Genomic DNA, 56,739 nt, shown 5'->3' with positions numbered 1-56,739 from the left:
AAAGCCGTCCGTGAATGTGTGTCCCTACTAGCCCTACCGGTCTTCACCACCTCCTGGCAAGTGTGGTTTGTCCAATTCTGTCAGTATTTGGCGGAAGTTCGGCTTCCGGACGTCCGTATGGAAGGCGTAGGGTTTCCGCAGCGGAACGTGAGCACGCCACGAGCGCATGAAGGGGAGCGGGAGCGCATGGATCGCGGGATGGTCGGCAATCCGAGCAGGGGCCGACTGCAAGTGGAGGTCCGGCGCGCGGGCGGGAGCTCGATCGTCTCGCCCGCGGGTGAGCTCGATCACTACACGGCGGAATTGCTGCGCGAGACCCTGGAGGGCTGCGTGCGCGAGGGCGACGCCCGCGTCGTCGTCGACTGCTCGCGGCTCGACTTCTGCGACTCCACCGGTCTGAACGTGCTTCTCGGCGTCCGGCTCAAGGCCGAGGCCGCCGGCGGCGCCGTCCACCTCGCCGCGATGACGCCCGTCGTCGCCCGGGTGTTCGAGATCACGGGGGCCGGGGCCGTCTTCACCGTGCACGACACGCTCGATTCGGCGCTCGCGGACTGAGCCGGATCCTCCGTTGCCCGCGTCACAGGCGCCGTGTGGAATCCGTGGGTGTTCTCACGATTCCGCCGGGCAGGAGACAGCTGAATCCATTGAAGATGTTCATGTTCGTATCGGTGAATCGGTGAGGTGAAGCGCTGATGAGCACCACCCGGGCGTGCCCACCGCCGGACGGTCCCGGCCCGGAGGCGGGGGACGCCGCCTCGGCCGGCTCACCGGCCCCGGCGGAAGCGGCCCGTAGCCTGCGCCTCGTCGGGGTGGGGGGCGCCGTGCCGCTCTCCCGCGACTTCACCCGCCAGGCGCTCTACGACTGGGGCTGGCTCCCCGCCCGTTCCGCCGACCACCGGGCGGCCGCCGAGGACGTCCTGCTGGTCGTCTCCGAGCTGGTCACCAACGCCTGCCTCCACGCCGACGGTCCCGAGGAGCTGTGCGTCAGCCGCTCCGGCAAGACCCTCCGGCTGGAGGTCAGCGACCTCGGCACCGGCACCCCCGCCCCCCGGACCCCGCACCGCGCGGGCCGTCCCGGCGGCCACGGCATGTTCATCGTCCAGCGGCTCTGCCTCGACTGGGGGGTCGTCCGGCGCTCCGGGGGCGTCGGCAAGACGGTCTGGGCGGAACTGGCCGGACCGTCGTAGGAGAGCCCTTACGGGCTGTTCCTTGTCTTCCCTCTCCACGGTCCCGGGCGTACCTTCGGCGTCCGATCTGATGTGCCGTCAGCAATTCTCGGCTGCGGCACCGGACGAGAGGGGAACCCCAGGTGTACCGCACACCACGCCACCCCCTGCGCCGCGCCGGCGCGCTCGCCGTCTCGGCGGCCCTGGCCGGCGGCGCGTTCCTGCTGGTCGCGCCGGACGCGCGGGCCGAGGTCGTCGACGTCGACTACCAGTGCAAGACCCCGATCGGGGACCGGAGCGCGGTCTCGCCCATCGACATCAAGGCCACGCCGAGCGGCGACGCCTACAAGCTCACCATGACCTTCCAGAAGGGCGTCTCCTCCAGCCCCATCGAGCTCGGCAAGGGCGCGATGAAGCCAAGTGCCGTGATCAAGGTGGGCGGCGCGGACAGCGGACAGGTCGAGGTCTCCGGGCCCGCCAACGACCAGCCGATACCCCCCAACACCCCCATCAAGATCAGCGACTTGTCGGGGACGTACACGCCGAAGAAGGGTGGCCAGGTCACCTTCACGGCCTCCACCCTCACCATCTCCGCCCTGGGCACCACGACCACCTGCACCCCCACCAACAACCCCAAGCCCTCGCTCACCCTTGAGGTCAAGGCCCCGGGCGGGACGGGAGGGACCACGACCGGCGGGTCGACGAGCGGGTCGACGGCCGGGTCGACCGGCGGGTCGAGCAGCGGCTCCACGGCCGGTGACACCGGCGGGTCCACCGGCTCGACGACCGGTGGCTCGACGACGGGCGGTTCGACGACGGGCGGTTCGACCACCAGCGGCACTACCGGCGGCGGACGGCTCCCGCAGACCGGGCCCTCCGATTCCGCCCTCGCCCTCGCCACCCTCGGCGGCACCGTGCTCCTCACCGGCGTCGCGGGCACCCTCTGGCTCACCCGGAGGCGCCGCAGCGCCGGCTGAACGCCCTCACCCCCACGCCCAGGGAGCCGCCGATGCCGCCGATGCCGCTGATGCCGTCGATGCCCCGGAGACCGTCGCCACCGACCGTCCCGAAGACCTCCCGCGCCCGGGCCGCCGCGCTGCTCTGCGCCGCCTCGGTGCTCGCCGTGCCCACGCCCACCGCCCCGGCTCCGGACCCGGCCCCGCAGGGCCCGGCCGGCAGCCCGCCGTCCTGGACGGCGGCGCCCGCCCCCGGCGGCGGGAGGGCGCCGACGGCGGAGGACCGGTCGTCCTTCTACCTCGAAGGCGCCCCCGGCTCGGTCCTGGAGGACAAGCTGACGGTCGTCAACCGCGGCGACCGGCGCCTGACGGTCGAGCTGAGCGGCAGCACCCCCTGGATCTCCCTCGCCGCCCGGCGCGTGACCGTGCCGCCCCGCACCCGCGCGGACGTCCCCCTCACCGTGACCGTCCCGGCCGGCACGGCACCGGGCGACCGCTCCGCCGTCGTGACCGCCTCGGGGGACGGCCGACGGGTCCCCGTGCCCATGGCCGTGCGGGTCGCGGGGACGGCCCTCGCCGCGCTCTCGGTGGAGCACGTCCGGGTCAGCGGCACGGGCCGGGACGCGGTGATCCACTACGCCCTCGTCAACAGGGGCAACACCACCCTCACCCCCCGGCTGACCATCCGCGCGGAGGGCCTCTTCGGGCAGGTCCTGCGCCGCGAGGCAGCGGGAGCCCCCACCGCCCTGGCTCCCGGCGAGAGCGTACGGCTGGCGGAACGGTGGCCCGAGGCCCCGCGCCTGGACCGGGTGAGGGTACGGGTCACCGCCACCACGCCGGACGGCGCCGGGGCCGCCGCGTACGGCTCGTACACGCCCCTGCCCTGGCTCCGCCCGGCCTTCGCCGGAGCGGCGGGGCTCGTGGCGGCGACGGGGGTCGTACGGGGCGTACGACGGCGCCGGGCGGCCCGCTCACGCGCCGCCGACCCGGAAGGCTCACGCGCCGCCGACCCGGAGGGCTCATGAGCCGCCCGCAGAGAGGACCCCGGAGCGCCTGGGGGAGCGTCTGGGGGAGCGCCCGGAAGCGCGCCGCAGCGCTCCTCGCCCTGCTCGCGCTCCTCGCGGCCTTTCCCGCGCCCCCGGCCCTCGCCGCCCTCGCCGACGGCACCCCCCAGGCCGCCGTGGACCGCTCCGAGGCCCCTCCGGGCGGCCAGGTCACCGTGACCGGCCGGGGCTGGCCGGCCGGCGCGCTGCTCACCCTGCTCGTCTGCGGGCAGAACATGGCCGGCGGCACCAACGACTGCGCCAACGCCGAGGGCCGCGCCGTCACCACCGGCGCCGACGGCGCCTTCCGCAAGGACGTGCCCGTCCCCACGCCGCCCAAGCCCTGCCCCTGTGTCGTCCATGTGGCGACCGTCACCGGCGACTCCGCCACGGCGGACGTCCCGCTGGTCGTCACCGGGCACCCCGTCGCGCCCCTGCCGGAGCGGAGCGGCGGGGAGCGGCTCGGGGTGCTCGACGCCCGGCTGGAGGGCGCCGGCGGGCTGCTGACGTGGTTCGGGGCCCCGCCCGCCCGCCGGCTCGTCGTCACCGTCGCCAACCTCGGCTCGACCCCCGCCCGGAACCCCACCTTCCGGCTGGGCACCTCGCACGGGGTGCTCGCCCCGGTCTGGGAGGACCGCCCCTGGCACGGCACGGTGGCCCCCGGGCGGAAGGAGCGGGTGACGCTGGACGTGGAGCTGGCGGCGGGCGCGTACGGGGACTACCTCGTCTCGCTCGAGTACGGCGGCAAGGTGCTCGTCGAGCAGCCGTGGGACGTGAGCCGGCCCTGGGGGGTGACGCTCTTCTGGATCCTGCTGGGCGTGGTCGTCCCGCTGGCGGTCTTCCGCGCGGGCATGGCGGTCGTGGACCGCGTCCGGCCCCGTACGCCCGCCACGACGCCTCCCACCGCCGGTGCGGCCCCGCTCCCGTGGTTCACCCCGGACACCGACCCCAGGGACCACAAGGGACCGCCCCCCACTTGATCGACGGGGGTACGCGAAAGCCCCCGGCACGTTCCCGTGCCGGGGGCTTTCAGCGTTCGTCAGCGAACCGACATCAGTGGACGTCACCCATCAGGGCGATGATCCGCTTGCGGTACATCCACACCGCGACACCCGCCAGGGTGCAGAGCGCGGCCTGGAACACGATCGTGCCGGTGCCGTTCATGTCCACACCGGCGATGGAGAGCAGACCCGTGGTGCAGTCACCGGCGGTGACGGCGAGGAACCACACGCCCAGCATCTGGCTCGCGTACTTCTTCGGCGCCATCTTCGTGGTGAGCGACAGACCGACCGGGGAGAGGCACAGCTCGCCCATGGTCTGGATCATGTAGATCATCAGCAGCCAGGCCGGGCTGACCTTGGTGCCGTCGCCCGCCATGCCCATCGGGACGGCGAAGACGAAGAACGAGGCGCCGATGAGCACCATCGCCATGGAGAACTTCACCGTGGTGCTGGGCTCGCTGTTGCGGCGGGCCAGGAACACCCACAGCCAGGCGAAGACCGGGGCCAGCGCCATGACCCACAGCGGGTTGACCGACTGGAACCAGGTCGACGGGAAGCCGATGCCGAAGACGTTGTCGGCGGTCTTCTTCTCGGCGAAGGTCGACATCGTCGAACCGGCCTGGTCGAAGATCATCCAGAAGGCGGCGGCGGCGACGAAGAACCAGATGTAGCCGCTGACCTTGGTCTGCTCGGTGTCCGACAGGTCCTTGTCGCGCTTGATGCGCAGCAGGACGGTGATCGGGATGATCAGGCCCAGCAGGGTGATCGGGATCAGGGCCCAGTTGAGGGTGAAGAGACCGGCGCCACCCACGATGCCGTAGAAGACGGCCGCGACACCCAGCCAGATCAGGGCCTTGGTGAGGGTCGCCTTGCGCTCCTCGGCCGACAGCGGCGTCGGGACGACGCTGCTCTTCGGGTCGAGGTGGCGGGTGCCCCACAGGAAGATCATGAGGCCGAGCGCCATACCGGCGGCGGCGATGCCGAAGCCCAGGTGCCAGTTGACTTCCTGGCCGATGGTGCCGATCACCAGCGGCGCGAAGAAGGCGCCGAGGTTGATGCCGATGTAGAACAGCGTGAAGCCGCCGTCCCGGCGCGGGTCCGTGGGGCCGTCGTAGAGGTGGCCCACCATCGTGGAGATGTTGGACTTCAGCAGGCCGGAGCCGATCGCCACCAGCGCGAGGCCGGCGAAGAAGGTCGGCTTGCCGGGCACGGCCAGGAGCAGGTGGCCCGCCATGATGGTGCTGGCCGCGATGGTGACCGTCTTACGGGGACCCCAGACGCGGTCGCCGAACCAGCCGCCGGGCATGGCGAGCAGGTACACCATGGCCACGTAGATGGAGTAGATCGCCACCGAGCTGGCCTCGGGCATCGCCAGACCGCCGCCCTGGCTGCCGGGCTTGGCATCGGGGCCGCCGGAGATCAGGTAGACGACGAGCAGGGCCCGCATGCCGTAGTAGGAGAATCGCTCCCACATCTCGGTCAAGAAGAGCGGGGCCAGGCCGAAGGGGTGGCCGAAGAAGGTCATGCCGCCGGAGGTCGGAGAAGTCTTCTCCTGCTCGGCCGCGTCCTTCGTCAGGCTGGACGCCATGGTCATTCCTAGGGTGCTCGGGACGCGCGGTGGTCCGGAGGGCGCGCGCCCGGGTGGGGGTTGGCCGGCACCGGCTACTGACGCCGTCCGCCCCACTCCCCTGGGGTGCGGCTCCTCGATGGGAGAAGCCGCAGGACGGCCGTATGCCGGGATCCACGCCCTCCGCGCACCTTCGCGCGGTGGACCCGGCCGACAGGTCAAACACTGTGGAACAGGGCTGGAACACCAGCCCTGCGCACAACAGGGACCTTCGGCTCGTCGGATGTCCCGAAAGTCCCACGTGGTGCTACAGATGTCGGGTCACCTTACGTCACACCCCGCCCGGGTACGGAAGGTGTTGAGACATGGATCACAGCCGATTCCGGAACCGATCGCTTCCATTCGAAGGTGGTAGCACTTTCGGTGAAGTGTTGCCGTAGGTAGCACTCGGACCGCCTCTGACGTGCGCCCGTGCGGACTACCATCACCCTCATGACCCGAGTACTGCTCGCCGAGGATGACGCCTCCATCTCGGAGCCGCTCGCGCGCGCCCTGCGCCGCGAAGGGTACGAGGTGGAGGTGCGCGAAGACGGTCCCACCGCCCTGGACGCCGGCCTGCAAGGAGGGGTGGACCTCCTCGTCCTCGACCTCGGGCTGCCCGGTATGGACGGCCTCGAGGTCTGCCGCAGACTGCGCAACGAAGGGCACGGATTCCCCGTACTGGTGCTCACCGCCCGCGCCGACGAGGTGGACACCGTGGTCGGCCTGGACGCCGGCGCCGACGACTACGTCACCAAGCCCTTCCGGCTCGCCGAGCTCCTCGCGCGCGTCCGGGCGCTGCTGCGCCGCGGCACCGTCGAGGCCCACCAGCAGCCGCCGGCCACCCACGGCGTGCGGATCGACGTCGAGTCGCACCGCGCCTGGATGGGCGACGAGGAACTCCAGCTCACCGCGAAGGAGTTCGACCTGCTGCGGGTCCTGGTACGGGACGCCGGCCGGGTCGTCACCCGTGACCAGCTGATGCGCGAGGTCTGGGACACCACCTGGTGGTCGTCCACCAAGACCCTGGACATGCACATCTCCTGGCTGCGCAAGAAGCTGGGCGACGATGCCGCCAACCCGCGCTACATCGCCACCGTGCGCGGCGTGGGCTTCCGCTTCGAGAAGAGCTGACCCGGGAACCGTGCGCCGCCGACTGATCAACTCCACGCTCGCCGTCGTGCTCGTCGTGATCGCGGTCTTCGGGATCTCGTTGGTCATCGTCGAGACCCGGACGATCGAGAACAGCGCGCAGGAGAGCGTGCAGTCCGAGGTCGTGCGGCTGGTGAGCATCGTCGACAGCCGGCTCGCCGGGCACGAGCGCGTGGAGTCGGGGGTGCTGAGCGATCAGATCACCCCCGACCGGTACGCGCGGGTCGACATCCCCGGGCGGCCGACGATCGAGATCGGCACCCGGCCCGAGGGCGGCGTCATCACCGCGACGCAGAAGGGCGAGCAGGGCGAGACGGTACGGGTCGAGGAGTCCCGCGCCACCGTCAGCCGGGAGATCGGCCGCACCCTGCTGGTGATCCTCGCGGTGGCCCTCCTCGCCGTGATCGCCGCCGTGTTCCTGGCCGTCCGCCAGGCCAACCGGCTCACCGCCCCGCTCACCGACCTCGCCGAGACCGCCGAGCGGCTGGGCTCCGGCGACCCCCGCCCCCGGCACCGCCGCTACGGCGTCCCCGAGCTCGACCGGGTCGCCGACGTCCTCGACGCGAGCGCCGAGCGGATCGCGCGCATGCTCACGGCGGAACGGCGGCTGGCCGCCGACGCCTCGCACCAGCTCCGCACCCCCCTGACCGCGCTGTCGATGCGGCTGGAGGAGATCACGCTCACCGACGACCCGGAGACGGTCAAGGAGGAGGCGATGATCGCCCTCACCCAGGTGGAGCGGCTCACCGACGTCGTCCAGCGGCTGCTGACGAACTCCCGCGACCCGCAGACCGGGTCCGCGGTCACCTTCGACCTCGACGAGGTCATCAAGCAGCAGATCGAGGAGTGGCGCCCGGCCGCCCGCGCCACGGGCCGGGCCGTGGTCCGCTCGGGCAAGCAGGGGCTGCGCGCGGTGGGCACGCCGGGCGCGGTCTCCCAGGTGCTGGCGACGCTGATCGAGAACTCCCTGATGCACGGGGACGGGACCGTCGCCCTGCGCACCCGGGTCACCGGCAACCAGGCGGTGGTGGAGGTCTCCGACGAGGGGCCGGGCGTCCCGGTCGACCTGGGCTCCCGGGTGTTCGAACGGACGGTGAGCGGCCGCAACTCCACGGGCCTGGGCCTGGCCGTCGCCCGCGATCTCGCGGAGGCGGACGGCGGCCGGCTGGAGCTCCTCCAGCAGCAGCCGCCGGTGTTCGCGCTCTTCCTGAGCCGCGAAGCGGATCAAGCAGACTAGAGGGGTTTGAGCCGCGTGGGGGCACCTCCCGGACGGAGTCTGGGGGAGGATCAAGCGGACTAGAGGCGGGTCACTTCCCGGCCCTGACCCGCTCCTGCGCGGGCACCCCCGCCTCCGTCAGGAACGATTCGGCGGCCTGGACGGCGTCGCGGGCGGGCATCGCGCGGAACACCCACGTGCGGTACGACCAGAAGCGGAAGACCGTGCCGATCCCGAGGCCGACGACGTTCTTGGCGATGTTGTCGGCGAGCGGGCTCGTCCAGCCCATGCCGTAGTGGGAGAGGGCGAGTATCCCGTTCTCGATCACCAGGCCCACGCCGCTGAAGAGCAGGAACAGGGTGAGCTCACGGCTGCGCCGGTTCTTGTCCGTGTCGCGGTAGGTCCAGTAGCGGTTGCCGACGTAGTTCGCGGCGATGGCCACGGCCGTGGCGATGACGCCCGAGCGCACCACGGCCAGACCCAGGCCGTGGACGCAGATGTTGAAGACGATGAAGTTGACCACGAACCCGATGGCGCCCACGGCGCCGAATTTCGCGATTTCGCGGGCCAGCCGCTCCAGCCGGGAACGCACTGTGCGCCGTTGAGTCATGTCCTTCATGCTAACGAGCCCGCCGCGGCGCCCGTCCGGAGAGTCGGTGAACGAACGGCGAACGCCCGGAATTGCCGCTTTGGTGACACCTCGCCGCCGCCGGAAGGAAAGGCTCCTGACTTGGAGGATCGTCCAGGGGAGGTCGGGGTGGTTCGTACGTACGGATACTCTGGGGGAGTGACGTTCCCGGTAGTCGGCATGGTCGGTGGCGGTCAGCTCGCCCGTATGACCCACGAGGCGGGCATCCCCCTCGGCATCAGGTTCAAGCTGCTCAGCGATACTCCCCAGGACTCGGCGGCCCAGGTGGTGAGCGATGTCGTCATCGGCGACTACCGCGACCTGGACACCCTTCGTGCGTTCGCACAAGGCTGCGATGTGATCACCTTCGATCACGAGCATGTACCCACCGAGCACCTCCGGGCCCTGGAAGCGGACGGCATCCCCGTCCGCCCGGGGCCCGACGCGTTGGTGCACGCCCAGGACAAGGGCGTGATGCGCGCGAAGCTCGACGCGATCGGAGTGCCCTGCCCACGGCACCGCATCGTGGCGGACCCCGCCGACGTCGAGCGCTTCGCCGCCGAGGGCGACGGCTTCCCCGTCGTCCTCAAGACCGTGCGCGGCGGCTACGACGGCAAGGGCGTGTGGGTCGTCCGCGACGCCAAGGGGGCGGAGGAGCCCTTCCGGGCCGGCGTGCCCGTGCTCGCCGAGGAGAAGGTCGACTTCGTCCGCGAGCTCGCCGCCAACGTGGTCCGCTCCCCGCACGGCCAGGCCGTCTCGTACCCCGTCGTGGAGTCGATCCAGGTCGACGGCGTCTGCGACACCGTCATCGCCCCCGCGCCCGGCCTCTCCGACGAGCTCTCCGCGCACGCCCAGGAGCTCGCCCTGCGCATCGCCAAGGAACTGGGCGTCGTCGGCCACCTCGCCGTGGAGCTCTTCGAGACCCGCGACGGCCGCGTACTCGTCAACGAGCTCGCCATGCGCCCCCACAACTCCGGCCACTGGACCCAGGACGGCGCGATCACCTCGCAATTCGCCAACCACGTCCGGGCCGTGCTCGACCTGCCGCTCGGCGACCCCCGCCCGCGCGCCAAGTGGACCGTGATGGCCAATGTTCTCGGCGGCGACTATCCGGACATGTATTACGCGTACCTGCACTGCATGGCGCGCGACCCGGCACTGAAGATCCATATGTACGGCAAGGACGTGAAGCCCGGCCGCAAGGTCGGACACGTCAACACCTACGGCGACGACCTGGCGGACGTGCGCGAGCGCGCCGCGCACGCCGCCGGATACCTGCGAGGAACGATCACGGAATGAGTTCTCCCGGCTCCCCCCTCATCGGCATCGTCATGGGCTCGGACTCCGACTGGCCCGTCATGGAAGCCGCCGCCAAGGCCCTGGACGAGTTCGAGATCCCCTACGAGGTCGACGTCGTCTCCGCGCACCGGATGCCGCGCGAGATGGTCGAGTACGGGGAGCTGGCCGCCGGCCGCGGCCTCAAGGCGATCATCGCGGGCGCGGGCGGCGCGGCCCACCTGCCGGGGATGCTCGCCTCGGTCACCCCGCTGCCGGTGATCGGCGTGCCCGTGCCGCTGAAGTACCTCGACGGCATGGACTCGCTCCTGTCCATCGTCCAGATGCCCGCCGGCGTCCCCGTCGCCACCGTCTCCGTCGCGGGCGCCCGCAACGCCGGCCTGCTGGCCGTCCGGATGCTCGCCGCCCACGACGAGAAGCTGCTGGAGCGGATGCGCCGCTTCCAGGACGAGCTCAACGACCAGGCCACCGAGAAGGGCAAGCGCCTGCGCGCCAAGGTGGAAGGCGCCTCCGGCTTCGGATTCGGGAAGTGACCACGTGGACGAACTGATCCGCGCCCGCGAGCTGCTCGCCGCGCACCCCGTCGTCGACGGGCACAACGACCTTCCCTGGGCCCTGCGCCAGCAGGTCCGCTACGACCTCGACCAGCGCGACATCGCCACCGACCAGAGCGCCGCCGGGCTCCACACCGACCTGCCCCGGATGCGCGCGGGCGGCGTCGGCGCGCAGTTCTGGTCGGTGTACGTGCGCACCGACATGGCCGGCGACGAGGCGGTCAGCGCCACGCTGGAGCAGATCGACGTCGTACGGCAGCTCGTCGACCGCTACCCGGGCGAGCTCCGGCTCGCCCTGACCGCGGACGACATGGAGGCGGCCCGCGCCGAGGGGCGCATCGCCTCGCTGATGGGCGCCGAGGGCGGGCACAGCATCAACTGCTCGCTGGCCACGCTGCGCGCCCTCCACCGCCTGGGCGTCCGCTATATGACGCTCACCCACAACGACAACATCCCGTGGGCGGACTCGGCGACCGACGAGCCGGCGGCGGGCGGGCTGACGCGCTTCGGCGAGGAGGTCGTCCGCGAGATGAACCGCCTCGGCATGCTCGTCGACCTCTCGCACGTCGCGCCCGGCACGATGCGGGACGCGCTGCGGGTCAGCGAGGCGCCGGTGATCTTCTCGCACTCGTCGGCGCGCGCGGTGTGCGACCACCCGCGCAACGTGCCGGACGACGTGCTCGGCGAGCTCGCCGCGAACGGGGGCGTGGCCATGGCCACGTTCGTCCCCAAGTTCATCCTGCCGGAGGCCGTCGCCTGGACGCAGGCGGCCGACGAGAACATGCGCGCCCACGGCTTCCACCACCTCGACACCACCGCCGAGGCCATGGCCGTCCACCGCGCCTTCGAGGCGGAGCGCCCGCGCCCGGTGGCCACGGCCGCGACGGTCGCCGACCACCTCGACCACATGCGCGAGGTCGCGGGCGTCGACCACATCGGCATCGGCGGCGACTTCGACGGCACGGCCTTCACCCCGGCCGACCTGGCCGACGTCTCCGGCTACCCGAACCTGATCGCGGAACTCCTGCGCCGCGGCTGGTCGGAGACGGACCTGGCGAAGCTGACGTGGCAGAACGCGACGCGCGCCCTGCGGGACGCGGAGGCGGTCGCGCGCGACCTCTCCGCGAAGCGGGGGCCGTCGATCGCGACGATCGACCAGTTGGACGGTTAGCCGTCCTCAAACGCCGGACGGGCTGACTTTTGTCAGCCCGTCCGGCGTTTTGAGGCCCCCTCGCCAGGGGTCAGGCCTTCGGCCGCCCCAGCGCCCGGAACGTCCAGCCCGCCGAACGCCAGCGCGCGGCGTCGAGCGCGTTGCGGCCGTCGATGACGTGCCGGTCCGCGACCACCGCGCCGACCACCGCCGGGTCGAGCTGCCGGTACTCGCCCCACTCCGTGAGGTGGAGCACCGCGTGGGCTCCCCGGCAGGCCTCCAGGGCGGTGTCCGCGTAGGCGAGCGTCGGGAAGAGGCGGCGGGCGTTCGCCATGCCCTTGGGGTCGTGGACCGTCACCTGGCCGCCCTGGAGGTGGATCTGCCCGGCGACGTTGAGCGCGGGGGAGTCCCGGACGTCGTCCGAGTCCGGCTTGAACGTGGCGCCCAGCACCGCGACGCGGCGGCCGAGGAAGTCGCCGCCCACGGCCTCCCGCGCCAGCTCGACCATGTGGGAGCGGCGGCGCATGTTGATGGAGTCGACCTCGCGGAGGAAGGTCAGCGCCTGGTCGGCGCCGAGCTCGCCCGCGCGGGCCATGAAGGCGCGGATGTCCTTCGGCAGGCAGCCGCCGCCGAAACCGACGCCCGCGCGCAGGAACTTCTTGCCGATGCGGTCGTCGTGCCCGATGGCCTCCGCCAGCTTCACCACGTCGCCGTCGGCGGCCTCGCAGACCTCGGCCATGGCGTTGATGAAGGAGATCTTCGTGGCGAGGAAGGAGTTGGCGGCGGTCTTGACCAGCTCGGCGGTCGGGTAGTCGGCGACGACGAAGGGCGAGCCCTCGCCGACCGGCGTCGCGTAGACCTCGCGGAGCAGCTTCTCGCCGCGCTCGCCCGCGACGCCGACGACGATGCGGTCGGGGTGGAGGGTGTCCTGGACGGCGAAGCCCTCGCGCAGGAACTCCGGGTTCCAGGCGAGCTCCACGTCCTTGCCCGCCGGGGCCAGCTCGGTGAGGAGCTTCGCGAGCCGGGTCGCGCTGCCGACGGGCACGGTCGACTTGCCGACGACCAGCGCGGGGCGGCGCAGCTGCGGCGCGAGGGAGGCGAAGGCGCTGTCGACGTAGGACATGTCGCAGGCGTACTCGCCGTGCTTCTGCGGGGTGTTCACACAGACGAAGTGGACGTCGCCGAACTCGCCGACCTCCTCCCAGGAGGTCGTGAAGCGCAGCCGTCCGGTCGAGCCCTCGATGCCGGCGACGTGCTTGCGCAGCAGCTCCTCCAGCCCCGGCTCGTACATCGGGACCTCGCCGCGCGCGAGCGTCTCGATCTTCTCGGGGACCACGTCGAGCCCCAGCACCTCGAAGCCCAGCTCGGCCATGGCCGCGGCGTGGGTGGCGCCGAGGTAGCCGGTGCCGATCACGGTGATCCTGAGGGCCATGCGGTGCTCCATTGCTGTGCGGTGCTGAACGCCCGGCCCGCGTGCGGGCCCGACGGCCGGATTGCGTTGCCCGAGCATAGTCGGGGGCTGCCCGGGAAGGATCCCGGGGCGATCGCGGGAGATCGCGGGTTGTCGGCAAGCTCACGTGGTCCGGGCCCGAAGTGCGCCCCTAGAATCGGGGTTACTAATCAGTAGCTAACTCTCTGGGGAGTACGCCTTGGCGGGAAACAAGGACTTCGACCTGTACCGGCCGGCCGAGGAGCACGAGGAGCTCCGCAAGGTCGTGCGCTCGCTCGCCGAGGCGAAGATCGCGCCGTTCGCCGCCGAGGTGGACGAGGAGGGCCGCTTCCCGCAGGAGGCGCTCGAGGCCCTCGTCGCCGCCGATCTCCACGCCGTGCACGTGCCGGAGGAGTTCGGCGGCGCGGGCGCGGACGCCCTCGCCACCGTGATCGTGATCGAGGAGGTCGCCCGCGTCTGCGCGTCGTCCTCGCTCATCCCCGCGGTCAACAAGCTGGGCTCGCTCCCGGTGGCCCTCTCCGGCTCGGAGGACCTGAAGAAGCGGTACCTGAGCCCGCTCGCCAAGGGCGACGCGATGTTCTCGTACTGCCTGAGCGAGCCCGACGCCGGCTCGGACGCGGCCGGCATGAAGACCCGCGCCGTGCGCGACGGCGACTACTGGGTGCTCAACGGCGTCAAGCGCTGGATCACCAACGCCGGCGTCTCCGAGTACTACACGGTCATGGCCGTCACCGACCCCGAGAAGCGCTCGAAGGGCATCAGCGCCTTCGTCGTGGAGAAGGGCGACGAGGGCGTCTCCTTCGGCGCCCCGGAGAAGAAGCTCGGCATCAAGGGCTCGCCCACCCGCGAGGTCTACCTGGACAACGTCCGCATCCCCGCCGACCGCATGATCGGCGCCGAGGGCACCGGCTTCGCCACGGCGATGAAGACCCTCGACCACACCCGCGTCACCATCGCCGCCCAGGCGCTGGGCATCGCCCAGGGCGCCCTCGACTACGCCAAGGGCTACGTCCGCGAGCGCAAGCAGTTCGGCAAGCCGATCGCCGACTTCCAGGGCGTCCAGTTCATGCTGGCCGACATGGCCATGAAGCTGGAGGCCGCCCGTCAGCTGACCTACGCGGCCGCCGCCAAGTCCGAGCGCGTCGACGTCGACCTCACCTTCTTCGGCGCCGCCGCCAAGTGCTACGCCTCCGACGCCGCCATGGAGATCACCACGGACGCCGTCCAGCTCCTCGGCGGCTACGGCTACACCCGTGACTACCCGGTCGAGCGCATGATGCGCGACGCCAAGATCACGCAGATTTATGAAGGTACGAACCAGGTGCAGCGGATCGTCATGGCCCGCAACCTGCCGTAGCGGCGTTTTCGCAGGTCAGAGGCTGTCTTGGGCGGCTCGTGAGCCCTGATCGGCTTCCGGCCCGGTCGGGCCCGTTTCGGGCCGGTCGTGGGCGTCATGCTGGGGAAATCCTGGGCGGACGCTGGGGCGAAACCAGCCACTGACCTGCACAAACGACACAGCCCCCGGCGTCGAGCCGGGGGCTGTTCGTCTGGGTGGGTCAGGCCACCTCCGACCGCTCGGTGGGATCGTCCGCGCCGGGCGTGAGCATCGTGGCGATGGCCGCGCGGCCGCGCTGCTCGGCACCTTCGAAGATGTAGTGGTAGTGCTGCCGGAGCACGTCCGTGCTGCTGTGCCCCATCCAGTCCGCCACGTCGTTCTCAGGGACGCCCGCATAGAGCATGCGGGAGCCGTAGTAGTGCCGGAGGGCGTGGGGCTTGCAGTAGGACATCCCGCCCTTGGTGAGCGCGGTCAGCCAGATCTTTGGGTAGAAGTACGAGGCGTACAGGTAGCCCGACCGGGTGACGTTGGGGAACAGCAAGCCTTCCGGCCCCCACGTCCCGTGGTTCTTGATGTGCCGCCGCAGCTCGAACGCTACGTTCGGCGGAAGAGGCACGATCCTGCCGGGCTCCTCCTCATCGCGAGCCTTGATGTGCCGACGCTGGAGTGCGCTGTTCTTTCCCGACTCCGTCTCGCCGTCCTCGGTGATCTGGAAGTCGACGCGCAGCGTCTCGCCCTTGAAATCGATCTGGTCGCGGGCCACACCCATGGCCTCACCGAGCCGCAGACCGCAGCCGGCCATCAGCCAGACCATCGCGCGGTACCGGGGAGGGCAGCCGTCCAGGATGGCCAGGACCTCCCGCGTCGTGAGCCGCCGGGCCTTGGCCTTGTGCTCCCGTATCTCCTTGGCGCGGCTGCCAGCGTGCTTGATCTTCTTGCACGGGTTACGGCCGATGATCTCGTTGACCACGGCCCAGTCCATCATTCCGGAAAAGAACGAGAAGCGCTGACGGCGGGTCCTGGCCGACAGCTTGCGGTCGGTCTCCATCCACAGCAGCCATTGCTCGACGTCAGCGACCTTCAGTGCGCCGATGGAACGGGCCTTGAAGAAGGGCTCGATGGTCGTCGCCAGGATTGATCGGTACTGCTTCTTGGTGCTGTTCTCCAGCTTTCGTTGGCTCGTCCACTGTTGCCAGACGGCTGTCACGGGCTGTTTGGCCAGCTTGTCGTCGAGGTAGGTCCCGGCGTCGAGTTCCTGCTCCTTGCGCTTGCGGTGGTCGTCAGCGCGCTTCTTGGTCTCGAACGTCTTCTGCCGCTGCTTGTCGTCGGGGTCGTACCAGTAGGCGGTCCACTTCTTCGGGTCGTCCGTAGACCGCGCTACCCATGCCCTTGCCACTGCCGTGCTGGCCTCTCTGGTTGGTGAGTGGGCCGCCTCCGCGTCGTCTTCTCGTGGTCGGCCCGCGCCTCAGTCTGGCCTCAATCCACCCTCGCTTGTCAACCTAGGGTGGTCCACCCCGTGTGATGTAATCTGGGGGGCATGCGAGAGGACGAAAGCGGCTTCGAGGTCAGCCAGCAGCAGGGCGGTTGGGTGGTCCGGATGTGGTGGCCGACAGGTCCGGTGACGGGCGGCCCGCAGCGCATCACCGTCGAGGCGGCCGACGACGCGTCTCCTCGCGATGTGGTGCGCGGAATCTCCACGACGGTGCTTCGCAGGCTGGACATCGCGGCGGCCATGAACGCGGCCAAGATGGCTCCCGAGGCCCAGCGCACCTTGGAGGACGTGACTCGGAGGCTCGACGAGTCGGGGGAGGCCGCGGGGGCGCTGCTAGCCGACGAGGGTGTCTCGGAGCGGTACTTGGCCATGCTCGCGGCGACGTACAAGGGCATGGCCGACACCGGGGCTCCTGCGCCGGTTCCCTGGCTGGCTCGGCTGATCGACCGCCGCCCGGAGACCGTCAAGGACCACCTGAAGAAAGCGCGCCGCGACGGCTACCTGAGCACGCTGGCAGGCAAAGCCGGAGGCGATCTGACGGAGAAGGCTGAGGCGGTGCTGGAATCGATGTCCAGCACAACTCGCTGAGCGACCTGCCGCTTACCCAACTTCACACTTCCACAGCCCCTGAGGCATCTCGGGGGCTGTTTTATTTCGAAAATGAGCGCCGCTCGGCGGGTCTCCACCTTCAGTCAGCCTGACGGGCCCCAGTCGCTCGGGGGGGGCTTCGAGGTGCCGAAGGCCGCTAACCTCCTGTTCGCCTGCCCGGACGACTGGTTTGACGACCGGGGGTGGTGTTGAGGTGATGCCTGCTATCCAATGGATCACTGCGACTGTTCACGGTGTTGGTCCAGTTACCTGGGTTCGGAGCCGTAATGAGTGATGCCTGGCGGTTTTTACATTTGCCTTTTCATGGCTTCGCGGAATGCGTTATTCGCTATTACCTTGAAGGTGGGGCACGGTGCGAGTAGAGGAAGTGTCGAATGGGACTATGGGAGAAGCTTGTGTCAGCGGAAGCCGGATCTAAAGTCGGCAGGTGGGTTGAGCGGGCAGCGGAACAGCATGAAGCCACCGCACCGCATGCGGAGGCCCTCGGAAAGGCCGCTGAAGTCGTGACGGAGGTAGGTGTCATTCCTGCGGCCAGGGGGGTTGGCAAAGCGGTTTCGAAATCCGTGGAGTTCGCCCAGGAAAATAAGGTTCCGATCACCTCGTACGAGGACGTGGTCGATCACATCATGATGCACAGGCACGGTTAAGCGCTTCAGGAAAATAAGTTCGTCTCTTACCGCAGTGCCTGCTCCGACTATCGGGCGTCCCTGACCGAACGGCCCCAGCCTTAGGGCTGGGGCCGTTGGCAATCCCGGCTTCGCCCTGTGGTGCCGAGGTTTGCTACGGGGGTGTTCGCGCCCTTGAGCCTCTGCGCGGCCTCGCTGGCACTCACGATCGCGAGAATTGGGACAGCGAGGGTGCACCGGTCCACACCTGGCCAGCGGGCACGGCATGGATCGGCAGTCGGTTTCCTCTTCCAGCTTTCGGGACGTCTTCCAGCACTGCGTTGGGGATAGCGGGAGGCTCGGGAGGACACCGGAGCGGCCATGTCGCCAGAGGGTCCTTACGGCTCCTGCGACCGTCGAGCCGACTCGGCGTAGACCAGGGTGTTCGCGACCTTCTTGGCGGTGGGCAGCGGGACACTCCCCAGGAAGACGGACGGCTCGCCACGGAGCGAGGCGCGTCCCGTCAGCTGAGGCCACGAGTCCGGGTCACCCACCTTGATGCCCATCGTCTTGAGCACCTGCCCGAGCATGAATGCGACGTCGTCGGCCTTCTTCTTCCCTTCCATGAAGGCGTCGGCTTGCTGTGTGGCTGCTCCGATATCCGTGGTCATGGCGAAGAGGCTAGGAACCCGAGGAGTGCAACTGCCAGGAAGTTGCATGCGGTTGCAGAGATTCAGGCAAGGGAGTCGATGGCCCTGGTGATGTGGGCCCGAGCCTGCGCGCCGTGGACGGCGATCTGCGACAGTTCCGCGAAGGCTTTGAGGTACGTACCGACCTCCCCGGGTGCCGTCACGTTGATCTCGGCCGTCAGTGTCTCGACGGCCACCAGCCCGTCGTCGAAGGCGTAGAACGCTTCCAGGGGCCAGATGCTCCGGCGAGCCCCGAAGGGGATCACGCCGAGCGAGACGTTCGCCTGTGCCATGACCGAGAGAAGGTGGCCGAGCTGGCCGGCCATGGCCTCGTCGTCGCACACCCGGTAGTGGAGAACGGCTTCCTCTATGAGCAGGGCGAACCGGTGGTCGCCTTCACGCACGACCCGCGAGCGGTCGAGGCGTGCCTTCACCGCGGCCTCGACGTCATCGGGGGTCTGCTGAAACTCCGTGATGGAGCGGAGGAGACCGGTTGCGTACTCGGCGGTCTGGAGCATCCCCGGTACGAGGTTCGAGGCGTACACGCGGAAGTGCCGGGTGCGCTGGTAGAGGGGCGTCGTCTTCTGGTGAACTCGGCGCATTCCGTCGCGGTGGATCTGCTTCCACTGGACGTACATGGACTCGGCGGTCCGGGGCGCGGCGATCAGGTCGGGCGCTTGCTCCTCGACTCCGCAGGCCGCACACCACGACCTGATGTCGGCATCGGAGGGCAGGGTCCTGCCCCGGGCGATGCGTGACGACTTCGACTTGTGCCAGCCGCACCGGGCGGCCAGCTCGTGTCCTGTGAGCCCTGCGTCTCTCCGGATCTCGTCCAGGCGGGACGCGATGGCAGCCCGTGCCGCTCGGGCGCTGGAGAAGGGGGACGAAGACATGAGCTGACCGGCCCGGCCCGCGTCAGACCGTGTACTTCTCGTGAGGGATGGCGCGCTCCCACACTGCTTCGAAGGCTGACGCGCAGAGCCTGGCCGTGGCGGCGTCCTCGGTCTGGTCCGTCTGCACCCATCGGCCGTCGCCGTCGAAGATGTTGAACTGCACCACTCGACCGTCGAAGAGCCAGAAGTCATTGCCGGGGAGTGCGAGGTCCGACGCCTGCCGTCTCGGCAGCCAACGGATGTCCTCACCGGCTGCGACGTTGGTGAACGTCCCGGAGTGCTCGTATCGGATGTAATCGCTGACGGGCTCCGACACGATGCGGGCACGGCGCATGGTCACGCCCTTGCCCGTGACCTCCTGCACCAGGTCCAGCCAGGGCCGCCACCAGGAATCACGGTCTGCCGGATCGAGGCGGTGCCCCTTCTTCCAGGCCGCGAAGCCCTCGATCTCGTTCTCCACTCCGTACGCGTCGCGCATCTCCAGATGCACCGCCGAGCGCTCCACGGACCGCAACAGGTCGGCGAAGCTACTCAAGCTCTGCGACATCAAGCGCCTCCCTCAGAAGCGGGATCATCCGCTTCGGTACCCGGATCACTGCCTCGTGGTCGGGCTGCGAGACGTCCGCCGCGCAGGCCCTTCGCGTCTGGTCGTCCGCCTTCCAGCCCTGGAACAGGAGATCCTTCGTGCTCTCGTCGACCCAGACGGCCGGGGAGCCGTGATCTCCTGACTCCGGATCTTTCCCGACGAACCGTAGTGTCATGGCGACCTCCGTTGCCGAGCCGGTTGCGATCGGTTGCAAGACCCTCGTACTCACGCGGCCTGCCGTCAAGAGGGCGTGCGACCGGCCCGGAACTCCTAACGCGCCGCGCGTCGGCAGCGCGCGAACGGCCCCCGGCGACGGTCCGCCGGGGGCCGTTCGTCGTTGTTCCGGTGGCGGAGCGTCGTGCGGCGGGTGAAGGTGGTCGCGGGGGTGTCCGTACTGCCAGGGAGGCGCGCGTCATGCCCGAGGTAACCAAGCCGTACGTGCCCGGGACGCCCTGCTGGGCCGATCTCGTGGTCCCCGACCAGCGGGAGGCCCTCGACTTCTACCGCGACCTCTTCGGCTGGCAGGGGGAGCCCGGGCCGCCCGAGACGGGCGGGTACGCGGTGTGCACGCTGCGCGGCAAGCCGGTGGTGGGGATCATGACGTCGATGGCGCAGGAGGGCGGCTCCAAGCCGCCGCCCGCGTGGACGACGTATCTGGCCGTCGCGGACGCCGATGCCACCTTGGGGAAGATCAAGGACGCCGGTGGTACATCGCTGATGGACCCGATGGATGTGATGACGCTCGGGCGGATGGCCGTCGTCGCCGACGCCACGGGCGCGGTCTTCGGGATCTGGCAGGCCAAGGACTTCCACGGCTCCGGGGTCGTCAACGAGCCGGGCGCGGTGGTGTGGAACGAGCTCAACACCGCCGACACCGACGCGGCCGGTGCCTTCTACGCCGATGCCCTGGGCCTCGCGGCCGAGCCCTTCGAGGAGCCGCCCGGCTACTTCTCCCTCAAGGCGAAGGGCCGGGTGGTCGGCGGGATGCAGGGCCTGGAGAACTCCCCGCCCGGATCGCCCTCCCACTGGCTGACGTACTTCTCCGTCGACGACACCGACAGCACGGTCGACGCGCTGGTCAAGGCGGGCGGCAATGTGCTCGCGCCGGCGTTCGACATGGTGGCCGGCCGGATGGCCGTCCTCCAGGACCCGCAGGGCGCGGTCTTCGCCGTGATCAACACGACCGGGCCGTCTCCCGACGACGCCTGACGGCCACCGCCATCGTCGTCACCGCCATCGTCACTTCGGGGCGACGGCCGTGACCTTCTCGTCCTTCTTCAGCTGGTCGAAGAGCTGCTTGGCCTTGACCTTGTCCCACGCCACGGCCTCGCCGTCGCTGCGCGTGGGCAGGTTGGGGTTGCCGATGGGGACGGTCAGCTGCTGCCCGTCGCCGCCCGTGACGCCCTTCATCGCCCAGAACATCGACGCCAGGTCCCACAGCCCCATGTCCTTGTCGACGACGAGGGTGTCCAGGCCGGAGCCGATCACGGGGTAGAGCCGGAAGGGGTTGAGGACCGTCGAGGGCGAGGCGGCCTGCTTGGCGAGCGTGTTGAGGAACTTCTGCTGGTTGCGCATCCGGCCCAGGTCCTGGTCGGCCTCCTGGTGCCGCTGGCGGACGAAGGCCAGCGACTGCGCGCCGTTCAGCGTCTGGCAGCCCGCCTTGAAGTCCGCGCCCGAGTCCCGGTCCTTGACCGGCTTGTCCAGGCACATGTCCACGCCGCCCAGCGCGTCCACGAGATTGCGGAAGCCGCCGAAGCCGATCTCCGCGTAGTGGTCGATGCGCAGCCCGGTGTTGTACTCGATCGTCCGGACCAGCAGCTCGGCGCCGCCGTCGGAGTACGCCCGGTTGAGCTTGTGGGTCGACTGGGCGTACTGCTTGCCGGACGTCGCGCCGGTGAAGGCGGGGATCGTGACGTAGGAGTCGCGCGGCAGGCTCAGCATCGTGGTGCCGTTGTCGCCCGTGTGGAGGATCATCATCGAGTCGGTGCGCTTGCCGTCCGCCGACCCGGTGTGGAGGTCCTTTTTGTCCTGGTCGGATAGGCCCTCGCGGCTGTCGGAGCCGACGATCAGGTAGTTCGTGCCCGAGCCCGCCGCCGGGCGGTCGGCGACCTTGTTGAGATCCACCTCGCGGCGCATCTTGCTGTCGGCCCAGAAGTACGTGCTCACGGAGACGACCAGGGCCGTGGCGACCAGCGCGATCGCCCCGATCTTGATCCGCTTGCGCCAGTCCGGGGCGGCGGCCCGCGCGCCCGGTCCGCCCGCGCCGCCGCCGGGGTTCCCCCGGCCGGTGCCGCCGCGGCCGCCGCCGCTGCCGTGCCCGTAGACCTGTCCGGTGTTGTAGCCGTCGGAGGGGCCGCGGCCGTCGGAGGGGCCCGGGGCGTCGTAGTCCTGCGGCGGGCGGTACTGCTGGGGCGGGACCTGCCGGGGCGGCGCGGGACGCCGTACGTGCGGCATCGCGCGGGCGCCCTCGGGCTCGGTACCAGTGCTGCCGCGCCCGTACCGCTCCTCGGGCGCGTCGTTCCGCCGATCGGGCCAGTCATTCATGCAACCGAGTGTGCCTGCCCGGCGGGCCGGTCCACAGGGCGCGTGGGAAACCGGAGCGTTCCTGTTGCAGAGCTGATGCAGACTTCTGCGGATACCCGGGCGCCCGGCCGGGTGTCCGGCGGTCCCCGCATACTGGGGGACATGACCAATCAGGACCGCGGCACGGATCCGGAGATATCCGGCAAGCCGACATCGGCTTCCCGCACGACGCTCTCCCACATCATGACCGGCAACGACACCAATCTGCTGGGCACCGTCCACGGCGGTGTGATCATGAAGCTGGTGGACGACGTGGCCGGCGCCGTCGCCGGGCGGCACTCCGGCGGGCCCGCGGTCACCGCCTCCATGGACGAGATGGCCTTCCTGGAGCCGGTCCGCGTCGGTGATCTGGTTCATGTGAAAGCGCAGGTGAACTGGACCGGCCGGTCCTCCATGGAGGTCGGCGTGCGGGTGCTGGCCGAGCGGTGGAACGAGTCCACGCCGGCCGTGCAGGTCGGCAGCGCCTATCTCGTCTTCGCAGCCGTCGACGCCGACGGCAAGCCGCGGCAGGTGCCGCCGGTGGTCCCCGAGACCGAGCGGGACCGGCGGCGCTACCAGGAGGCGCAGATCCGGCGGACACACCGGCTCGCCCGGCGCCGCGCGATCATGGAGCTGCGGCAGAACCGGGCCGCCGAGGGCATCGAGGACTGAGCACGGGCCGGGTTCAGGTCTGCTCCGGGCAGACCGCCTGGTCGCCGGTGACCACCGGGATCCGGTCCGGCCGGTCGGGCTCCTTGGCCCGGACGGGCCGGACGTCGGTGAAGTCCTCGCCGAGGACCACCTTCATCAGCGGCCCCTGGCCGGGCGCCGGGCGGAGCTCGGCGCCGGGCAGGGCGGTGGCGAGCGAGCGGGCCGAGCGGTCCCAGCGCGGGTCGTAGGTGATCGTCGTGTGCTTGATCGCGGGCGGTGGCGCGTCGGCCGGCAGGCCGGTGGTGAGGAAGCCGGTGGCCCGCAGCGCCTGGTCGGCGCCCCGGGCCAGGCCCGGGCGGCCGCTGCCGTTGAGGACCTGGACCCGGATCCGCTCGGGGGCGACGTCGACGGACGCGGCGGGGGGCTGATTGCCCTCGGCGGGCGGCTTGGCGTCCTGGGTGTGGTGCGGGGAGCCCGGGGCCGCGCCCACGGGCCGGTCCTCGCGCAGGGACTGGAAGAGCTTGCCGGCGGCCGCGTCGTCCCAGCGCACGGTCGAGCCGACGTTCGGCACGGGGTAGTCCGCCACGGCGATCGGCACGGACATGAACTCGGTGGAGGCGGGGGTCAGGTTCCGCATCGCCTTGCCGAGGTCCACGAGCTCGTCGGTGCCGAAGCCCCGGTCCGCGCGGACCGAGCCGACGACGGACGAGGCGACCTCCTGGAACTTCACCGGGTTCAGCAGCACCCCGCCGTCGGCCGCCTTGTGCATCAGTGAGGCGAGGAACCGCTGCTGCCGCTGCATCCGGCCCAGGTCGGCGGCCCCGTCCAGATGGCGGGAGCGCACGTACTGGAGGGCCTGGCCGCCGTCGAGGTTGCTGGTGCCGGCGGGCAGGTCGAGCCCGGAGTAGGCGTCCTTGAGCGGCCGTACGGTGCACACCCGCACCCCGCCCACCGCGTCGACCGTCCGCATGAAGCTGGTGAAGTCGACCTCCATGTAGTGGTCGACGTGCAGCCCGGTCAGCCGCTCCACGGAGCGCACGGTCAGCCCGGGGCCGCCCTCGGCGTAGGCGGCGTTGAGCTTCTGCGGGTGGGCCGGGCGGACCCGGCCGAACTCGTCCGCCCGCTCGGGGATCTCGGTGTAGGTGTCGCGCGGCAGGCCCACGACGGTGGCGCGCTCGCGGTCGGCGGAGAGGTGCACCAGCAGGATCGTGTCGGTGCAGTGACAGGCGGTGCCGCCCAGGCGGTAGCGCCTGCGCTCGTCCTCGGTGATCCGGTCGCGGCCGTCGGTGCCGACGAGCAGGACGTTCATGCCCCGGCCGCCGTCCGGCCGGTTGGACAGGCCCTCGAAGGCGTCGACGCGGCCGATCCCGCCGGAGAGCCCGGAGACCACCGCGTGCCCGATGCCGCTCGTGCCCAGCACCGCCACCGCGGCGACCGTGGCCAGCCGCATCCCCCAGCGCGGGGGGCGCGGCGGGGTCCGGTGGCGGGCGTTGGCCGGGCGGGGGGCGGGGGAGCGGGCCGGTGCGGTCACTGCGGGACCTCCGCGGGGATCGGGCGGCGAGCCGGGGACGGGCAGGGACGGGTGTGACGCTTCCCTCGCCATGCGGACACAAGGTAGGCCCATACGATGATCTGTCTGCGGCCCCACGCCGTCCGCGCCCGCTCCGCCACCCGGGCGGGGCGGAACCCGGCCCCCCATTGGCGGTAACGTGGCCGACGTTTCCGTCGTCCGCCGGGTGGTGATCCCGACCCCCGTACCCCCGAGGAACCATGCCCGATCAGCAGCTGCCAGCCGTTTCCGTGATCATGCCGGTGCTCAATGAAGAGCGGCATCTGCGCACCTCCGTGCGGCACATCCTGGAGCAGGAGTATGCCGGTGAGCTGGAGGTGGTCATCGCCCTCGGTCCGTCCACGGACCGTACGGACGAGATCGCCGCGGAGCTCGTCGCGGAGGACTCCCGGGTCCACACGGTGCCGAATCCCACGGGACGCACCCCCGCCGCGCTCAACGCCGCGATCAAGGCATCACGTCACCCGATCGTGGTACGCGTCGACGGGCACGGCATGCTCTCGCCGGACTACATCGCCACCGCCGTGCGGCTCCTCGACGAGACCGGCGCGCAGAACGTCGGCGGCATCATGCACGCCGAGGGCGAGAACGACTGGGAGAGGGCCGTGGCCGCCGCCATGACCTCGCGGATCGGCGTGGGCAACGCGGCCTTCCACACCGGTGGCCAGGCCGGGCCCGCCGAGACCGTCTACCTGGGCGTCTTCCGCCGTGAGGTGCTGGAGCAGCTGGGCGGCTACAACGAGGAGTTCATCCGCGCCCAGGACTGGGAGCTGAACTTCCGGATCCGTGAGGCGGGCGGGCTGATCTGGTTCTCCCCGGAGCTCAAGGTCTCCTACCGCCCCCGCCCGAACGTGCGGGCGCTGGCCAAGCAGTACAAGAACTACGGTCGCTGGCGCCATGTCGTGGCCCGCTACCACCAGGGCTCGATCAACCTGCGCTATCTGGCGGCCCCGGCCGCCGTGTGCGCCATCGCGGCGGGCGTCGTCGTGGGCGCGACGGTCAGCCCCTGGGGCCTGGTCGTCCCGGCCGGCTACCTCGCGGCGATCACGGCCGGCTCCGTCCCGGCGGGCAAGGGCCTGCCGGCCGGCGCACGGCTGCGGATCCCGGTGGCGCTGGCGACGATGCACATGTCGTGGGGCTACGGCTTCCTCACCAGCCCGCGCTCCCTGGCGAAGAAGGTCATCGCGAGCCGCCGCACCGCCTGACGGGCCGGGGTCCGGGGGCGCGGCCCCCGGACCCCGCCCCCGCCTAGAACCGGTTCGCCGTGTTCACCTTCATGCACGCCGAGGCGTCCGCGCCGTTGAGCGGGTCCGAGCTCTCGGGTGCCTTGTTCTCGCCCGTCGGCTTTCCCGACGGGGTGGCCGAGGGCGTCCCCGACGGGTCCGGCGTGCCGGGGTCGCCCCCGACCGCCCCCGCCGCCGCGTCCGCCGGGTACGCCGTGCCCGTCCGCCAGTCCCCGCCGACGACCAGGGTGATCTGCCGGACCTCGGGGGAGTGCCGCACCGCCGTGTCCGGCAGCCCGAGCGCCTTGGCCACGGCGAGGGCGTCGGCGCGCTGCCCGGCCCTCGGATAGGTGATCGTGGTGTCCGCCTGCGCCCGGGGCGTGGAGTCGGCGGTCGCCTTGGCGAAGCCCTGCTTGACGAGGAACGCGGCGATGTCCGAGCCCCGCCCGGTGGCCGGCGGCTCCACCGCCGTGCCGGTGCCGTTGAAGACGGTGATCGCGATGTCGTTCTTGCGGGCGGGCGGGGCGGTGGGCGCCGGGCTCTTGTCGTCCTTCTTCTTGTCCTTGCCGTCCAGGGCGATGTCGTTGCGCACGAGCGCGAAGAGCTTGTCGGCGTCGCCCGGCTTGGGTATCACGTGGGCGTCCGGGTTCTGCGGATCGGTGGTCCACGGCATCGTGGTCATGGTGATCCGGCCGGACGGCACCCGCTTGATGTCGTCGGCGAGGTCGTAGAGCTCCTTCACGGAGCCGAGGTCCTTGTCGACGGTGAGGGCCTTGGTGGCGGCCTCGGCCAGGTCGGTGAGCTGGCCCGGGTCGCTGAGCTTGGTGCCGGACTTCAGCTGCCGGACCATCGCGTTCATGTACATGTGCTGCGCGTGGGTGCGGCCGATGTCGCTGCCGTCCTCGAAGCCGTGCCGGGTGCGCAGCCACTGGAGGGCCTGCTTGCCCTTGATGGTGTGGGTGCCCTTGGTCAGCCGCAGGCCGGACTTGTCGTCGCGCACGTTGGCGTCCACGCACACGGGGACGCCGCCGACGGCGTCGGCCATGTTCACCACACCCGAGAAGTCGATCATCATGAAGTGGTCGACGGGGATGCCCGTGAGCTCCTCCCAGGTGGCGACCGTGCAGCCCGGGCCGCCGTTGACCAGGCTGGTGTTGATGATCTGGCGGTCGGTCGACTTGTAGACCTTGCCGCTGTCGGGGTCGGTGCACTTGGGGATCGTCACCCGGGTGTCGCGGGGGACGCTGATCACCGACATGTTGCTGCGGTCCGCCGAGACGTGGACGAGCATCTGGACGTCGGCGAGCGGCGGGCGGTCGGCGTCGTCACGGGCGCCGCCGAGCTCCTGGTTCTCCTTGCTGCCCCGGCTGTCGGAGCCCAGGAGGAGGATGTTCAGCGGGCGCTGGCCGGCCGCGTTGGCGACGCTGCGGTCGAGCTGCTTGTCGCCGAGGTTGAGCTTGTTCTTGCGGATGTTGTCGTTGAGGTGCTGGTAGTAGAAGTACCCCGCCCCGGAGACGCCGAGGACGGTGACCGCGACGCCGAGCGCGGTCCAGCGGGCTATTCGGCCGATGCGGCGCCGGCGGGCGCCGCCTTTCGCGTCGCCCGCCTCCGTACCGGTGTCCGTCCCGGTGTCCTTCGCGGCGCCCCCGGAGCCCTTGGCGCCGGCGGTCTTCGGCGTGCTCTGCTCCGGGACGCCCTTCTGCTCCGGCGCGCTCTCCCGGGCGTCGCGGGACTTCTCTCCCCGCACGCCGCTGCTCTGCCGCATCGGGCCCTCCCCTGGATGGTGTCCGGCCCGATGGGCAGGCGTGTCGTACCTAAATGAGTATTACTGCGCTATGAGATGCGAAAGGCCATTGTCGGGGTTCACTTGGCGCAGATGTTCTCATCGTCGGCTTCGACTTTCTGAATCCCCTCCGGCGCCTTCTTCGGCGCGGACACCGGGACGCCCGCGCCCTTGAAGTCCGCGCCGAGGGTGAGCGTCATCTCGCCGGTGGGGGGCGCGTCGGCCGTCGCCTGCTTCAGGGCGTCGACGGGCAGGCCCATGTCCTCGGCGAGGCGGCGCGCCTGGTCGGCCTGGTTGGGGGCGAACTCCAGCAGGGTCTTGTCCTTTTTGCCCCCTGCGGCGTTGCCGCCGTTGCTGGAGTGCGCCACGCCCTTGCTGTTCTGCATCCAGGCGACGGTCTCCTGGGCGGCGCCGACCCGCCCACTGCCGTTGAGGATCTTCACCCGGACCTTCGCGGGCTCCGCCTTCGGGCCCTGGAGCAGCGCCGCCTGCTTGGCGTCGGCCTGCTCCTGCGCCTTCTTCTCCTTCTCCTTCTCCTCGGTGAGGGAGACGTCCTGGCGGACCATGGCGAACAGCGGCTCGGCCTTGGGCTTGTCCAGGATGACCGTCTTGTGCTGCTTGCCGTCGGCGGGGTTGTCGAGGACGGGGACGGTCGCGAAGGTCACGTTCTTGAGATTGACCTTCCTGAGCTCCTTGGCCAGGCTCGTCAGCTTGCTGATGGAGCCTATGCCGGTGTCGACGGTGAGCGAGTTGGTCGCGGCGTCGCTGAGGTCGTAGAGCTTCTTGGGGTTGGTCAGGGTGTCGCCGGACTTCATCTTCCGGAGCATCGAGCTCAGGAACTGCTGCTGGAGCTCGATCCGGCTGAGGTCGCCGCCGAAGCCCACCGAGTGCCGGGTCCGGACGAAGGCCAGGGCCTGCTCGCCCTCGACGGTGTGCCGGCCCTTGGTCATCTTCAGGTGCGAGTCGCGGTCGTTGATGTCCTTGGCCACGCACACCTCGACGCCGCCGACCGCCGAGGAGAGCTCCTTGACGGCGTTGAAGTCGGCCATCATGAAGTGACTGACCTTCAGGCCCGTCAGCTGCTCGACGGTCCGCCAGGTGCAGCCCGGGTCGCGGTCCTCCTGGCCCAGGCTCTCGTTGAAGCGCACGCCCTTGGAGCCGGGGATGGTCTTCGTGGAGCCGTTCTTCTGCTTGGTGGGGCAGTCCGGGATGTCCGTGATCATGTCGCGCGGGATGGACAGCGCGGTGGCGTTCGTCCGGTCCTCGGAGACGTGGAAGAGCACGGTGGTGTCGGCGTGGCCGACGCTGCCGTCGTCGCCGTAGCCGGTGTTGCCCTTGCCGGAGCGTTTGTCCGTGCCGATGACCAGGATGTTCAGCGGGCCCTTGTCGAACACGCTGTTGTTGATGCCGACGTCGATCTTGTCGATGTTGTCGTTGAGGTGCTGGTAGATCAGATAGCCGCCGACCGTGCAGACCACCAGCACCAGGCCGATCGTGCCGCCGGTCCACATCAGGACCTTCTTCTTCCGGGCGGCCTTCTTCTTCGGCTTGGGGCGCCGCCGCCCGGCGGCCGTCGCCTTGGCCCCGGCGCCCCGGCGGCCGCCGGCCGCCGTGCCGCGCTGGCCCGGCACGGTACGGCCGCCGCCGGGCTTCGGCCGGGCGGGAGCCTGTCTGGGCGAGGTGCGCGGGGCGGGGCCGGAGGCCGCGGCGGAAGCTTCACGGGGAGCCGTCGCGGGCTCCCCGGCTTGATCGAGACGCAGCTCGTAGCTGCCCGTCTCGGGGTCGAACACCCATTGGTCGGCGGGGTCGATACCGCCCGCCCGCCCACGGCCTTGCGCGTCCACGGTCGCTTGAATCCTCCGTCGGTGCCACGCGGCGCCTACCCCCCTGAGGCGCTCGGAGCGTCGTCTGTGCAGTGCGCGGTCAACCCGGCGGTGCGCACCGGGTCGCTCACACTATCCGCCCAGTTCAGCGTCAAGCGACGCCCGTGACAAATTGCACTCCCCTACAACTGGGCAATCTGCCCAATCCCTTCGCGGAGAGGGCTGTGGAGAGGGTTGCCGAGAGAACGCGGAGACGAAAAACCGGTCGGGTCGTTTGACGGTTTTATCGCGTTTGTGGCGTTTAGTGGCGCTCAGCCGCACATCCCGCGTGCCGCCGTGGTGCCCTGATAGGTCGGCGGGACGGTGGAGAGCGGCGAGGGCGCCGTGCTCGCGGGGGGTGTCTGGGACGCCGGGGACGCCAGGGACGCGGCCGGCGCCGAGGACGGGACGGGCGCGGTCCGTGGCGCGACGGGCGCCTGCGAGGGCGGCCCCGGCGGTGCGGCGGGCGGCGCGGCGGTGGCGGGGGGCACGGGCGGCGCCTCGCCGCTCTCCGTCCCGGAGCCGTCGGTCCCCTCCGGCCCCGGATCCCGCCCGGACCTGCCCCGGCCGTGCCGGTCGTCCCGCGGCTTGTCGTCGGCCGGGCGCACCTGCGCGTTCACCGACACCGGCTGGTCCAGCCGCAACTGACGGAACAACTGGTCCGCGTCGGGCTGGACGAGCTCGTCGCGCGCGTTGTTGAACGCGTACGGCCGCCGGGGGACCGTCAGGAACTGCACCCGTTCGGTCGGGATGTCCCGCACGGTGCGCACCAGGTCGTAGAGCTTCTTGAGCGAGTCCAGCCCGGCGTCCGTGGTCAGCGACTTGGTGGCCGCGTCGAGCACGGGGTAGAGCCGGGTGGGGTTGAGCAGCACCCCCTCGCTGCGCATGTCGCGCACCAGGGCGCCGAGGAACTTCTGCTGGCGTCCCATCCGTTCGGTGTCGCTGCCGTCGCCCAGGCTGTAGCGGGCCCGTACGTAGCCGAGGGCCTGCTCGCCGTTGAGCGTCTGGTTCCCGGCGGGCAGGTGGAGCTTGGCCTCGCGGTCGTCCATGGGCTTGTCCAGGCAGAGCTCCACGCCGTCCATGGCGTCCACGAGGTTCTTGAAACCGTTGAAGTCCAGGACGATGTGATGGTCGATCCGGATCTGTGTGATGTTCTCGACGGTGCGGATCGTGCAGGCGGTGCCCGCGAGCTCGTACGCCCAGTTGAACTGCGCGAAGCGCTCGTTGGTGTACGTGCCGTCGCGCTTGCGGCAGCTGGGGATCGTCGCCATCAGGTCGCGGGGGAGGCTGACGGCGGTCGCGCTCTTCCTGTTGGCGGCGAGGTGCAGCAGGATCGTGGTGTCCGAGCGCTGGCTGCCGCTGTCCTCGCCGTACTTGCCGTTGCCGGAGCCGCTGCGGGTGTCGGACCCGATGATGAGGATGTTCTGGGCGCCGCGCACCAGCGCGCTGGGTCGCTGCTTCTCCCAGCGGCGCAGCTCCTCGGCGGTCTCGTCGTCGGTGGTGATGTTGCTGTTGAGCTGCTCGTAGAGCACCCAGCCCAGCCCCGCGACGACGAGCACCAGCGCCGCGGCCACCGCCGCCAGCCGCCGCAGCCAGCACCGCCGGCGGCCCGGCGGGCGGGGCGTCACCGGGCGGCCGTACGGCTCCCCGGTGAAGGGGCCGTCCGGCGGGCCGGACATGCCTGGGCGGTTCACGGCTGCGCTGCGTCCCTCCGCCGCTTGAGTCGGTGGTGTACGCGCCCGGCGGGGCCCGGCGTCCGGGCGCTGCCCGGGGCGCCGGTGCCCGTGGGCACGTACCCCGATCATCGCCCGGACGCGACGCTCCGGCAGCGTCTACAGGGCCGTCACGGTGACGCGCTCGCTCGTGAGCCGCTGGTCCAGCGCGTCGGCGGACAGCCGGTCGGCGTTGCGGCACAGCACGACGGAGCCGCCCGCCGCGAGCGGCGCGAGCAGGCCCGCCGAGAGGCCCTCCCAGGTGTCGTACGCCAGCCCGGACAGCAGGCGCGAGCCCGCGCCGAGGCCGAGCCGGGCGGCGTCGGCGGCCGCCCGCTCGACGACCTGCGCGCCCGTCAGCTCCACCCCCGCCACGGCGAGCGCCGGGGCGCCGGGGTCCACGGGGGCGTACGGGGCGAAGCGGTCGCCCTGGCTCGGCACCTCGACGGCGTAGTCGGCGAAGCCTGCGGGGGCCTCGGGGAAGCGGCCGCCCAGCGGGCGCAGGGCGAGCGCGACGCGCTCGCCGGAGCAGGCGCGCGCCGCCTCCAGCGTGTCCGGGCCGCTGACGACCAGATCGGCGGCGGCCGGATCGCCGCCCACCTCGGCGACCACACCGGCCGAGGAGCAGGCGAGCAGCCAGACGGCCGTCTGCCAGTGGGCGGGCAGCAGGAGCGCGAGCCGGTCGCCGGGCTCGGCGGCGAGCTCGCCCTGGAGCAGATTGGCGGTCTTCGCCACCCAATTGGCGAAGGTGGCCACGGACAGTTCCACGCGCTCGCCGGTGGCGTCGTCGTAGAAGGTCACGAGCGGGCGGGCCGGGTCCGCGGCGAGCGCGGAACGCAGCAGGTCGGCGGGGGTGCGATCGGTGGCGTTCATCGGCGCCAGCGTACGCGCCGCACCGGGTGACGGTCAGTCGGACGGAGGCGTCCCCGGGGCCGTCGGGACGCCCGGGAAGCCGACTCGCCGTCAGCGGATCAATGGACAGATTAGTATGCATATGTCCAGGATTTCTGGCATGCGTGGAAATCTCGTCCCCCCGGCCGCCAGCCTCTGCGCCGCCGCCCTGACCCTGTCCTTCCTCGCCGCCCCCGCCGCCGCCACGCCCTCCGTGGCGATCCCGCCGCACCCCGCCCTCCCCCGGGCGGCCGCGCCGCCCAGGGTGCCGGGCGCCACGCACTCGCTGCGGCTCGTCCCGCTCGGCCCCGGCCACCGGGCCGCCCCGGGACACGGCCGGGTGCGCGGGCCCCAGGGGCTGCCCGCCCGGGAGGTCCCGCCGTTCTCGCTGGTCGGCATCGTCTGGGACGACGCCACCACGGAGCTGCGCGGCCGGGCCCAGGTGCGCACCCGCCCCCTCGGCGGCCGGAGCTGGTCCGAGTGGCGGGACGTCCAGACGCACGACGACGACCGCCCCGACCTCGACTCGCCCGAGTCCCGCGCCGGCACCCTGCGCGGCTCCACCGCCCCGCTGTGGGTGGGCGCCTCCGACGCCGTGCAGGTCCGGGTCAACCCCGAACCGGCCGCCGGGGGCCGGCTCGCCGAGGGCACCGCCCTGCCCTCCGGGATGCGCGTCGAGCTCGTCGACCCCGGCCACGACCCCGCGCCCGGCCGCCCCCGCGCCGCCCGGGGCCGCAGCGCCCCGCCCCCCGCGCCGGGCCCCTCCGACGAGGAGGCCGCCAGCTCGGCCGCCAACTTCCCGCTGGCCCCGCTGGGCGCCACCGAGATCCCCGCCGTCGGCAGGCCCGAGTCGGCCAAGGACGTCGAGGCCACCCACGTCGACGGCACGAACGTGGCCGAGGGCCACCCGATCTCCGACGGCCACGGCGCCGCCGACCCGGAGGCGGAACCCACGGACAGGCCCCAGCAGGGCGCCCCCGACAGCGGTGCCGACAACGGCGACGGGGAAGGGAGCGCCGACGTGTCGGACCCCGACGCCGACTCCGACCTCGACGCCGGCCGCTACGTCGGCCCCCGCCCGCGCATCGTCACCCGGGCCGGCTGGGGCGCCGACGAGTCGATCCGGGAGAAGGGCTTCGTCTACAACAAGACCGTCCACGCCGCCTTCGTCCACCACACCGCCTCCGGCAACGGCTACGGCTGCGGGCAGTCCCCCTCCGTCATCCGGGGCATCTACCGCTACCACGTGGTGAGCAGCGGCTGGCGGGACATCGGCTACAACTTCCTCGTCGACAAATGCGGCACGGTCTACGAGGGCCGGGCAGGCGGTGTGGCGAAACCCGTCAGAGGCGCCCATACTCTCGGTTTCAATACCAACAGCATGGGCATCGCCGTGCTCGGGACCTTCGGGAGGAGCGATCCGTCCAGCGCCGCGCTGACCGCCGTGGCGACCCTCTCCGCCTGGAAGCTCGGCCTCTACGGCGTCAACCCCGCCGGCACCGCGACCCTGGTCTCGGGCGGCGGCAACCTCTTCAAGAAGGGCAGCTCCGTAAGGCTCAGGGCCATCTCCGGACACCGCGACGGCTACGCCACCGAATGCCCCGGCGACCAGCTCTACAACCGGCTCGGCACGGCCCGCTCCACGGCCTCCCGCCTCCAGGGACGCTGACCGGGCGCGGCCGGAACCGCACGTTCTGCGTACACTGGCCGCCGATCACGGCCCGGCCCCGGCAGGAAAGCAGAGACGACAAGGTGACAGAAGCGATCCTCCTGGTCGGTGGCAAGGGCACCCGGCTGCGCCCGCTGACGGTGCACACGCCCAAGCCCATGGTCCCCGCGGCGGGCGTCCCGTTCCTCACCCACCAGCTGGCCCGGGCCCGGGCGGCGGGAGTCGAGCACATCGTGCTCGCCACCTCCTACCTGGCCGAGGTCTTCGAGCCGTACTTCGGCGACGGCTCCGCGCTGGGCCTCCACCTGGAGTACGTCACCGAGGTCGAGCCCCTGGGCACGGGCGGCGCCATCCGCAACGTCGCCCACCGGCTGCGCTCGGCGCCGGACGAGCCGGTCCTGATCTTCAACGGCGACATCCTCACCGGCCTCGACATCGAGGCCCTCGTGGACACCCACCGCACGACCGGCGCGGATGTCTCCCTCCACCTCACGCGCGTCGCGGACCCCCGGGCCTTCGGCCTGGTCCCCACGGACGACACCGGCCGCGTCCAGGCGTTCCTGGAGAAGCCCCAGACGCCCGAGGAGATCGTCACCGACCAGATCAACGCGGGCGCGTACGTCTTCAACCGCTCGGTCATCGACGAGATCCCCACGGGCCGCCCGGTCTCCGTGGAGCGCGAGACCTTCCCCGGGCTGCTGGCCGCCGGCGCCCACCTCCAGGGCATGGTCGACTCCACGTACTGGCTCGACCTCGGCACCCCGCAGGCCTTCGTGCGCGGCTCGGCCGACCTGGTCATGGGCCGCGCCCCGTCCCCGGCGGTCCCCGGCCGCTGCGGCGACCGCCTCGTCCTCGACGGCGCCGAGGTGGCCCCGGACGCCAAGCTCACCGGCGGCACGGTCGTCGGCGCGGGCGCGCGCGTGGCGCCCGGTGCGCGGGTGGACGGCAGCGCCGTCCTGGACGGCGCGGTGATCGAGGCGGGCGCCGTCGTCCGCGACTCCCTCGTCGGCGCCGGGGCGCGCATCGGGGCGCGTACGGTCCTGGACGGCGCCGTCATCGGCGACCGCGCCGAGATCGGCCCTGACAACGAGCTGCGCGCCGGGGCCCGGATCTGGTGCGGGGCGCGGATCCCCCAGGGGGCGATCCGCTTCTCGTCGGACCAGTAGCCGGACCGGTAGGCCGGCTCCGCGACGGACCAGTAGGCCGGCTTCGCGACGTACCCTGGCCGAATGGCCACCCGCACGTGGGCCCCGCCCACCGGCGGCCCGTACGACCTGCAGCGCACCCTGGGCGTCCTGGCGCGCGGCCCGGGCGACCCGGCCTATCGCGTGGACGCGGCCGGGGCGGTCTGGCGGGCGAGCCGCACCCCGCAGGGGCCCGGCACGCTCCGGCTGACCCATGACGGACAGGTCCGCGCCGAGGCGTGGGGCCCGGGAGCCGACTGGCTCCTGGACCGCCTCCCCACCCTCCTCGGCGCGACGGACGACCCGGCCGGCTTCACGCCCCGCCACCGGCTGGTCCACGAAGCCCACCGCCGCCACCCCGGCCTCCGGCTCGCCCGCACCGGGCTGGTCCTGGAGTCGCTGATCCCCTCGATCCTCGAGCAGAAGGTCACCAGCGACGAGGCGTACCGGGCGTGGCGGCTGCTGCTGACCCGCCACGGCGAACCGGCGCCCGGCCCGGCCCCCGCCGGCATGCGCGTGATGCCCGATCCGGCGGGCTGGGCCCGCGTCCCGTCCTGGGAGTGGCACCGGGCGCACGTGGACGCCAAGCGCTCGGCGACGATCGTCCGCGCGGCACGGGTGGCGGCCCGCCTGGAGGAGGCGGCCGCCATGGACGACGCCCGCGCGGCGGCCCGCCTCCAGGCCGTCCCCGGCATCGGCCCCTGGACGGCGGCGGAGACGCTCCAGCGCGCCAACGGCTCGCCGGACGCGGTCACGACGGGCGACCTTCACCTGCCGGGTGTCGTGGGCTACGCCCTCACGGGGTTCCGGGGGGCGGACGACGCGGCGATGCTCGACCTTCTGGCCCCCTACGCGGGCCACCGCCACCGGGCGTGCCGCCTGATCCTCCTGTCGGGTGCGATCCCGCCCCGACGGGGGCCGCGCTTCACGGTGCCGGACTTTTCCCGCATGTAGCGGTGGTTGTGGGCAGGCGTTCCGCAGGGCTGGGGGCACCTCCCAGCGGTAGCTGGGGGAGGGTGGGCACAACCCGAACGACGGCCCGCACCACCCGTGGGCACCCCCGGTTCGGGTGCGGCCCGGTGGGCGGGTTTGCGCCCACCCGTCCCGCCCAGCGGGACGATTGCCCGCAAACCTAGCGGACCGTCACGAACGGGTCCGCGTCGCGTGCGGGCCGCGCGGGCGGCGACGCGGCGGGGCGCCCGATCGCGACCGCGCCCATCGGGTCCCAGCCCTCCGGGAGGGCGAGAACGTCCCGCACCACCTCGCGGCAGAACATCGTCGACGACACCCACGCCGACCCCAGCCGCTCACTCGCCAGCGTGACCAGGAAGTTCTGCACGGCCGCCCCGGCCGCGACCACGAACATCTCCCGCTCGGCGGCCGAGCGCCGGGCGTCCGGGTAGTCGTGGGCGCCGTCCGTCACCAGGCACGGCACCGCCAGGTACGGCGCCTTCCGCAGCAGGTCGCCCCGGCGTACGCGGCGGGCGATCCGGTCCTCGGAGAGCCCGTCGGCGCGCAGGTCCGCGATCCACGCGTCCCGCATGGCGTCCAGCAGCCGCGTCCGCGACTCCTCGGACTCCAGCAGCACGAACCGCCAGGGCGTCGTGTGGTGCGGCGCCGGCGCGGTGACGGCGGCGGCGACGGCCCGCCGGACCGCGCCCGGGTCCACGGGGTCGTCGGTGAACTCCCGGACGGTCCGCCGCAGCGACACCGCCTCCTTCACCGCCTCCGAGGTCCCCAGCCGGAACATGTCGTCGACGGCGGGCCGCACCAGCCAATGAGCATCCTGCTCACCGTCCTCGGTGACCACATGCGGCAGCCCCCGCACCACGGCCACCGGCAGCCCCCCGGCCTTGCCCTTGACCAGGTCACCGGCGGCGGCGAGCTCGTCGACCGTCGCCACGACCGTCGCGACCAGCGGGTTGCCGTACGCGTCCACGCCGCCGCGCAGGTCGTCGGCGACCCGCACCCCCGCCGCGCCGATCGCGAAGTCCGTGACGCCCTTGCGCCAGGGCCGCCCGGCCGTGTCGGTGACGACGACGCCGACGTCCACGCCGAGCGCCTCGCGCAGGCCCTCGCGGATCCGCCGGGCCGAGGCGTCCGGGTCCTCGGGCAGCAGCAGAATCGTCCCGGCGCGGGTGTTGGAGGCGTCCACGCCGGCGGCGGCCATCACGAGGCCCAGCCGGTTCTCCACGACGCGCAGAGTGCCGCGCCGGGCCACGAGCCGTACGGTCTCGGCGTCGATCGCGGCCTCGCGGTCCTCGGCGGCGAGGATCCGGCCCTCGGCCTTGCTGACGATCTTCGAGGTGACGACGAGGACGTCGCCGTCGGCGAGCCCGGGCAGCCCTTCGCCCAGGGCGGCCCCGGCGATGAGCTTCGCCAGGTCGTCCCCGGGGCGGACCTCGGGGATGCCGGGCAGGGCCCAGACGCGGTACTCGGGGGCCGCGCTCACGCCCGTACCTCCTCGGCCAGAGCCAGTGCCGCACGGGCCATGGCGGCGGTGGCCTCGACGTCGGTCATCATCAGCGGCACGGCCCGGCAGCGGATCCCCGCCTCCTCGACCTCGGCCACGGCGGCCGCGTCGACGGAGTCGACCAGCCAGCCGTCGAGCAGCCCGGAGCCGTAGTGGCGGGCCACGGCGGCGGCGGTGGACTCGACGCCGACGGCGGCGAGCACCTTGTCGGCCATGCCGCGCACGGGCGCGCCGCCGACGATGGGGGAGAGGCCGATCACCGGCGCGGCGGCGTCGGCGACGGCCTCCCGGACGCCGGGGACGCCCAGGATCGTGCCGACGCTCACCACGGGGTTGGACGGCGGGAAGAGGACGACGTCCGCCGCCGCGATCGCCTCCAGCACCCCGGGCGCCGGCTTGGCCTGCTCCGCTCCCACCGGGACGATCGCGTGGGCGTCCACCGAGGCCCGCATCCGCACCCAGTACTCCTGGAAGTGGACGGCCTTGCGGGCGCCGTCGCCGCTCTCGGGGTCGTCGATCAGGACGTGGGTCTCGATCCGGTCGTCGCTCATCGGCAGCAGACGGACGCCCGGCTTCCACCGGGCGCACAGCGCCTCGGTGACGGCGCTCAGCGGGTATCCGGCGGCGAGCATCTGGGTGCGGACGATGTGCGTGGCGAAGTCGCGGTCACCCAGGCCGAACCACTCCGGCCCCACTCCGTAGGCGGCGAGCTCCTCCTTCACGGCGAAGGACTCGTCGGCCCGGCCCCAGCCCTGCTCCTCGTGGATGCCACCGCCGAGCGTGTACATCACGGTGTCGAGGTCGGGACAGACCTTGAGCCCGAACAAGTGGATGTCATCGCCGGTGTTGCCGATGACGGTGATGTCCGCGTCGGGGACTGCTGACATGAGGCCACGAAGGAAGCGGGCGCCCCCGATCCCGCCGGCCAGAACCACAATGCGCTGCATGGCCGCAGTCTTTCAGGAGCGCGCCGCCCTATTGAAGGGCGGGCCCGGGTGCCCTCCTAGCTCGTCACGACGGCGGACGGCCGTACGGCGGAGGCGCACAGCGGCGGCCGGTACATCGGCATCTCGGTGAGGCCCGGGTAGTAGACGTGGAGGCTCACGGCGGGTTCGAGGGAGTCGTTGACGACCTCGTGGGCGTACCCGGGCGCGAAGACGCGCTGGGCACCCGCTCGCAGCGCGTGGCGGGTGCCGTGCGCCGAGAGCTCCGCCAGTTCGCCCTGGAGGACGGTGAGCACTCCGGACGACGGGCCGTGGTCGTGGAGCCCGCTGCCCTGGCCGGGGACCCAGCTCAGCAGCCAGACCTCGTAGCCGGGGCCGGTGCGCAGCCGGTGGTACCAGCGGGTGGCGGCGTCATAGCGCACCAGCGGGGCCCAGGAGGCGGTGTCGGCGGCGATGGCGCGGGCCAGGCCGGCGAATTCGGCGACGGTCGTGGGGTGGGCGGCGGGCGGCGGCATCAGGTGGGGGAGGGCGAGCGGGTCGCCGGCGATCTGGACGTCGCTGTTCATGGGGGTGTGGTTCCTCGGCGCGGGTGCCGGTACGGCGGCGCGGAGCGCGCGTACGCACGGCAGGAGCGATCAGAGACAGGAAGCGGGAAAGGCCGATCTCAAGCGGTGCTGAAGACAGCGGTGGAGATCGGATGAAGCGGAGATCAGCTGGAGCTGGAGGAGCCGGGGATCGGCTTCGGTCGCGTCAACAGCTGGAACAGCGACAGCGCGCCTGCACAGCACAGCGGGACCCGTAGGCACGGGTCAGGCTGGGGTTCCCCGGGGCGGAGGCCAGGGGGAGGGAGGTCGCTGGCATGTCACCAAGGAGACCGGCTCCGGAGCTCCCCTGTCAACCGGGTGTCCGTTTTGAGGGGATCTTTCACCCGTGCGGTTACTGATTGGAGTGAAGGGTTTGCGTGCCGGTGTGTATGGACACCGGTCGGGCGACCGGGGTCGTCAATATCGGGTGCAACGGGTTCACCGCAGGTCGCGTCCTTCTTTTAGGGGCGGGAAGGCCCCTGTCCCGGACCGGGTCGGAAGTGGCTTTTGTGGCGAGTGGTGGATGTGTCCACCCTTGAGGCGGTTTGGCAACTTTCCGCGCGCCCTTGGTTCCGCAGAGTGAATAAGGGGCTCAATAGCAGATCCCGGCTTGACTGCCCCGGATCGGCGCACTTGTAATTTCACTCGTGTCGTTCTGCCGCACCTGACCACCTGACACGCGGCAGCACACGGGGACGCATTGACAGACGAGGGGCGCACATGACCGAGCTGTTCCAGCAACTGCTGGTCGAGGAGGCGGACGAGGAGCTCGGCTGGCAGGAGCGCGCGTTGTGCGCTCAGACCGACCCCGAGTCCTTCTTTCCCGAAAAGGGCGGATCCACACGCGAGGCGAAGAAGGTCTGTCTTGCCTGTGAAGTCCGTTCCGAGTGCCTTGAATACGCGCTGGCCAATGACGAACGCTTTGGCATCTGGGGCGGTTTGTCCGAGCGTGAGCGCCGCCGCCTCAAGAAGGCCGCGGTCTGACAGACCGGCGTCATGACCTGACGGGATGTCTCGTTCAAGGCCGGCCGTGCCACGGCCGGGCGAGGGGACCGCGGAGCCGTCCGCTCCACCCACTCCCGCACCATCCTCCATACCGCACGGTCCGCCCCTCGCGCCCCGCACGCGAGAGGCGGACCGTCGCGTTCACAGCCACTAGGGTGGGGGCCCGTCCGAGACGTACCGACGCCCTGGTGGGCCCGCGCCCACGAGAGCCGCGCTCACACGTCCATCGCAGTCTCCACTGAACCGGGGCCCGCACCTGCCATGTTCGACCCCACCACCCCCGCGTTGCTCGACCCGGCCCTCCCGCCCGCGTTCCCGCACCACGTCGTCACCGCCGTCCTCGTCGCCCACGACGGCGCCCGCTGGCTGCCCGACGCCCTCGCCGGGCTGCTCGGCCAGGAACGGCCCGTCCAGCACGTCGTCGCCGCCGACACCGGCAGCGCCGACGACTCCCGGCGGCTCCTCGCGGACGCCCTCGGCGCCGACCACGTCCTCCACCTGGCCCGGCGCGCCGGCTTCGGCACCGCCGTCGAGGAGGCCGTCCGCACGGCCCCCGTCCTGACCGCCGACGACCTCCCCTACCTCAGACGCTCCAGCGGCTGGGACCCCGCCGGCCGCACCTGGACCGAGGACGCCCCCGGCGCCGACCGCGCCGACCGCCGGCCCGTCCAGTGGCTGTGGCTGCTCCACGACGACTGCGCGCCCGAGCCCGCCGCTCTCCACGAACTGCTGCGCGTCGCCGAGGCCGAACCGGACGCGGCCGTCATCGGCCCCAAGCTCCGCAGCTGGTACGACCGCCGCCAGCTCCTGGAGACCGGCGTCTCCATCGCCCGCAGCGGCCGCCGCTGGACCGGCCTCGAACGCCGCGAACAGGACCAGGGACAGCACGACCAGATCCGGTCCGTGCTGTCCGTCTCCACCGCCGGCATGCTCGTCCGCCGCGACGTCTGGCAGGAACTCGGCGGCTTCGACCCCCGCCTCCCGCTCATGCGCGACGACGTCGACCTGTGCTGGCGCGCCCACGCCGCCGGCCACCGCGTCCTCGTCGCCCCCGACGCCGTCCTGCGCCACGCCGAGGCCGCCTCCCGCGAGCGGCGTCCCGTCGACTGCGCCGGCCGCAAACCGGCCAACCCCCACCGCGTCGACAAGGCCGGCGCCGTCTACACCCTCCTCGCCAACACCCGTGGCGCGCTCCTGCCGTACGTCATGCTCCGGCTCGTCATCGGCACCCTGCTGCGCGTCCTCGGCTACATCGTCGGCAAGGCGCCCGGACAGGCCCTCGACGAACTCGCCGGATTCGCCGGCGTCCTCCTGCGCCCCGGGCGCGTCCGCGCGGCGCGCAAACGACGCGGCGAGCCCCGCATCGCCCCCGCCGAACTCCGGCCGCTCTTCCCGCCCCCCGGCGCGACCGTCCGCGCCACCCTCGAACAGCTCGCGAGCGACATCGGCGCCCGCACCGAGGACGCGGCCCCCTCCGCCGGACGCCACGGCGGCGCCGTCGAGTCCGGCCCCGGCGGCGACGACGCCGACTACCTGGAGATCGAGCAGTTCGCCCGGCTCAGACGCCTCGCCCGCAAGCCCGCGCCCGTCCTCTTCACCCTCCTGCTCCTCGTCTCCGCCCTCGCCTGCCGCGACCTCTTCGGCGGCGGCTCCCTCTCCGGCGGAGCCCTCCTGCCCGTCCCCGCGCACCTGACCGACCTGTGGTCCGCCTACACCGACGGCTGGCACCCGGTCGGCGTGGGCAGCACCGAGAACGCGCCCCCCTACCTCGCCGTCCTCGCGGCCCTGGCGACGCTCTTCCTCGGCTCCACCGGCATCACCCTCACCCTCCTGCTCGTCTGCTCGGTCCCGCTGGCCGGGCTCACCGCCTACTTCGCCGCCCGCCCCCTCATCGCCTCCCGCCCGCTGCGCGCCTGGGCGGCCGTCGCCTACGCCTTCCTGCCCGCCACCACCGGCGCCCTCGCCACCGGCCGGCTGGGCACCGCCGTCCTCGCCGTCCTGCTGCCGCTCCTGGCCCGCGCGGCCGTCGCCGCCACCGGGCTCCGCGCGCCGGGCACGGCCCCCGCGTGGCGCGCCTGCTGGGCGTACGCCCTCCTGCTCACCGTCACCACCGCCTTCACGCCTGTGGTGTGGCCGGTGGCGGTGCTCCTGGGCGTCGTGGCGCTCGCGGCGAACTGCGTCCGGGGCGGTGCCGCCCGGGCCGCCGTCCACGGCCCCCGCTTCCTCGCCGCGGCCGCCACCCCCCTCTTCGCGCTCGCCCCCTGGTCGCTGGGGCTCCTCACCCACCCCGGCCGCTTCCTCGCCGAGGCCGGGCTGGCCTACGGCCACGGCACGGCCGGCCCGCTGCGCCTGCTCACCGCCGACCCCGGCGGGCCCGGCACCCCGGGCGCCCTGCTGTTCGCCGGGGTCGTCCTGGCGGCGCTCGCCGCCCTCCTCCGCGCCGACCGCCGCCCGGCGATCCTGACCGCCTGGACCGTCGCGCTCGCCGGAATGCTCTGCGCCGCCCTGGTCAACCGATCCGTCTGGGCCGGGCCGGGCACCCTCCTCTACGGGCTCGCCCTGATCGCGGCGGCCGCCGTGGGCGCCGAGGGCGCCAAGGAGCGCGTCGCGGCGCACGGCTTCGGCTGGCGCCAGCCGGTCGCCGCCCTCGTCGCGCTGGCCGCCGGGGCCGCCCCCGCCGCGGCCGCCGCCGTCTGGGCCGTGCACGGCGCCGCCGGGCCGCTGGAGCGGCGCGACCCGGTGCAGGTGCCCGCGTTCGTGGCCGAGGAGGCGGGCACCCGGGACCAGGCCCGCACCCTCGTCCTCGGCGGGGACCCCGGCCGGGTGACGTACACGCTGGTCCGCGGCGCGGGCGCCCGGCTGGGCGACGCCGAGCCCCTGGCGGCCGCCGGCCGGCAGCGCGAGCTGGACGCCATGGTGGCCGCGCTCGTCGCCGGCTCCGGCGCCGACCAGGCGGGCCGCCTCGGCGACTACGCCGTCGGCCACGTCCTCGTCCGCGACAGCGCCCCCCGCGACATGGCCCGCGTCCTCGACGCGACCCCCGGCCTGACCCGCCTGGGCAAGGAGGACCACAGCTCCCTCTGGCGCGTCGACATCCAGGTCGCCCGCGTCACCATCGTCACCGGACCGCGCCGGCCCGACGGCACCCGCGCCACCGCTCCCGTGCCCGTCGCCGCCGGTCCCGTGACGGCCCGCGCCACCGTCCCGGCCGGGACGGGCGAGCGGGTCCTGCGGCTGGCCGACAAGGCCGCGCCGGGCTGGCGGGCCACGCTCGACGGACGGGCGCTCAAGGCCGTCACCGTCGACGGCTGGGCCCAGGGCTTCACCCTGCCGGCCCGGGGCGGGAAGCTGACCGTCGCCTACGAGACCCCCGTCGCGCGGACCGCCTGGCTCTGGGCCCAGGGGCTCCTCGCCGCCGTCCTGGTCGTGCTCGCCCTGCCGGGCCGCCGCCGCGAGGTCGACGACGACCTGCCCGAGGACGCCGCCGCGGCGCCCGCGCCCGTACCGGCACAGGCCGGCCCGGGAGAGGGGCGCCGCGCCCGCAGGCTGCGCGCGGCGACGGCCACCACGGGCGGCACCACCCCGCCCGAGGCTCCAGAGCCCGCCCCGGCGCCCGAGCCCGTTTCATACGATCCCTACAACCCGTACGAGCAGCAGCCGGCCGCGGCCGACGCCGACCCGTACGCCGCCGATCCCTACGCCGCCGTCCCGCACCAGCAGCAGTACGCCGAGTGGGACCAGCCCCAGGGCCAGGGCGCCTACGGACAGCAGCAGCCGTACCAGGAGAGCGGCTACGCCACCGGGTACGGAACGGGCTACGCGGACCCCTACGCGGGTGGCGCGCACGACCCGTACGGTTACGGGCACCGGCCCTACGACACGACGTACGGCGGGGGCGAGGGGCCCCACCGTGACGGGAGCCAGCAGCAGTGAACCGCACCACCCTGTCCCTGTTCGCCACGACGGCCGTGCTCGCCGTCGTCACGGGAGTCGCCGCGCTCAACCCGCCGTCGGGCGACCACGCGGGCGCGCCGCCGCGCGCGGGCCGGATGCCCGTCCAGCGCTCGGCCTTGCTCTGCCCGGCGCCCACCTCGTCGGACGTGGCGAGCACGACGTACACCGCTTTCACGCCACCCGGGAAGGGCGGCGCGGCGGCCGGGGCCACGGCGGACCTGCTGCCCGTGGCGGGCCCGGCACGCACGGACGGCAAGAAGGACGAGCCCAAGAAGGACGCGTCCAAGACGGACGCTTCGAAGGACTCCGCGAAGGACGACAAGAAGAAGGACGGGAAAAAGGCCGAAACCGATCCGGGTAAACCCGTCCTGTCGCTGAAGGAGCCCGGCAAGCCCGTCACGGCCACCACGGAACGCTCCGACGCCCCCGCCCTCCTCGGCTCCGCCGCCGGGCCCCTGGCCCCCGGCTGGACCGCGCAGCAGACGACCACCGTCGCGGCGGGCGGCGGGCGCGGGCTGCACGGCCTGACCTGCGCGCCGCCCGACACGTCCTTCTGGTTCCCGGGCGCCAGCACCGCCAAGGGGCGCCAGGACTACGTCCATGTGTCCAACCCCGACAACTCGGCGGCCGTCGTCGACCTGGAGCTGTACGGGCCCGACGGCCGGATCAAAGCCCCCTCCGGCGAGGGCGTCACCGTCCCGCCCCGCTCCACCGTCCCCGTGCTGCTGTCGTCGCTCACGGACGCGCCCACCGAGAACCTCACCCTCCACGTGGCCGCCCGGTCCGGCCGGGTGGGCGCGGCGGTGCAGGCGTCCGACGACAAGACCGGCGGCGACTGGCTGGCCCCCTCCGCCGACGCGGCGGCGGGCGCCGTGCTGCCGGGCATCCCGGCCGACGCCACCTCCGTCCGCCTCGTCGCCTTCGCGCCGGGCACGGACGACGCCGACGTCACGGTGCGGCTCGCGGGCCCGAGCGGCTCCATCAGCCCGGCCGGGCACGAGTCGCTGCACGTCAAGAGCGGTATGACCACGGTCGTCGACCTGGGGGACCTCACCAAGGGCGAGGCGGGCTCCCTGCTGCTGACCGGCGCGCGCGGCAGCGGCGCGGTCGTCGCCGCGCTGCGCGTGACGCGCGGCAAGGACGACAAGCAGGAGACCGCCTTCATCCCCGCCACCCCGGCGATCGAGGGCCGCGGCACCGTCGCCGACAACCGCCCCAAGGCGAGCACGCTGTCCCTCGTGGCCCCCGGCAAGGAGGCCCAGGTGAAGGTGACCGCGTCGGCGGGCAGCGAGGGCGGCACCCCCGTCAGCAAGACCTACACGGTCAAGGCCGGGACCACCCTCACCGTCGAACCGCCCCAGCCCGCCGACGGCAAGGGCGTGTTCGCCGTGACCGTGGAGAAGGTCTCGGGCGGCCCCGTCCACGCCTCACGGATGCTGGCGCTGCCCAAGGACGGCGTCCCGATGTTCACGATCCAGCCGATTCCGGACGACCGGTCCAGCGTGGCCGTCCCCAAGGCCGAGCAGGACCTGTCGATGCTGAACGGCTGACCGGCCCTGACAAGGCCGGCGCGTCCTGACGGGCGCTGATCCCGCCCGACCCGCGCTAATCCTGCCCGTAGCGCGGGTCGACCGACTCGGGCGCGAGCCCGAGCAGTTCCGCCACCTGTTCCACCACGACCTCGTGGACGAGCAGCGCCCGCTCGTCACGCGATTTGGTGCGGATCTCCACCGGACGGCGGTAGACGACGATCCGGTCCGGGTCCTCGCCCCGCGCGGCGACGTACCGCCCGAGCGGCACGGTCTCGCCGTCCAGCAGCGCCTCCAGCGGATCGTCACCGGGCCCGCCGCCGGGCTCGGCCGGCACCTCGCGGACCTGGAACTCGACGGCCGCCAGCTGCGGCCAGCGCCGCTCCAGCCGCTCCGCCGAGTCCTGGACCAGGTCGACGAACGCGTCGGCCCTGGTGACCGACAGCGGCACCTGCGGGGGCGCGATGGGGCCGCGCATGCCGCGTCCGTGGCGGTCGCGGCGGCGTGGCCTGGGCCCGGCGGGACCGGGGGCGTCCCCGGCGGCGGCCGGGTGAGGTACGGGGCTTTCCATCACACCCGAGGGTATCCGCCGACCGGCCGTACGCGCGGGGTAGCCGCCCATCTCCCGGCATGTCGCCCGATGAGCGTTCCGGCCATGTCTGCGATCAATTGCAGCCACCCGCCGGATCGGCGTTCCCATGCCGAATGACACTATGTGTACCCGCTGGTGACAGTTTTCTTTGTCACCGGACGCCTGTTCCCCCGGTCCCGACGGGGTCGACCAGGCCGTTCGACAACGCTGTCCACGGTGCGAACCGGGACGACACGGAGGAGTGAGCCGGGGGTGAGTCGTCGCGGCCCGCTCAAGAGTGCGGTACCGTCCAACCTCGTGAGCCCTGTACGTCGCTGTTCGCGCACCGCGTGCGGCCGCCCGGCCGTCGCGACGCTGACGTACGTCTACGCCGATTCGACCGCCGTCCTCGGCCCGCTCGCCACCTACGCCGAGCCCCACTGCTACGACCTGTGCGCCGAGCACTCCGAGCGGCTGACCGCGCCGCGTGGCTGGGACGTCGTCCGTCTCGCCGTCGACAACGGCCCGGCCCGCCCCAGCGGTGACGACCTCGAAGCACTCGCCAACGCCGTGCGCGAGGCCGCGCGCCCCCAGGAGCGCACGCCGGGTCCGGGCGCCGCCCCGAGCGCGGTCGCGCCGACGGGCCGGGGCGCCGATCCGATGGAGGTCGCCCGCCGAGGCCACCTCAGGGTCCTGCGCTCGCCGGACTCCTGACGGCTCGTACTGGCCCCCGCCCCCCGTGCGTGGTCCGGCCGGACGGTGACGGCAGGTAGGTTTGTGGTCCCGTACCGGAGTCCAGGAGGGGTTGGCTGTGGCTGATCTGTCGCAGATCGTGAAGGCGTACGACGTGCGCGGCGTGGTCCCCGACCAGTGGGACGAGTCCATGGCCGAGCTCTTCGGCGCCGCCTTCGCCCGGGTGACCGGCGCGAACGCCATCGTCGTCGGCCACGACATGCGGCCCTCCTCCCCGGGCCTGTCCCGGGCCTTCGCCCGCGGCGCCGCCGCGCTCGGCGTGGACGTCACCGAGATCGGCCTCTGCTCGACCGACGAGCTCTACTTCGCCAGCGGGCAACTGGACCTGCCCGGCGCGATGTTCACCGCCAGCCACAACCCCGCCCGGTACAACGGCATCAAGCTGTGCCGCGCGGGCGCCGCCCCCGTCGGGCAGGACACCGGCCTCGCCGAGATCCGCGCCCTCGTCGAGGGCTGGCTGGAGACCGGCGCCCCGGAGCCCGTCGCCACCGCCGGCACGATCACCTCGCGCGACGTCCTCGCCGACTACGCGGCGCACCTGCGCTCGCTGGTCGACCTCACGGACATCCGCCCGCTGAAGGTCGCCGTCGACGCGGGCAACGGCATGGGCGGCCACACCGTCCCGACCGTCCTCGCCGGGCTGCCCGTCGACCTCGTCCCGATGTACTTCGAGCTGGACGGCACCTTCCCCAACCACGAGGCCAACCCGCTCGACCCCAAGAACCTCGTCGACCTCCAGGCGAAGGTCCGCGAGACGGGCGCCGACATCGGCCTGGCCTTCGACGGCGACGCCGACCGCTGCTTCGTCGTCGACGAGCGCGGCGAGCCCGTCTCCCCCTCCGCGATCACCGCCCTGGTCGCCGCCCGCGAGCTGGCCAAGCACCCCGGCGGCACGATCATCCACAACCTGATCACCTCCTGGTCCGTGCCCGAGGTCGTCGCCGAGAACGGCGGCAAGGCCGTTCGCACCCGCGTGGGCCACTCCTTCATCAAGCAGGAGATGGCCCGCTCCGGCGCGATCTTCGGCGGCGAGCACTCCGCGCACTACTACTTCCGCGACTTCTGGAACGCCGACACCGGCATGCTGGCCGCGCTCCACGTCCTGGCGGCCCTCGGCGGCCAGGACGGCCCGCTGTCCGGCCTCGTCCGGCAGTACGACCGCTACGCCGCCTCCGGCGAGATCAACAGCACCGTCGCCGACCAGGCCGGCCGCGCCGCCGCCGTCCGGGCCGCCTACGAGGGCGCCGACGGCGCCACGCTGGACGAGCTCGACGGCCTCACCGTCGCCACCGCCGACTGGTGGTTCAACCTCCGCGCCTCCAACACCGAGCCCCTGCTCCGCCTGAACGTGGAAGCCCGGGACCCGGAGACGGTGACCCGGATCCGGGACGAGGTTCTGGCGATCGTCCGGGCGTAGCGCTTCGTGCCCGAAGGGGGCCCGGGGCGAAGCCCCGGTTTCGGGAAGGGGCGGGTCAGGGGAAAAACCACCGCCCACGCGACTACGCTGACACCACAGCGCAACAACCCCCGAAGGGAAAACCCATGCCGCTCGAAGCCGGTCTCCTGGAGATCCTCGCCTGCCCGGAGTGCCACGCCTCCCTCCGCGAGGAGACCCCCTCCGAGGACACCCACGAGCTGGTGTGCGAGGGCCAGGGCTGCGGCCTGGCCTACCCCGTCCGCGACGGCATCCCCGTCCTCCTCGTGGACGAGGCCCGCCGCCCCGCGTGACGGCCGCGCACGCGCCCGACGGGCGCAGGCGCCCGACAGCGGGCGGCGACCCCACAACCCCGTACCCCACGGCGAAACCCACGGCACACGGAGGCTGAACAACGGTGTTCGACGAGTCCCTCCTCGATGACCCCGACGGCCTCTCCCGAGCCGACCTCCACGGCCTGCTCCGGGGCGCCGCCGAATCCGGCGCCCGGGTCCGTACGGCCATGCGCGACGCCGCCGAGGCCGGTGTCGACGCGCTCCGGCCGGACGGCCGCCCGCGCGCCGTCCTGGTCGCCGGCCCGGGGCCCGCGGGCGGCTCCACCGCCGACCTGCTCGCCGCGCTCGCCGGGGACAGCTGCCCCGTCACCCTGATCCGCCCGGCGGGCGTCGCCCCCGCCCCGGGCGCCCTGCGCTGGACCCTCCCCGGCTGGACGGGCCCGCTCGACCTGCTGCTCGTCGCCAGCCCGGACGGCACGGAACCGGGCCTCGCGCTCCTGCTGGAGCAGGCCTACCGGCGCGGCTGCACCGTCGTGACCGTCTCCCCGACCGGCTCCCCGCTCGCCGACGCCACCGCCCAGGTGCGCGGCCTCGCGATCCCGCTGACCGCCACGCCCTACGAGGCGACGATGGCCGGCGACGCCCCCCGGGACAACGACTCCCTGGCCGTCCTGCCCACCGGCCCCGGCACGCTCTGGTCGCTGCTCACCCCGCTCCTCGTGCTGGCCGACCGCATCGGCCTGGCCGAGGCGCCCCACGCCGCCCTGGAGGCGCTCGCCGACCGGCTCGACCACATCGCCGAGCGCTGCGGTCCCGCCATCGCCACGTACGGCAACCCCGCCAAGACGCTGGCGGCCGAGCTGGCCGACACCCTGCCGCTGATCTGGACCGAGGGCGAGCTCGCCGCCGCGGCCGGCCGCCGCTTCGCGACCGTCCTCGCCGCGCTCGCCGGGCGCCCCGCGCTCGCCGCCGAGCTGCCCGAGGCGCTCACCGCGCACGGCACGCTGCTCGCCGGGGACTTCGCCGCGGGCGCCGACCCCGAGGACTTCTTCCGCGACCGGGTCGACGAGCCCGAGGCGCTGCACGCCCGGGTGGTCCTCCTCCGCGAGCGCGGACCGGACGTCACCTCCCCGGCCGGGGCGGCGCGCGAGCTCGCCCTGCACCGCGACACGCCCATCAGCGAGCTGGAGGTCGACGAGGAGACCGGCCCGCTGGAGACCGCGGCCGACCTCCTCTCCATCACGGACTTCGCCGCCGTCTACCTCGCGCTCGCGGCCAAACCGGCGACCCCGTAGAACCCGTAGAACCCGTAGAACCGCACGTCAGCACGTCAGCAAGTCCGCACGAGAGTCCGCAAGCCCGGTCCCGTCCGACAAGTCAGGAACCGTCCCCATGGACCGCCTTCTCAACACCGTGCGCCCCTACGCCTGGGGCTCCACCACCGCGATCCCCGACCTCCTGGGCACCGAGCCCACCGGAGAGCCCCAGGCCGAACTGTGGATGGGCGCCCACCCCGGCGCCCCCTCCCGCGTCGACCGCGGAACCGGCCCCGTCGCCCTGAACGAGGTGATCGCCGCCGACCCCTGTCGCGAGCTCGGGGACGACACCGTGGCGCGCTTCGGCCCCGGCCTGCCCTTCCTGTTCAAGATCCTCGCCGCCGCCGACCCGCTCTCCCTCCAGGTCCACCCCGACCTCGACCAGGCCAAGGCCGGCCACGCCGACGAGGAGGCGCGCGGCGTCCCCGCCGACGCCCCGCACCGCAACTACAAGGACGCCAACCACAAGCCCGAGCTCATCTGCGCCCTCACCCCCTTCGAGGGACTCTGCGGATTCCGCGCCCCCGAGGCCACCGCCGAGCTGCTCGCGGCCCTGGACGTCGACGGCCTCAAGCCGTACGTCGATCTGCTGCACGCCCACCCGGAGAGCGCGGCCCTGCGCGAGGTCCTCACCGCCGTGCTCAGCGCCGAGCGCGCCGCCGTCGCCGGGACCGTGACGGAGGCGGCGGCGGCCGCCGGGCGCCTCGCCGCAGAGGACGGCCCCCACCGCGCGGCGTACGCCGCCTACGCCACCCTCGCCCGGCACTACCCGGGCGACCCCGGGGTCCTCGCCGCGATGCTCCTCAACCACGTCCTCCTCCAGCCCGGCGAGGCCCTCTACCTCGGCGCCGGCGTCCCGCACGCCTACCTCTCCGGCCTGGGCGTCGAGATCATGGCCAACTCCGACAACGTGCTCCGCTGCGGCCTCACCCCCAAGCACGTCGACGTCCCCGAGCTGCTGCGCGTGGTCCGCTTCGAGGCCACGCCGCCGGGCGTCCTGCGCCCCGAGGCCGACGTCGACGGCGTGGAGGAGTACGAGACGCCGGTGGAGGAGTTCCGCCTCTCCCGGTACGCGCTCGCCCCCGGCTCGGCGCCCCACCGCCTCGACGCCCGCACCCCCCAGATCCTGCTGTGCGCGACGGGCCGGGCCCTGCTGCGCGGCGAGGACGGGACGGAACTGACCCTCGGGGGCGGCGAGTCCGCCTTCGTACGGGCGGGGGAGCGGGTCGAGCTCGGCGGCGAGGGCACCGTCTTCCGCGCCACGGTGGGTGCCACGAGCGTCGCCTGACACCCGTTCGGCCGCGCGACTGCGACAATGACCGGCCGTAACCCGTAATAGGGAGAGCAGTCGCAGGGGCGGAAGGGAAAACCCGCACATATGAGTGCATCCGGCGGTACCAAGGCCATCGTCGCCGCGCTGGGCGCCAACCTGGCCATCGCGGTGGCCAAGTTCGTGGCGTTCGCCTTCAGCGGCTCGTCGTCGATGCTCGCGGAGGGCGTCCACTCGGTCGCCGACTCCGGTAACCAGGCGCTGCTGCTCCTCGGCGGCAAGAAGGCCCAGAAACAGGCCAGCGAGGAGCACCCCTTCGGGTACGGCAGGGAGCGCTACATCTACGGCTTCCTCGTCTCGGTCGTCCTCTTCAGCATCGGCGGCGTCTTCGCGCTCTACGAGGGCTACGAGAAGATCAAGGAGCCGCACCCGCTGGAGCACTGGTACTGGCCCGTCGGCGTGCTCGTCTTCGCCGTCGTCGCCGAGTCGTTCTCCTTCCGCACCGCCATCAAGGAGTCCAACGCCCTGCGCGGCGAGCAGTCCTGGAGCTCCTTCATCCGCACGGCCAAGGCACCCGAGCTGCCCGTGGTCCTGCTGGAGGACTTCGGCGCGCTCGTCGGCCTCGTCCTCGCCCTCGGCGGCGTGGGCCTGACGATCGCCACCGGCGACAGCGTGTGGGACGGCATCGGAACGCTGTGCATCGGCACCCTGCTCGTCGCGATCGCGCTGGTGCTGGCGGCCGAGACGAAGTCGCTGCTGCTGGGCGAGGCCGCGGGCCCGGAGCAGGTGGCACGGATCCGCGCGGCGGCGGTCGACGGCGAGTCCGTCACCCGCGTCATCCACATGCGCACCCTCCACCTGGGCCCGGAGGAACTACTGGTGGCCGCGAAGATCGCGGTACGGGGCGAGGACACGGCGGCCCAGATCGCCCGCGCGATCGACGCCGCGGAATCCCGCATCCGCGAGGCGGTCCCGATCGCCCGAGTGATCTACCTGGAACCGGACATCTACCAGTCCGACCCCTCCCGGCAACCCAGCCCACCCAGCCCGTCCGGCGTTTGAGGACCGGGGGTTCGGGGGCGGAGCCCCTGAAAGAAACGGGAAGGGGCGGGATCGGGGACCCCCAAAGCCCCCGGCGGCACCCACCGCACCCGGCCCCCCACCTGGCCCCGCCCGTTTACCGAACCTCGGCCAACACCCCAAGCACCGCCCCCTCCCCCTCCGCCTCGAGCAACCGCTCCCGGAACCCCGGATCCAGCAGCTTCCGCGCCAGCAGCGCGAGAATCCGCAGGTGCTCGTCCCCGGCAAACGCCTCCGGCACGGCGATCATGAAGATCAGCCGGGCCTTCGAGCCGTCCAGCGCCCCCCACTCGATCCCCTCGGCGGACCGGGCGAAGCCGACGACGGGAGCCGTCACCGCGTCCGTCTTCGCGTGCGGAATGGCGATCTCCTCGCCCAGCCCGGTGGTGCCCAGGCCCTCGCGGGCGAGCGCGGCCGTGACGAGCGCGTCGACGTCCCGCACCTGCCCGGTGCCGGCCAGCACCTCGGCCAGCTCCCGGATCGCCGCGTCCTTCCGGACGGCCGCGAGGTCGAGCCGCACGGTCCGCGCGGTGAGGTAGCCGGACAGAACGCCGCCCGCGCCCGGCACCGCCCCGCCCACACCACCAGCGCGAGGGACAGCCTCCGCCACAGCGCCGGCATCGGCAGCGGCATCGGCGCGATCCCCCACAACGCCCCCACGCTCCCCGCGCCCCCACGCCATCAACGTCACCGTCGTAAGCGCCGTAACCACCATCCCCACCCCGATCGCGACGAAGAACATGGCCACCCCGCTCACCGCCCCCAGCACGGCCACGATGGGCCCGCCGTGCGGCACGCTGTCCCCCACCGACGCGAGCCCGGCGATGGCGCCCGCCACCGCGCCGCCCATCATGTTCGCGGGAATCACCCGCGCGGGCCGGGCCGCGGCGAAGGGAATCGCTCCCTCGGTGATGCCGAAGAAGCCCATGAAGAGGGCGGCCAGCCCCGTCTCCCGCTCCTGTTCGCTGAACATCCCGCGCCGCAGCAGCGTCGCCAGCCCCTGTCCGAGCGGCGGCACGGGGATGGCGGCGGCGCACATGCCCATGATCTCCGGGTTCTTGGAGACGAGACCGGCGCCGAAGAGGAAGGCCGTCTTGTTGACCGGTCCGCCCATGTCGAAGGCGATCATGAGCCCCAGGAGCACGCCGAGCAGCGCCGCGCTCGTCCCCGTCAGACCGTCCAGCCAGCCGGTGAGGTGCTCGAAGACCCAGGCGATGGGCCTGCCGAGGACATAGATGAAGAACAGGCCGAGGACCGACGTCGCCACCACCGGGATCACGATGATCGGCATGATCGGCCGGACGAACCTCGGGACCCGGATCCTCTTGATCCACAGCACCAGGTAGCCGGCCAGGAAGCCCGTCACGATCGCCCCGATGAAGCCCGCGCCGGACTTGGAGTCGTACAGCGCGCCCGTGTTGGCGATCCAGCCGCCGATCATGCCCGGCACCAGCGCGGGCCGGTCGCCGATGGCGTAGGCGATGTAACCGGACAGAATCGGCACCATCAGCGTGAAGCCGATGACACCGATGTCGTTGACGTGCTTCCAGAACGTGCCGTCCGGGATCACCAGCCCGCCGTCCGGCCGGGGATGCCCGCCCAGCGCCAGCGACACCGCGATCAGCAGCCCGCCGACCACGACGAACGGGATCATGTACGAGACGCCGTTCATCAGCGCCTTGTAAACGCTCCCGCGCCCGGCCCCCCACCCGGGCCCGAGGACGCCCGGCGCGCCCGGACTCCCCACGCCGCCCCCGCCGACCGCGCCGACCGCGCTCCTTCCAGGGCCCCCGCCCCCCTCGTGGACCGGGGCCGCCATCACCCGCTCGATCAGCCGCTCCGGGTGGTGGATGCCCTCGGCGACCCCGACGACCAGCAGCCGCTTGCCCACGAACCGGCTGCTGTCGACGTCCTTGTCGGCCGCGACGATGACCCCGTCGGCCTGGCTGACATCGTTGTCGGTCAGTACGTTCTCGGCGCCGATGGAGCCCTGCGTCTCCACCTTGATGTCGTGACCCAGCGCTTCCGCCGCCTGCGTCAGCTTCTCCGCCGCCATGTACGTGTGCGCGATTCCGGTCGGACAGGCGGTCACGGCAAGCAGTTTGAGCCGCCGCCCGGGCCTCGTCGCGGGGGCGGACGGATCCGCTGATGGCGTCACGTGGATCTCCTCACGAACTCCCTCACAAACTCATCGTGCCCGCATCCTGCAACAACTGACGGCCCGACGGACAGGTCGTCCGGGGCGAGTCCGGAACCCGGCGCTCGGGGCTGGGGCTCGGCAGGGGCCCCGGTGTAGATTCGTGCCAAGAGCCAGACGTCGCTGCTGATGGCAGGTCGGGCGGCCCGCGCGACGGGCCGGCCGAGGGAGAGAGGGCCTCCGACGGACTGGGCTGCGGCCGGGGGAGCAGTGTGCGACCGATCGCGCCGCGGACGCGCTGCGCCGCGTCCGCGCGACGACCGGACGACGCTTCCGTCCGCATGCACAGCCGTACCCACTCCCGCTCGCCCCTGTAGGAGGAGCAGCCGTATGACTACCACCACCGGTCAGGACTTCAAGGTCGCGGACCTGTCGCTGGCGGCTTTCGGCCGTAAGGAGATCACCCTCGCCGAGCACGAGATGCCCGGCCTGATGGCGATCCGCAAGGAGTACGCGGAGACGCAGCCGCTGGCCGGCGCCCGCATCACCGGCTCCCTGCACATGACCGTGCAGACCGCGGTCCTCATCGAGACCCTGGTGGCACTGGGCGCACAGGTCCGCTGGGCGTCCTGCAACATCTTCTCCACCCAGGACCACGCGGCCGCCGCCATCGCCGTCGGCCCCGAGGGCACCCCGGAGAACCCCCAGGGCATCCCCGTCTTCGCCTGGAAGGGCGAGACGCTCGAGGAGTACTGGTGGTGCACGGAGCAGGCGCTGACCTGGCCGGGCACCCCCACCGGCGGCCCCAACATGATCCTGGACGACGGCGGTGACGCCACCCTCCTCGTCCACAAGGGCGTGGAGTTCGAGAAGGCGGGCGCCGCTCCCGACCCGGCCACGGCCGACAGCGAGGAGTACGCCCAGATCCTCACCCTCCTCAACCGCACCCTCGCGGAGAACCCGCGGAAGTGGACCCAGCTGGCGTCCGAGATCCGCGGCGTCACCGAGGAGACCACGACGGGCGTCCACCGCCTCTACGAGATGCAGCAGGCCGGCACGCTGCTCTTCCCCGCGATCAACGTGAACGACGCGGTGACCAAGTCGAAGTTCGACAACAAGTACGGCTGCCGCCACTCCCTCGTCGACGGCATCAACCGCGCCACCGACGTCCTCATCGGCGGCAAGGTCGCGGTCGTCTGCGGCTACGGCGACGTGGGCAAGGGCTGCGCCGAGTCCCTCCGCGGCCAGGGCGCCCGGGTCGTCATCACCGAGATCGACCCGATCTGCGCCCTCCAGGCCGCCATGGACGGCTTCCAGGTCACCACCCTGGACGAGGTCGTCGAGACCGCCGACATCTTCATCACCACGACGGGCAACAAGGACATCATCATGGCCTCGGACATGGCCAAGATGAAGCACCAGGCCATCGTCGGCAACATCGGCCACTTCGACAACGAGATCGACATGGCCGGCCTCGCCAAGCTCCCCGGCATCGTCAAGGACGAGGTCAAGCCCCAGGTCCACACCTGGACCTTCCCCGACGGCAAGGTCATCATCGTGCTGTCCGAGGGCCGCCTCCTCAACCTCGGCAACGCGACCGGCCACCCCTCCTTCGTGATGTCGAACTCCTTCGCGGACCAAACCCTGGCCCAGATCGAGCTCTTCACCAAGCCCGAGTCCTACCCCACCGACGTCTACGTCCTGCCCAAGCACCTGGACGAGAAGGTCGCCCGGCTCCACCTCGCCGCCCTCGGCGTCAAGCTCACGACGCTGCGCCCGGAGCAGGCGGCGTACATCGGAGTGAAGGTGGAGGGCCCGTACAAGCCCGACCACTACCGCTACTGATCCGACCGGCACCGATCCGTACGGCCGGTGCCACCCCGGCAGCTGGTAGAACAGGCCCCCGCCCCCTCGGCGGGGGCCTGTCCCATTCGCGTCAAGGACCTCACCATGCCCCGCGGCCGTTACTCCCTCCACGACCCCCACGACCATTCCCCCCTCGGTGAAGAACGTTTCCACTGCGCCCCCGGCCCCTCGGGCTGGCGCTACGTCTCCCAGCTCACCGCCCCGTCCGGCACCCCCACCGGCTCGGTCGACCTCGCCATCGACGACCTCGGCCGCCCCATCCGCCTCCAGCTCCAGAGCTCCGACTGGCAGGTGCGCGGCGCCGCCCTCGACGGAGTCACCTGGGTCCGCACCGACCCCACCGGCGAGCACGCGACGGAGGGCAATGTCCGCGCCCATGCCTTCAGCGGTGCCTCCCCTGCCTTCTACGTGGCCATCTCCCGCCTGCTCCGCCTTTCCCCCGGCGAAGGAAAAAGGCGCGTCCGCCTCGTGGCCTTCACGCCCCCCGTGCTCGCTCCCCTCACGCTCGACCAGTCCTGGGCCCTGGTCGACAGGACAGCACACGCCACTGACAACGGCCCGCTCGAAGTGGACGAGTACCAGGTCAGCCACTTGGACACGGGGGAGCAGCACTCCGTCCACCTCGCCGGGGACGTGGTCCTCTCGGCACCCGGCATAGAGCTGGAGGAACTGGACGGCCCGCCGTCGTCATGGGCACGGCCCTGAGCCTGGTAGTGTTCTCTTCGCCCCACGAGGACCGTTGACACGGGAGGAGTGGGGAGGTAGATTCGAACGGTTGCGACGAACTGGACTGGATCCAGCGCAACGGTTAGTATCTACCGAGCTTCGGTGAGTGGATCGGAAAGATCGGATTCACACGAAGCGCCTCCGAATCCTTATCGGGAACCGAAAAGCCGATGTAAATCGGCCGGAAAGATTCTGATAAACTCGGGAAGCCCGCTCCAACAGGGCGCTGGAAACGAAAATCCAGACCGACTGCTTCGATTGAGAAGCGGGAGGAACGGAAAACGGA

50 protein-coding genes are annotated in these 56,739 nt (G+C 72.2%); 29 read left to right on the top strand and 21 right to left on the bottom strand.

The genetic code is table 11. The features are described from left to right. The first annotated feature begins 186 nt into the window (after nucleotides 1-186). From ACX9I7_RS23090 to ACX9I7_RS23080, 3 genes are all read left to right on the top strand, one after another. The gene (locus ACX9I7_RS23090; protein ID WP_387568519.1) at nucleotides 187-555 is read left to right on the top strand and encodes an STAS domain-containing protein; all 369 of its coding nucleotides are present in this window, start codon (nucleotides 187-189) and stop codon (nucleotides 553-555) included. A gap of 137 nt (nucleotides 556-692) precedes the next feature. Next, nucleotides 693-1,187 carry an ATP-binding protein gene (locus ACX9I7_RS23085; RefSeq protein ID WP_387568517.1) on the top strand — a complete coding sequence of 165 codons (495 nt, stop codon included), beginning with the start codon at nucleotides 693-695 and terminating at the stop codon, nucleotides 1,185-1,187. A gap of 122 nt (nucleotides 1,188-1,309) precedes the next feature. Continuing rightward, entirely contained in the window at nucleotides 1,310-2,143 is an 834-nt protein-coding gene (locus ACX9I7_RS23080; protein WP_459388372.1) for an LPXTG cell wall anchor domain-containing protein, read from the top strand. Here the strand turns inward: ACX9I7_RS23080 and ACX9I7_RS23075 are convergent. Next, nucleotides 2,115-2,297, bottom strand: a complete 183-nt coding sequence (locus tag ACX9I7_RS23075; RefSeq protein ID WP_189454350.1) for a hypothetical protein — start codon at nucleotides 2,295-2,297, stop codon at nucleotides 2,115-2,117. The genes ACX9I7_RS23080 and ACX9I7_RS23075 overlap by 29 nt on opposite strands. On the opposite strand from ACX9I7_RS23075, the gene ACX9I7_RS23070 reads away from it, so the two are divergent. Continuing rightward, entirely contained in the window at nucleotides 2,290-3,147 is an 858-nt protein-coding gene (locus ACX9I7_RS23070; RefSeq protein WP_387568512.1) for a COG1470 family protein, read from the top strand. The two genes, ACX9I7_RS23075 and ACX9I7_RS23070, sit on opposite strands and share 8 nt — an antisense overlap. After that, a complete protein-coding gene (locus ACX9I7_RS23065) occupies nucleotides 3,144-4,145 on the top strand; it encodes a hypothetical protein (protein ID WP_459388371.1) in 1,002 nt (333 codons plus the stop codon). The genes ACX9I7_RS23070 and ACX9I7_RS23065 overlap by 4 nt, the downstream gene beginning before the upstream one ends. A 73-nt stretch (nucleotides 4,146-4,218) precedes the next feature. On the opposite strand, the gene ACX9I7_RS23060 is transcribed toward ACX9I7_RS23065, so the two are convergent. Beyond that, nucleotides 4,219-5,754, bottom strand: a complete 1,536-nt coding sequence (locus tag ACX9I7_RS23060) for a peptide MFS transporter (protein WP_358217558.1) — start codon at nucleotides 5,752-5,754, stop codon at nucleotides 4,219-4,221. Between the two features lie 471 nt (nucleotides 5,755-6,225). Between ACX9I7_RS23060 and ACX9I7_RS23055 the strand changes: the two genes are divergently transcribed. Beyond that, nucleotides 6,226-6,906 (top strand): response regulator transcription factor, encoded by a 681-nt coding sequence (locus ACX9I7_RS23055; protein ID WP_126914456.1) that lies wholly within the window; start codon nucleotides 6,226-6,228, stop codon nucleotides 6,904-6,906. A 10-nt stretch (nucleotides 6,907-6,916) separates the two neighbouring features. Then, nucleotides 6,917-8,161, top strand: a complete 1,245-nt coding sequence (locus ACX9I7_RS23050; RefSeq protein WP_126914455.1) for an ATP-binding protein — start codon at nucleotides 6,917-6,919, stop codon at nucleotides 8,159-8,161. Nucleotides 8,162-8,231: 70 nt separating this feature from the next. Here the strand turns inward: ACX9I7_RS23050 and ACX9I7_RS23045 are convergent, their stop codons facing one another. Beyond that, entirely contained in the window at nucleotides 8,232-8,750 is a 519-nt protein-coding gene (locus ACX9I7_RS23045; protein WP_126914454.1) for a GtrA family protein, read from the bottom strand. A 198-nt stretch (nucleotides 8,751-8,948) separates the two neighbouring features. Here ACX9I7_RS23045 and ACX9I7_RS23040 point away from each other — a divergent pair, with 198 nt between their 5' ends. Genes ACX9I7_RS23040 through ACX9I7_RS23030 form a run of 3 tightly spaced genes read left to right on the top strand, consistent with a single transcriptional unit; the run spans nucleotide 8,949 to nucleotide 11,789 of the window. After that, nucleotides 8,949-10,067: a 5-(carboxyamino)imidazole ribonucleotide synthase gene (locus ACX9I7_RS23040; protein ID WP_229820534.1), complete on the top strand. Its 1,119-nt coding sequence runs from the start codon at nucleotides 8,949-8,951 to the stop codon at nucleotides 10,065-10,067. After that, nucleotides 10,064-10,597: a 5-(carboxyamino)imidazole ribonucleotide mutase gene (gene purE / locus ACX9I7_RS23035; protein ID WP_126914452.1), complete on the top strand. Its 534-nt coding sequence runs from the start codon at nucleotides 10,064-10,066 to the stop codon at nucleotides 10,595-10,597. Before ACX9I7_RS23040 ends, purE begins: the two co-directional genes overlap by 4 nt. Before the next feature lie 4 nt (nucleotides 10,598-10,601). After that, the gene (locus ACX9I7_RS23030; protein ID WP_387568503.1) at nucleotides 10,602-11,789 is read left to right on the top strand and encodes a dipeptidase; all 1,188 of its coding nucleotides are present in this window, start codon (nucleotides 10,602-10,604) and stop codon (nucleotides 11,787-11,789) included. A gap of 70 nt (nucleotides 11,790-11,859) precedes the next feature. Here the strand turns inward: ACX9I7_RS23030 and ACX9I7_RS23025 are convergent, their stop codons facing one another. After that, nucleotides 11,860-13,200, bottom strand: a complete 1,341-nt coding sequence (locus tag ACX9I7_RS23025) for a UDP-glucose dehydrogenase family protein (protein WP_459388370.1) — start codon at nucleotides 13,198-13,200, stop codon at nucleotides 11,860-11,862. Between the two features lie 217 nt (nucleotides 13,201-13,417). On the opposite strand from ACX9I7_RS23025, the gene ACX9I7_RS23020 reads away from it, so the two are divergent. Then, a complete protein-coding gene (locus tag ACX9I7_RS23020; RefSeq protein ID WP_459388369.1) occupies nucleotides 13,418-14,575 on the top strand; it encodes an acyl-CoA dehydrogenase family protein in 1,158 nt (385 codons plus the stop codon). Nucleotides 14,576-14,774: 199 nt separating this feature from the next. Here the strand turns inward: ACX9I7_RS23020 and ACX9I7_RS23015 are convergent, their stop codons facing one another. Next, a complete protein-coding gene (locus ACX9I7_RS23015; RefSeq protein ID WP_459388368.1) occupies nucleotides 14,775-15,950 on the bottom strand; it encodes a tyrosine-type recombinase/integrase in 1,176 nt (391 codons plus the stop codon). Nucleotides 15,951-16,091: 141 nt separating this feature from the next. Between ACX9I7_RS23015 and ACX9I7_RS23010 the strand changes: the two genes are divergently transcribed. Next, on the top strand, nucleotides 16,092-16,634 hold the full coding sequence (locus ACX9I7_RS23010) for a hypothetical protein (protein ID WP_459388367.1): 543 nt from the start codon (nucleotides 16,092-16,094) through the stop codon (nucleotides 16,632-16,634). 1,024 nt (nucleotides 16,635-17,658) lie between these two features. On the opposite strand, the gene ACX9I7_RS23005 is transcribed toward ACX9I7_RS23010, so the two are convergent. The 4 genes from ACX9I7_RS23005 to ACX9I7_RS22990 form a co-directional block, all read right to left on the bottom strand. Next, nucleotides 17,659-17,931, bottom strand: coding sequence for a hypothetical protein (locus ACX9I7_RS23005; protein WP_459388366.1), 273 nt, complete (start codon nucleotides 17,929-17,931; stop codon nucleotides 17,659-17,661). Between the two features lie 62 nt (nucleotides 17,932-17,993). Beyond that, the gene (locus tag ACX9I7_RS23000; protein ID WP_459388365.1) at nucleotides 17,994-18,842 is read right to left on the bottom strand and encodes a helix-turn-helix domain-containing protein; all 849 of its coding nucleotides are present in this window, start codon (nucleotides 18,840-18,842) and stop codon (nucleotides 17,994-17,996) included. A gap of 22 nt (nucleotides 18,843-18,864) precedes the next feature. Continuing rightward, nucleotides 18,865-19,389, bottom strand: coding sequence for a DUF6879 family protein (locus tag ACX9I7_RS22995; RefSeq protein WP_459388364.1), 525 nt, complete (start codon nucleotides 19,387-19,389; stop codon nucleotides 18,865-18,867). Next, nucleotides 19,370-19,603, bottom strand: coding sequence for a hypothetical protein (locus ACX9I7_RS22990; protein ID WP_358629928.1), 234 nt, complete (start codon nucleotides 19,601-19,603; stop codon nucleotides 19,370-19,372). Before ACX9I7_RS22990 ends, ACX9I7_RS22995 begins: the two co-directional genes overlap by 20 nt. 239 nt (nucleotides 19,604-19,842) lie before the next feature. Between ACX9I7_RS22990 and ACX9I7_RS22985 the strand changes: the two genes are divergently transcribed. Further along, the gene (locus tag ACX9I7_RS22985) at nucleotides 19,843-20,637 is read left to right on the top strand and encodes a VOC family protein (protein WP_459388363.1); all 795 of its coding nucleotides are present in this window, start codon (nucleotides 19,843-19,845) and stop codon (nucleotides 20,635-20,637) included. Between the two features lie 30 nt (nucleotides 20,638-20,667). Here the strand turns inward: ACX9I7_RS22985 and ACX9I7_RS22980 are convergent, their stop codons facing one another. Beyond that, nucleotides 20,668-21,972, bottom strand: coding sequence for an LCP family protein (locus ACX9I7_RS22980; protein WP_459388362.1), 1,305 nt, complete (start codon nucleotides 21,970-21,972; stop codon nucleotides 20,668-20,670). Nucleotides 21,973-22,113: 141 nt separating this feature from the next. Here ACX9I7_RS22980 and ACX9I7_RS22975 point away from each other — a divergent pair, with 141 nt between their 5' ends. Then, the gene (locus ACX9I7_RS22975; protein ID WP_126914447.1) at nucleotides 22,114-22,662 is read left to right on the top strand and encodes an acyl-CoA thioesterase; all 549 of its coding nucleotides are present in this window, start codon (nucleotides 22,114-22,116) and stop codon (nucleotides 22,660-22,662) included. Nucleotides 22,663-22,675: 13 nt separating this feature from the next. Here ACX9I7_RS22975 and ACX9I7_RS22970 read toward each other — a convergent pair whose 3' ends face one another. Next, nucleotides 22,676-24,172: an LCP family protein gene (locus tag ACX9I7_RS22970; protein ID WP_459388361.1), complete on the bottom strand. Its 1,497-nt coding sequence runs from the start codon at nucleotides 24,170-24,172 to the stop codon at nucleotides 22,676-22,678. 239 nt (nucleotides 24,173-24,411) lie between these two features. Between ACX9I7_RS22970 and ACX9I7_RS22965 the strand changes: the two genes are divergently transcribed. After that, nucleotides 24,412-25,416 carry a glycosyltransferase family 2 protein gene (locus ACX9I7_RS22965; RefSeq protein WP_459388360.1) on the top strand — a complete coding sequence of 335 codons (1,005 nt, stop codon included), beginning with the start codon at nucleotides 24,412-24,414 and terminating at the stop codon, nucleotides 25,414-25,416. Between the two features lie 43 nt (nucleotides 25,417-25,459). Here ACX9I7_RS22965 and ACX9I7_RS22960 read toward each other — a convergent pair whose 3' ends face one another. The 4 genes from ACX9I7_RS22960 to ACX9I7_RS22945 form a co-directional block, all read right to left on the bottom strand. Next, on the bottom strand, nucleotides 25,460-27,199 hold the full coding sequence (locus ACX9I7_RS22960; RefSeq protein ID WP_387568472.1) for an LCP family protein: 1,740 nt from the start codon (nucleotides 27,197-27,199) through the stop codon (nucleotides 25,460-25,462). A 98-nt stretch (nucleotides 27,200-27,297) separates the two neighbouring features. Beyond that, nucleotides 27,298-29,061 carry an LCP family protein gene (locus ACX9I7_RS22955; protein WP_459388359.1) on the bottom strand — a complete coding sequence of 588 codons (1,764 nt, stop codon included), beginning with the start codon at nucleotides 29,059-29,061 and terminating at the stop codon, nucleotides 27,298-27,300. A 290-nt stretch (nucleotides 29,062-29,351) separates the two neighbouring features. Continuing rightward, entirely contained in the window at nucleotides 29,352-30,773 is a 1,422-nt protein-coding gene (locus ACX9I7_RS22950) for an LCP family protein (protein ID WP_459388358.1), read from the bottom strand. Nucleotides 30,774-30,911: 138 nt separating this feature from the next. Then, entirely contained in the window at nucleotides 30,912-31,664 is a 753-nt protein-coding gene (locus tag ACX9I7_RS22945; RefSeq protein WP_387568465.1) for a TIGR03089 family protein, read from the bottom strand. A 139-nt stretch (nucleotides 31,665-31,803) separates the two neighbouring features. On the opposite strand from ACX9I7_RS22945, the gene ACX9I7_RS22940 reads away from it, so the two are divergent. From ACX9I7_RS22940 to ACX9I7_RS22930, 3 genes are all read left to right on the top strand, one after another. After that, the gene (locus ACX9I7_RS22940; protein WP_387568462.1) at nucleotides 31,804-33,351 is read left to right on the top strand and encodes a peptidoglycan recognition protein family protein; all 1,548 of its coding nucleotides are present in this window, start codon (nucleotides 31,804-31,806) and stop codon (nucleotides 33,349-33,351) included. Nucleotides 33,352-33,434: 83 nt separating this feature from the next. Then, nucleotides 33,435-34,517 (top strand): mannose-1-phosphate guanylyltransferase, encoded by a 1,083-nt coding sequence (manB, locus tag ACX9I7_RS22935; RefSeq protein ID WP_387568460.1) that lies wholly within the window; start codon nucleotides 33,435-33,437, stop codon nucleotides 34,515-34,517. Between the two features lie 63 nt (nucleotides 34,518-34,580). After that, entirely contained in the window at nucleotides 34,581-35,489 is a 909-nt protein-coding gene (locus tag ACX9I7_RS22930) for a DNA-3-methyladenine glycosylase family protein (protein ID WP_459388357.1), read from the top strand. 178 nt (nucleotides 35,490-35,667) lie between these two features. Here ACX9I7_RS22930 and ACX9I7_RS22925 read toward each other — a convergent pair whose 3' ends face one another. From ACX9I7_RS22925 to ACX9I7_RS22915, 3 genes are read right to left on the bottom strand one after another with little or no spacing between them, the layout of a single operon-like run. Next, nucleotides 35,668-36,987 (bottom strand): coenzyme F420-0:L-glutamate ligase, encoded by a 1,320-nt coding sequence (locus ACX9I7_RS22925; protein ID WP_386725999.1) that lies wholly within the window; start codon nucleotides 36,985-36,987, stop codon nucleotides 35,668-35,670. Next, nucleotides 36,984-37,955 carry a 2-phospho-L-lactate transferase gene (gene cofD / locus ACX9I7_RS22920; protein WP_459388356.1) on the bottom strand — a complete coding sequence of 324 codons (972 nt, stop codon included), beginning with the start codon at nucleotides 37,953-37,955 and terminating at the stop codon, nucleotides 36,984-36,986. The genes ACX9I7_RS22925 and cofD overlap by 4 nt, the downstream gene beginning before the upstream one ends. Nucleotides 37,956-38,011: 56 nt before the next feature. Beyond that, on the bottom strand, nucleotides 38,012-38,518 hold the full coding sequence (locus ACX9I7_RS22915) for a cysteine dioxygenase (protein ID WP_459388355.1): 507 nt from the start codon (nucleotides 38,516-38,518) through the stop codon (nucleotides 38,012-38,014). A 738-nt stretch (nucleotides 38,519-39,256) separates the two neighbouring features. Here ACX9I7_RS22915 and ACX9I7_RS22910 point away from each other — a divergent pair. From ACX9I7_RS22910 to ACX9I7_RS22900, 3 genes are all read left to right on the top strand, one after another. Next, nucleotides 39,257-39,520: a WhiB family transcriptional regulator gene (locus tag ACX9I7_RS22910; RefSeq protein ID WP_004952403.1), complete on the top strand. Its 264-nt coding sequence runs from the start codon at nucleotides 39,257-39,259 to the stop codon at nucleotides 39,518-39,520. 282 nt (nucleotides 39,521-39,802) lie between these two features. After that, on the top strand, nucleotides 39,803-43,474 hold the full coding sequence (locus tag ACX9I7_RS22905) for a glycosyltransferase family 2 protein (RefSeq protein ID WP_459388354.1): 3,672 nt from the start codon (nucleotides 39,803-39,805) through the stop codon (nucleotides 43,472-43,474). Beyond that, on the top strand, nucleotides 43,471-45,045 hold the full coding sequence (locus ACX9I7_RS22900) for a DUF5719 family protein (protein WP_459388353.1): 1,575 nt from the start codon (nucleotides 43,471-43,473) through the stop codon (nucleotides 45,043-45,045). The genes ACX9I7_RS22905 and ACX9I7_RS22900 overlap by 4 nt, the downstream gene beginning before the upstream one ends. Nucleotides 45,046-45,100: 55 nt before the next feature. On the opposite strand, the gene ACX9I7_RS22895 is transcribed toward ACX9I7_RS22900, so the two are convergent. After that, the gene (locus ACX9I7_RS22895; protein ID WP_387568444.1) at nucleotides 45,101-45,595 is read right to left on the bottom strand and encodes a metallopeptidase family protein; all 495 of its coding nucleotides are present in this window, start codon (nucleotides 45,593-45,595) and stop codon (nucleotides 45,101-45,103) included. Between the two features lie 273 nt (nucleotides 45,596-45,868). On the opposite strand from ACX9I7_RS22895, the gene ACX9I7_RS22890 reads away from it, so the two are divergent. The 6 genes from ACX9I7_RS22890 (at nucleotide 45,869) to ACX9I7_RS22865 (ending at nucleotide 51,706) form a co-directional block, all read left to right on the top strand. Next, nucleotides 45,869-46,309, top strand: a complete 441-nt coding sequence (locus tag ACX9I7_RS22890) for a DUF3499 domain-containing protein (RefSeq protein WP_387568441.1) — start codon at nucleotides 45,869-45,871, stop codon at nucleotides 46,307-46,309. Between the two features lie 97 nt (nucleotides 46,310-46,406). Then, nucleotides 46,407-47,765, top strand: a complete 1,359-nt coding sequence (locus ACX9I7_RS22885; protein ID WP_459388352.1) for a phosphomannomutase/phosphoglucomutase — start codon at nucleotides 46,407-46,409, stop codon at nucleotides 47,763-47,765. 125 nt (nucleotides 47,766-47,890) lie between these two features. Further along, nucleotides 47,891-48,076, top strand: coding sequence for a Trm112 family protein (locus ACX9I7_RS22880; protein ID WP_126914423.1), 186 nt, complete (start codon nucleotides 47,891-47,893; stop codon nucleotides 48,074-48,076). Nucleotides 48,077-48,180: 104 nt separating this feature from the next. Then, complete coding sequence (locus tag ACX9I7_RS22875) at nucleotides 48,181-49,353, top strand: SIS domain-containing protein (protein ID WP_387568435.1); 1,173 nt, start codon at nucleotides 48,181-48,183, stop codon at nucleotides 49,351-49,353. A gap of 97 nt (nucleotides 49,354-49,450) precedes the next feature. Next, nucleotides 49,451-50,662, top strand: coding sequence for a mannose-6-phosphate isomerase, class I (gene manA / locus ACX9I7_RS22870; RefSeq protein WP_459388351.1), 1,212 nt, complete (start codon nucleotides 49,451-49,453; stop codon nucleotides 50,660-50,662). 90 nt (nucleotides 50,663-50,752) lie between these two features. Continuing rightward, a complete protein-coding gene (locus tag ACX9I7_RS22865; RefSeq protein WP_387568431.1) occupies nucleotides 50,753-51,706 on the top strand; it encodes a cation diffusion facilitator family transporter in 954 nt (317 codons plus the stop codon). 115 nt (nucleotides 51,707-51,821) lie between these two features. Here ACX9I7_RS22865 and ACX9I7_RS22860 read toward each other — a convergent pair whose 3' ends face one another. Next, nucleotides 51,822-53,882, bottom strand: a complete 2,061-nt coding sequence (locus ACX9I7_RS22860; protein ID WP_459388350.1) for a fructose-specific PTS transporter subunit EIIC — start codon at nucleotides 53,880-53,882, stop codon at nucleotides 51,822-51,824. A 369-nt stretch (nucleotides 53,883-54,251) separates the two neighbouring features. Between ACX9I7_RS22860 and ahcY the strand changes: the two genes are divergently transcribed. Both ahcY and ACX9I7_RS22850 read left to right on the top strand, forming a co-directional pair. Beyond that, nucleotides 54,252-55,706: an adenosylhomocysteinase gene (ahcY, locus tag ACX9I7_RS22855; protein WP_358629862.1), complete on the top strand. Its 1,455-nt coding sequence runs from the start codon at nucleotides 54,252-54,254 to the stop codon at nucleotides 55,704-55,706. Nucleotides 55,707-55,811: 105 nt separating this feature from the next. Next, nucleotides 55,812-56,432 (top strand): hypothetical protein, encoded by a 621-nt coding sequence (locus tag ACX9I7_RS22850; RefSeq protein WP_387568424.1) that lies wholly within the window; start codon nucleotides 55,812-55,814, stop codon nucleotides 56,430-56,432. Between the two features lie 103 nt (nucleotides 56,433-56,535). Here the strand turns inward: ACX9I7_RS22850 and ACX9I7_RS22845 are convergent. Then, a partial coding sequence (locus ACX9I7_RS22845; protein ID WP_459388349.1) for a hypothetical protein occupies nucleotides 56,536-56,739 on the bottom strand: 204 nt, incomplete at its 5' end.

The organism is Streptomyces sp. L500, assembly GCF_054551825.1.
This window is presented reverse-complemented; position numbering and strand designations above follow the sequence as displayed.

Coding starts and splice junctions, on each gene's coding strand:
- ACX9I7_RS23090 (WP_387568519.1), top strand. CDS start 187: ATGGATCGCGGGATGGTCGGCAATCCGAGCAGGGGCCGACTGCAAGTG.
- ACX9I7_RS23085 (WP_387568517.1), top strand. CDS start 693: ATGAGCACCACCCGGGCGTGCCCACCGCCGGACGGTCCCGGCCCGGAG.
- ACX9I7_RS23065 (WP_459388371.1), top strand. CDS start 3,144: ATGAGCCGCCCGCAGAGAGGACCCCGGAGCGCCTGGGGGAGCGTCTGG.
- ACX9I7_RS23060 (WP_358217558.1), bottom strand. CDS start 5,754: ATGGCGTCCAGCCTGACGAAGGACGCGGCCGAGCAGGAGAAGACTTCT.
- ACX9I7_RS23055 (WP_126914456.1), top strand. CDS start 6,226: ATGACCCGAGTACTGCTCGCCGAGGATGACGCCTCCATCTCGGAGCCG.
- ACX9I7_RS23045 (WP_126914454.1), bottom strand. CDS start 8,750: ATGACTCAACGGCGCACAGTGCGTTCCCGGCTGGAGCGGCTGGCCCGC.
- ACX9I7_RS23040 (WP_229820534.1), top strand. CDS start 8,949: ATGGTCGGTGGCGGTCAGCTCGCCCGTATGACCCACGAGGCGGGCATC.
- purE (WP_126914452.1), top strand. CDS start 10,064: ATGAGTTCTCCCGGCTCCCCCCTCATCGGCATCGTCATGGGCTCGGAC.
- ACX9I7_RS23025 (WP_459388370.1), bottom strand. CDS start 13,200: ATGGCCCTCAGGATCACCGTGATCGGCACCGGCTACCTCGGCGCCACC.
- ACX9I7_RS23010 (WP_459388367.1), top strand. CDS start 16,092: ATGCGAGAGGACGAAAGCGGCTTCGAGGTCAGCCAGCAGCAGGGCGGT.
- ACX9I7_RS23005 (WP_459388366.1), bottom strand. CDS start 17,931: ATGACCACGGATATCGGAGCAGCCACACAGCAAGCCGACGCCTTCATG.
- ACX9I7_RS23000 (WP_459388365.1), bottom strand. CDS start 18,842: ATGTCTTCGTCCCCCTTCTCCAGCGCCCGAGCGGCACGGGCTGCCATC.
- ACX9I7_RS22995 (WP_459388364.1), bottom strand. CDS start 19,389: ATGTCGCAGAGCTTGAGTAGCTTCGCCGACCTGTTGCGGTCCGTGGAG.
- ACX9I7_RS22990 (WP_358629928.1), bottom strand. CDS start 19,603: ATGACACTACGGTTCGTCGGGAAAGATCCGGAGTCAGGAGATCACGGC.
- ACX9I7_RS22985 (WP_459388363.1), top strand. CDS start 19,843: ATGCCCGAGGTAACCAAGCCGTACGTGCCCGGGACGCCCTGCTGGGCC.
- ACX9I7_RS22980 (WP_459388362.1), bottom strand. CDS start 21,972: ATGAATGACTGGCCCGATCGGCGGAACGACGCGCCCGAGGAGCGGTAC.
- ACX9I7_RS22975 (WP_126914447.1), top strand. CDS start 22,114: ATGACCAATCAGGACCGCGGCACGGATCCGGAGATATCCGGCAAGCCG.
- ACX9I7_RS22965 (WP_459388360.1), top strand. CDS start 24,412: ATGCCCGATCAGCAGCTGCCAGCCGTTTCCGTGATCATGCCGGTGCTC.
- ACX9I7_RS22960 (WP_387568472.1), bottom strand. CDS start 27,199: ATGCGGCAGAGCAGCGGCGTGCGGGGAGAGAAGTCCCGCGACGCCCGG.
- ACX9I7_RS22945 (WP_387568465.1), bottom strand. CDS start 31,664: ATGAACGCCACCGATCGCACCCCCGCCGACCTGCTGCGTTCCGCGCTC.
- ACX9I7_RS22940 (WP_387568462.1), top strand. CDS start 31,804: ATGCGTGGAAATCTCGTCCCCCCGGCCGCCAGCCTCTGCGCCGCCGCC.
- ACX9I7_RS22930 (WP_459388357.1), top strand. CDS start 34,581: ATGGCCACCCGCACGTGGGCCCCGCCCACCGGCGGCCCGTACGACCTG.
- cofD (WP_459388356.1), bottom strand. CDS start 37,955: ATGCAGCGCATTGTGGTTCTGGCCGGCGGGATCGGGGGCGCCCGCTTC.
- ACX9I7_RS22915 (WP_459388355.1), bottom strand. CDS start 38,518: ATGAACAGCGACGTCCAGATCGCCGGCGACCCGCTCGCCCTCCCCCAC.
- ACX9I7_RS22910 (WP_004952403.1), top strand. CDS start 39,257: ATGACCGAGCTGTTCCAGCAACTGCTGGTCGAGGAGGCGGACGAGGAG.
- ACX9I7_RS22905 (WP_459388354.1), top strand. CDS start 39,803: ATGTTCGACCCCACCACCCCCGCGTTGCTCGACCCGGCCCTCCCGCCC.
- ACX9I7_RS22895 (WP_387568444.1), bottom strand. CDS start 45,595: ATGGAAAGCCCCGTACCTCACCCGGCCGCCGCCGGGGACGCCCCCGGT.
- ACX9I7_RS22880 (WP_126914423.1), top strand. CDS start 47,891: ATGCCGCTCGAAGCCGGTCTCCTGGAGATCCTCGCCTGCCCGGAGTGC.
- manA (WP_459388351.1), top strand. CDS start 49,451: ATGGACCGCCTTCTCAACACCGTGCGCCCCTACGCCTGGGGCTCCACC.
- ACX9I7_RS22865 (WP_387568431.1), top strand. CDS start 50,753: ATGAGTGCATCCGGCGGTACCAAGGCCATCGTCGCCGCGCTGGGCGCC.
- ahcY (WP_358629862.1), top strand. CDS start 54,252: ATGACTACCACCACCGGTCAGGACTTCAAGGTCGCGGACCTGTCGCTG.
- ACX9I7_RS22850 (WP_387568424.1), top strand. CDS start 55,812: ATGCCCCGCGGCCGTTACTCCCTCCACGACCCCCACGACCATTCCCCC.